This window comes from Paenarthrobacter sp. AR 02 (assembly GCF_021538675.1).
In the GTDB taxonomy this organism is placed as follows: Bacteria; Actinomycetota; Actinomycetes; order Actinomycetales; family Micrococcaceae; genus Arthrobacter.
Window position 1 is genome coordinate 115,344 of record NZ_JAJUKH010000006.1, and the last position, 57,671, is coordinate 173,014.

The 57,671-nt window shown below is 63.9% G+C and carries 50 protein-coding genes, 2 tRNA genes and 1 riboswitch (2 of these 53 cut by a window edge); of the genes, 18 read left to right on the top strand and 34 right to left on the bottom strand.

What is annotated here, in order from left to right; all coding sequences use genetic code 11:
- Positions 1–352, top strand: the 3' portion of a protein-coding gene (locus LRQ04_RS13380; RefSeq protein WP_235520630.1) for a hypothetical protein. The gene continues 65 nt to the left of window position 1, outside the view; only the last 352 of its 417 coding nucleotides appear in the window; the start codon falls outside the window, past its left edge; it ends in the stop codon at positions 350–352.
- Positions 353–372: 20 nt separating this feature from the next.
- Here the strand turns inward: LRQ04_RS13380 and LRQ04_RS13385 are convergent, their stop codons facing one another.
- Positions 373–1,044 (bottom strand): hypothetical protein, encoded by a 672-nt coding sequence (locus LRQ04_RS13385; protein WP_235520631.1) that lies wholly within the window; start codon positions 1,042–1,044, stop codon positions 373–375.
- 75 nt (positions 1,045–1,119) lie between these two features.
- Complete coding sequence (locus LRQ04_RS13390; RefSeq protein WP_374198942.1) at positions 1,120–2,061, bottom strand: diacylglycerol kinase family protein; 942 nt, start codon at positions 2,059–2,061, stop codon at positions 1,120–1,122.
- A 111-nt stretch (positions 2,062–2,172) separates the two neighbouring features.
- Between LRQ04_RS13390 and LRQ04_RS13395 the strand changes: the two genes are divergently transcribed.
- The 4 genes from LRQ04_RS13395 to LRQ04_RS13410 all read left to right on the top strand — a co-directional run bounded on the left by LRQ04_RS13395 (position 2,173) and on the right by LRQ04_RS13410 (position 5,249).
- Positions 2,173–3,111: a J domain-containing protein gene (locus LRQ04_RS13395; protein ID WP_235520633.1), complete on the top strand. Its 939-nt coding sequence runs from the start codon at positions 2,173–2,175 to the stop codon at positions 3,109–3,111.
- A gap of 43 nt (positions 3,112–3,154) precedes the next feature.
- Complete coding sequence (locus LRQ04_RS13400; RefSeq protein WP_211714220.1) at positions 3,155–3,622, top strand: tRNA (cytidine(34)-2'-O)-methyltransferase; 468 nt, start codon at positions 3,155–3,157, stop codon at positions 3,620–3,622.
- Positions 3,623–3,700: 78 nt separating this feature from the next.
- Positions 3,701–4,426: an ECF RNA polymerase sigma factor SigK gene (sigK, locus tag LRQ04_RS13405; protein WP_374111521.1), complete on the top strand. Its 726-nt coding sequence runs from the start codon at positions 3,701–3,703 to the stop codon at positions 4,424–4,426.
- Positions 4,419–5,249 carry an anti-sigma factor domain-containing protein gene (locus tag LRQ04_RS13410; protein ID WP_235520635.1) on the top strand — a complete coding sequence of 277 codons (831 nt, stop codon included), beginning with the start codon at positions 4,419–4,421 and terminating at the stop codon, positions 5,247–5,249. Before sigK ends, LRQ04_RS13410 begins: the two co-directional genes overlap by 8 nt.
- An 86-nt stretch (positions 5,250–5,335) precedes the next feature.
- On the opposite strand, the gene LRQ04_RS13415 is transcribed toward LRQ04_RS13410, so the two are convergent.
- The 6 genes from LRQ04_RS13415 to LRQ04_RS13440 form a co-directional block, all read right to left on the bottom strand.
- A complete protein-coding gene (locus tag LRQ04_RS13415) occupies positions 5,336–6,739 on the bottom strand; it encodes a gluconate:H+ symporter (protein WP_235520636.1) in 1,404 nt (467 codons plus the stop codon).
- The gene (locus LRQ04_RS13420; RefSeq protein ID WP_235520637.1) at positions 6,736–7,281 is read right to left on the bottom strand and encodes a gluconokinase; all 546 of its coding nucleotides are present in this window, start codon (positions 7,279–7,281) and stop codon (positions 6,736–6,738) included. Before LRQ04_RS13420 ends, LRQ04_RS13415 begins: the two co-directional genes overlap by 4 nt.
- Positions 7,282–7,355: 74 nt before the next feature.
- Positions 7,356–8,135: a PIG-L deacetylase family protein gene (locus LRQ04_RS13425; RefSeq protein ID WP_235520638.1), complete on the bottom strand. Its 780-nt coding sequence runs from the start codon at positions 8,133–8,135 to the stop codon at positions 7,356–7,358.
- 5 nt (positions 8,136–8,140) lie between these two features.
- Entirely contained in the window at positions 8,141–9,094 is a 954-nt protein-coding gene (locus LRQ04_RS13430) for an electron transfer flavoprotein subunit alpha/FixB family protein (RefSeq protein WP_235520639.1), read from the bottom strand.
- Positions 9,095–9,107: 13 nt separating this feature from the next.
- A complete protein-coding gene (locus tag LRQ04_RS13435) occupies positions 9,108–9,911 on the bottom strand; it encodes an electron transfer flavoprotein subunit beta/FixA family protein (RefSeq protein ID WP_235520640.1) in 804 nt (267 codons plus the stop codon).
- Between the two features lie 237 nt (positions 9,912–10,148).
- Positions 10,149–11,795 carry a S1C family serine protease gene (locus tag LRQ04_RS13440; RefSeq protein ID WP_235520641.1) on the bottom strand — a complete coding sequence of 549 codons (1,647 nt, stop codon included), beginning with the start codon at positions 11,793–11,795 and terminating at the stop codon, positions 10,149–10,151.
- A 321-nt stretch (positions 11,796–12,116) separates the two neighbouring features.
- Between LRQ04_RS13440 and LRQ04_RS13445 the strand changes: the two genes are divergently transcribed.
- Both LRQ04_RS13445 and LRQ04_RS13450 read left to right on the top strand, forming a co-directional pair.
- The gene (locus LRQ04_RS13445; RefSeq protein WP_235520642.1) at positions 12,117–14,174 is read left to right on the top strand and encodes a TPM domain-containing protein; all 2,058 of its coding nucleotides are present in this window, start codon (positions 12,117–12,119) and stop codon (positions 14,172–14,174) included.
- Between the two features lie 100 nt (positions 14,175–14,274).
- The gene (locus LRQ04_RS13450) at positions 14,275–15,063 is read left to right on the top strand and encodes a PspA/IM30 family protein (RefSeq protein ID WP_235520643.1); all 789 of its coding nucleotides are present in this window, start codon (positions 14,275–14,277) and stop codon (positions 15,061–15,063) included.
- 109 nt (positions 15,064–15,172) lie between these two features.
- Here LRQ04_RS13450 and LRQ04_RS13455 read toward each other — a convergent pair whose 3' ends face one another.
- The 5 genes from LRQ04_RS13455 to LRQ04_RS13475 form a co-directional block, all read right to left on the bottom strand.
- Positions 15,173–15,964: a GntR family transcriptional regulator gene (locus LRQ04_RS13455; protein ID WP_235520644.1), complete on the bottom strand. Its 792-nt coding sequence runs from the start codon at positions 15,962–15,964 to the stop codon at positions 15,173–15,175.
- Between the two features lie 155 nt (positions 15,965–16,119).
- Positions 16,120–16,193, bottom strand: a tRNA-Met gene (locus tag LRQ04_RS13460).
- 276 nt (positions 16,194–16,469) lie between these two features.
- Positions 16,470–16,543: transfer RNA gene (locus LRQ04_RS13465), tRNA-Met, on the bottom strand.
- Positions 16,544–16,680: 137 nt separating this feature from the next.
- Entirely contained in the window at positions 16,681–19,677 is a 2,997-nt protein-coding gene (locus LRQ04_RS13470; protein WP_235520645.1) for a UPF0182 family protein, read from the bottom strand.
- 126 nt (positions 19,678–19,803) lie between these two features.
- On the bottom strand, positions 19,804–20,940 hold the full coding sequence (locus tag LRQ04_RS13475; RefSeq protein WP_235520646.1) for a PDZ domain-containing protein: 1,137 nt from the start codon (positions 20,938–20,940) through the stop codon (positions 19,804–19,806).
- Positions 20,941–21,150: 210 nt separating this feature from the next.
- On the opposite strand from LRQ04_RS13475, the gene LRQ04_RS13480 reads away from it, so the two are divergent.
- Positions 21,151–22,587 carry a zinc-dependent metalloprotease gene (locus LRQ04_RS13480; protein ID WP_235520647.1) on the top strand — a complete coding sequence of 479 codons (1,437 nt, stop codon included), beginning with the start codon at positions 21,151–21,153 and terminating at the stop codon, positions 22,585–22,587.
- Between the two features lie 66 nt (positions 22,588–22,653).
- On the opposite strand, the gene LRQ04_RS13485 is transcribed toward LRQ04_RS13480, so the two are convergent.
- From LRQ04_RS13485 to nudC, 3 genes are read right to left on the bottom strand one after another with little or no spacing between them, the layout of a single operon-like run.
- The gene (locus tag LRQ04_RS13485; protein WP_235520648.1) at positions 22,654–23,274 is read right to left on the bottom strand and encodes a M48 family metallopeptidase; all 621 of its coding nucleotides are present in this window, start codon (positions 23,272–23,274) and stop codon (positions 22,654–22,656) included.
- Positions 23,274–25,406 carry an ATP-dependent DNA helicase UvrD2 gene (locus LRQ04_RS13490; protein ID WP_235520649.1) on the bottom strand — a complete coding sequence of 711 codons (2,133 nt, stop codon included), beginning with the start codon at positions 25,404–25,406 and terminating at the stop codon, positions 23,274–23,276. The genes LRQ04_RS13485 and LRQ04_RS13490 overlap by 1 nt, the downstream gene beginning before the upstream one ends.
- Positions 25,403–26,392, bottom strand: a complete 990-nt coding sequence (gene nudC / locus LRQ04_RS13495) for an NAD(+) diphosphatase (protein WP_235520650.1) — start codon at positions 26,390–26,392, stop codon at positions 25,403–25,405. The genes LRQ04_RS13490 and nudC overlap by 4 nt, the downstream gene beginning before the upstream one ends.
- Before the next feature lie 172 nt (positions 26,393–26,564).
- Between nudC and LRQ04_RS13500 the strand changes: the two genes are divergently transcribed.
- Positions 26,565–27,821: a macrolide 2'-phosphotransferase gene (locus LRQ04_RS13500; RefSeq protein WP_235520651.1), complete on the top strand. Its 1,257-nt coding sequence runs from the start codon at positions 26,565–26,567 to the stop codon at positions 27,819–27,821.
- A 3-nt stretch (positions 27,822–27,824) separates the two neighbouring features.
- On the opposite strand, the gene LRQ04_RS13505 is transcribed toward LRQ04_RS13500, so the two are convergent.
- Genes LRQ04_RS13505 through LRQ04_RS13515 form a run of 3 tightly spaced genes read right to left on the bottom strand, consistent with a single transcriptional unit; the run spans position 27,825 to position 35,082 of the window.
- Positions 27,825–31,340 carry an ATP-dependent DNA helicase gene (locus LRQ04_RS13505; protein WP_235520652.1) on the bottom strand — a complete coding sequence of 1,172 codons (3,516 nt, stop codon included), beginning with the start codon at positions 31,338–31,340 and terminating at the stop codon, positions 27,825–27,827.
- The gene (locus LRQ04_RS13510; protein ID WP_235520653.1) at positions 31,337–34,669 is read right to left on the bottom strand and encodes an ATP-dependent DNA helicase; all 3,333 of its coding nucleotides are present in this window, start codon (positions 34,667–34,669) and stop codon (positions 31,337–31,339) included. Before LRQ04_RS13510 ends, LRQ04_RS13505 begins: the two co-directional genes overlap by 4 nt.
- Positions 34,666–35,082 carry an MGMT family protein gene (locus LRQ04_RS13515; protein ID WP_235520654.1) on the bottom strand — a complete coding sequence of 139 codons (417 nt, stop codon included), beginning with the start codon at positions 35,080–35,082 and terminating at the stop codon, positions 34,666–34,668. The genes LRQ04_RS13510 and LRQ04_RS13515 overlap by 4 nt, the downstream gene beginning before the upstream one ends.
- A 66-nt stretch (positions 35,083–35,148) precedes the next feature.
- On the opposite strand from LRQ04_RS13515, the gene LRQ04_RS13520 reads away from it, so the two are divergent.
- From LRQ04_RS13520 to LRQ04_RS13535, 4 genes are all read left to right on the top strand, one after another.
- A complete protein-coding gene (locus LRQ04_RS13520; RefSeq protein WP_235520655.1) occupies positions 35,149–35,859 on the top strand; it encodes a 3'-5' exonuclease in 711 nt (236 codons plus the stop codon).
- Between the two features lie 340 nt (positions 35,860–36,199).
- Positions 36,200–37,150, top strand: coding sequence for an ABC transporter substrate-binding protein (locus tag LRQ04_RS13525; protein ID WP_235520656.1), 951 nt, complete (start codon positions 36,200–36,202; stop codon positions 37,148–37,150).
- Positions 37,151–37,162: 12 nt separating this feature from the next.
- Positions 37,163–37,927 carry an amino acid ABC transporter permease gene (locus LRQ04_RS13530; protein ID WP_235520657.1) on the top strand — a complete coding sequence of 255 codons (765 nt, stop codon included), beginning with the start codon at positions 37,163–37,165 and terminating at the stop codon, positions 37,925–37,927.
- Entirely contained in the window at positions 37,924–38,661 is a 738-nt protein-coding gene (locus LRQ04_RS13535) for an amino acid ABC transporter ATP-binding protein (protein ID WP_211714242.1), read from the top strand. The genes LRQ04_RS13530 and LRQ04_RS13535 overlap by 4 nt, the downstream gene beginning before the upstream one ends.
- An 81-nt stretch (positions 38,662–38,742) precedes the next feature.
- On the opposite strand, the gene LRQ04_RS13540 is transcribed toward LRQ04_RS13535, so the two are convergent.
- The 10 genes from LRQ04_RS13540 to hemE all read right to left on the bottom strand — a co-directional run bounded on the left by LRQ04_RS13540 (position 38,743) and on the right by hemE (position 50,033).
- Positions 38,743–40,029 carry a glycoside hydrolase family 3 N-terminal domain-containing protein gene (locus LRQ04_RS13540; RefSeq protein WP_235520658.1) on the bottom strand — a complete coding sequence of 429 codons (1,287 nt, stop codon included), beginning with the start codon at positions 40,027–40,029 and terminating at the stop codon, positions 38,743–38,745.
- A gap of 113 nt (positions 40,030–40,142) precedes the next feature.
- Complete coding sequence (gene hemL, locus LRQ04_RS13545) at positions 40,143–41,462, bottom strand: glutamate-1-semialdehyde 2,1-aminomutase (RefSeq protein WP_235520659.1); 1,320 nt, start codon at positions 41,460–41,462, stop codon at positions 40,143–40,145.
- A gap of 43 nt (positions 41,463–41,505) precedes the next feature.
- Positions 41,506–42,585: an LLM class flavin-dependent oxidoreductase gene (locus LRQ04_RS13550; RefSeq protein ID WP_235520660.1), complete on the bottom strand. Its 1,080-nt coding sequence runs from the start codon at positions 42,583–42,585 to the stop codon at positions 41,506–41,508.
- Positions 42,585–43,565, bottom strand: coding sequence for a porphobilinogen synthase (gene hemB, locus LRQ04_RS13555; RefSeq protein ID WP_235520661.1), 981 nt, complete (start codon positions 43,563–43,565; stop codon positions 42,585–42,587). The genes LRQ04_RS13550 and hemB overlap by 1 nt, the downstream gene beginning before the upstream one ends.
- On the bottom strand, positions 43,562–44,419 hold the full coding sequence (locus tag LRQ04_RS13560; protein ID WP_235520662.1) for a uroporphyrinogen-III synthase: 858 nt from the start codon (positions 44,417–44,419) through the stop codon (positions 43,562–43,564). Before LRQ04_RS13560 ends, hemB begins: the two co-directional genes overlap by 4 nt.
- Positions 44,420–44,423: 4 nt before the next feature.
- The gene (gene hemC, locus LRQ04_RS13565; protein ID WP_235520663.1) at positions 44,424–45,422 is read right to left on the bottom strand and encodes a hydroxymethylbilane synthase; all 999 of its coding nucleotides are present in this window, start codon (positions 45,420–45,422) and stop codon (positions 44,424–44,426) included.
- Entirely contained in the window at positions 45,419–46,642 is a 1,224-nt protein-coding gene (locus LRQ04_RS13570) for a ferrochelatase (RefSeq protein ID WP_235520664.1), read from the bottom strand. The genes hemC and LRQ04_RS13570 overlap by 4 nt, the downstream gene beginning before the upstream one ends.
- Entirely contained in the window at positions 46,639–47,340 is a 702-nt protein-coding gene (hemQ, locus tag LRQ04_RS13575) for a hydrogen peroxide-dependent heme synthase (RefSeq protein ID WP_235520665.1), read from the bottom strand. Before hemQ ends, LRQ04_RS13570 begins: the two co-directional genes overlap by 4 nt.
- Before the next feature lie 72 nt (positions 47,341–47,412).
- Complete coding sequence (gene hemG, locus LRQ04_RS13580) at positions 47,413–48,912, bottom strand: protoporphyrinogen oxidase (protein WP_235520666.1); 1,500 nt, start codon at positions 48,910–48,912, stop codon at positions 47,413–47,415.
- 5 nt (positions 48,913–48,917) lie between these two features.
- Positions 48,918–50,033, bottom strand: a complete 1,116-nt coding sequence (gene hemE, locus LRQ04_RS13585) for a uroporphyrinogen decarboxylase (RefSeq protein WP_235520667.1) — start codon at positions 50,031–50,033, stop codon at positions 48,918–48,920.
- Between the two features lie 158 nt (positions 50,034–50,191).
- Here hemE and LRQ04_RS13590 point away from each other — a divergent pair, with 158 nt between their 5' ends.
- Positions 50,192–51,511, top strand: a complete 1,320-nt coding sequence (locus tag LRQ04_RS13590) for a glutamyl-tRNA reductase (protein WP_235520668.1) — start codon at positions 50,192–50,194, stop codon at positions 51,509–51,511.
- A 9-nt stretch (positions 51,512–51,520) separates the two neighbouring features.
- On the opposite strand, the gene LRQ04_RS13595 is transcribed toward LRQ04_RS13590, so the two are convergent.
- Both LRQ04_RS13595 and moeB read right to left on the bottom strand, forming a co-directional pair.
- Positions 51,521–52,510, bottom strand: a complete 990-nt coding sequence (locus LRQ04_RS13595; protein WP_235520669.1) for an SDR family NAD(P)-dependent oxidoreductase — start codon at positions 52,508–52,510, stop codon at positions 51,521–51,523.
- Positions 52,511–52,548: 38 nt separating this feature from the next.
- On the bottom strand, positions 52,549–53,751 hold the full coding sequence (gene moeB / locus LRQ04_RS13600; RefSeq protein ID WP_235520670.1) for a molybdopterin-synthase adenylyltransferase MoeB: 1,203 nt from the start codon (positions 53,749–53,751) through the stop codon (positions 52,549–52,551).
- A 6-nt stretch (positions 53,752–53,757) separates the two neighbouring features.
- Here moeB and LRQ04_RS13605 point away from each other — a divergent pair, with 6 nt between their 5' ends.
- Genes LRQ04_RS13605 through LRQ04_RS13615 form a run of 3 tightly spaced genes read left to right on the top strand, consistent with a single transcriptional unit; the run spans position 53,758 to position 55,107 of the window.
- Positions 53,758–54,492 carry a TetR/AcrR family transcriptional regulator gene (locus LRQ04_RS13605; protein WP_235520671.1) on the top strand — a complete coding sequence of 245 codons (735 nt, stop codon included), beginning with the start codon at positions 53,758–53,760 and terminating at the stop codon, positions 54,490–54,492.
- A 50-nt stretch (positions 54,493–54,542) separates the two neighbouring features.
- Positions 54,543–54,767 (top strand): DUF3107 domain-containing protein, encoded by a 225-nt coding sequence (locus LRQ04_RS13610; protein ID WP_018776516.1) that lies wholly within the window; start codon positions 54,543–54,545, stop codon positions 54,765–54,767.
- Positions 54,768–54,804: 37 nt separating this feature from the next.
- On the top strand, positions 54,805–55,107 hold the full coding sequence (locus LRQ04_RS13615; protein ID WP_235520672.1) for a hypothetical protein: 303 nt from the start codon (positions 54,805–54,807) through the stop codon (positions 55,105–55,107).
- Positions 55,108–55,164: 57 nt separating this feature from the next.
- On the opposite strand, the gene LRQ04_RS13620 is transcribed toward LRQ04_RS13615, so the two are convergent.
- From LRQ04_RS13620 to thiO, 3 genes are all read right to left on the bottom strand, one after another.
- Positions 55,165–55,962: a thiazole synthase gene (locus LRQ04_RS13620; RefSeq protein WP_235520673.1), complete on the bottom strand. Its 798-nt coding sequence runs from the start codon at positions 55,960–55,962 to the stop codon at positions 55,165–55,167.
- A 3-nt stretch (positions 55,963–55,965) separates the two neighbouring features.
- Positions 55,966–56,202 carry a sulfur carrier protein ThiS gene (gene thiS, locus LRQ04_RS13625; protein WP_235520674.1) on the bottom strand — a complete coding sequence of 79 codons (237 nt, stop codon included), beginning with the start codon at positions 56,200–56,202 and terminating at the stop codon, positions 55,966–55,968.
- Entirely contained in the window at positions 56,199–57,452 is a 1,254-nt protein-coding gene (gene thiO, locus LRQ04_RS13630; RefSeq protein ID WP_235520675.1) for a glycine oxidase ThiO, read from the bottom strand. The genes thiS and thiO overlap by 4 nt, the downstream gene beginning before the upstream one ends.
- Positions 57,445–57,564: riboswitch (TPP riboswitch) on the bottom strand. (Overlaps the previous gene by 8 nt.)
- 27 nt (positions 57,565–57,591) lie before the next feature.
- Between thiO and thiE the strand changes: the two genes are divergently transcribed.
- Positions 57,592–57,671 carry the start of a thiamine phosphate synthase gene (gene thiE, locus LRQ04_RS13635; protein WP_235520676.1) on the top strand. It continues 604 nt past the right edge of the window, so only the first 80 of its 684 coding nucleotides appear in the window; the start codon lies at positions 57,592–57,594; its stop codon lies off the right edge, out of view.

The following is a 57,671-nucleotide window of genomic DNA, read 5'->3' on the forward strand; positions in this document are numbered from 1 at the left end:
CATCCTGCTACGGACCGTCTTTACGGTCGCACCCGTGGTTTTCGGCCTCGACAAGTTCACCAACCTCCTGACGGAGTGGACCCACTACCTCGCTCCCGTTGCCACGGCCGTGGTACCGGTGCCTGCGCAAGTCTTCATGTATGGGGTGGGCGTGGTGGAGGTAGTCGCCGGGTTCCTGGTCGCTGTGCGTCCGCGCGTAGGCTCTTTGATGGTTGCCGCCTGGCTGCTCGGCATCATCGTCAACCTTTTGGTCCTTGGCGCGTTCTTCGATGTTGCGCTGAGGGATTTCGGCCTCCTCATAGGAGCATTGGCGCTGAACCGCCTCGCCACAGCCCGAGCACCGCAAGGCTAGGACCCAGCCGGGCAAGCCGCTCAGGACGGGGGAACCACTGCCAGCTTGGAAACCATCTCCGCCCGCGCGCTCGCGAGCGCTCCTGGATTCGGACAAGCGAGGGAGATGTACACCGAGGACGCCGGCGCACTGAACAGCCTTGCCAGCACCAGCGCCGCGGTCCCTCCGGGAGATGAGGAGTCCAGGGCGAGGAACTCTACACTGTGCTGCGGTTTGTCAGCGTCTCCTCCCCATCGAAGTGAGGCGGGCTTCAGAGTCTCGGCGGCGATCCCGGGATCCAGGTATTGGAACAAGGCCCTGGTTGAAGCGTTGTCGTCGCCTGGGACCACCAGAGGGCCCTGGTTGACGCTAACCCGGATTGCCAACGCGCATCCATCAGTCCTTTGGTACCGGACTTCGCCCTGCAGGCCCGAATGAACCAGTGACCACCCGGGCACCTCCTCCATCCGGCTGGAGACCGTCACAGGATCCCCCGAAGCCAAGGTGCTTCCTGCAGTCATGGGAAGGTCCTTGGCAGCCACGGCCTCCGCATCGTGCCCGGGCGTAATGGTGGGGGTCGAAAGCGTGGACTCCGACGGCGAGGGCTTCGGCGCTTCCGGATCCGGGACGTTGACGCTGCAAGAGGCCAACAGGACACCTACGGCGGCGATGGCAGCCGACCCGGCCAACCGCCGTCGAACATTCCCTGACACTGTCGCTCAAGCCCCTTCCGGCTTTCCCGGCCCCGGCCCGCGGCCCTGACGCGATCGAGTCTATCCGGCTACCGCTCAGGCGAGGACGCGCAAGCCGCCAGGCACCACTTCCACATCGACAGGCAATTCGCCCAGCCTCTCGCCGTCGGCATAAGCAACGACACCAGCAGCCTCCAGCCGCACCTGCCTCACCCTACGTATCTGTACTGCCGGGTGGTCGGTATGGTTTCCCGCAAACACCTTGGGGAACACAGCCAGGAAGCGCAGCCTGGAAAGCGGCCGCACCACGAACAGGTCCAACCATCCATCGTCAGGGGCGGCTTCCGGGGTGATCCTCATCCCGCCACCGATCGATTGCCCGTTGGCCACGGAGATCAACAACGCCCGCTGCCTCCACTGCCGGCCGTCTGCAGTCACCCGATATTCGATCGGACCGAAGGAGACAAGCTCACGCAGCATCGCCAGGTTGTATCGGTTCTTTCCCCGCGGCCAACGCCAGGAATTGGCCCGTTCATTGACTGCTGCATCGAATCCCGCTGAGAGCACCCCTGCAAAGCAGGTGGTACGACCCTCCACGGTGACCCGTCCGACGTCGATCTTCCGCCCATCGAACGCCAGCGCGGCCAGCGCCTGCCTACACGCGGCGGTGGTGTCATGGAGGGGCAGGTTCAACAAGCGCGCCACGTCATTGCCGGTACCGCTGGGGACGATACCCAATGGAATGTCCTTGCCAGCAAGGGCATTGACGCCCAGGTGGACCATGCCATCGCCTCCCACCACCACCAACGCAGCCACACCCGTCCCGCCCAGCGCGCGGTCCACCATGTCAGCCAGGGCGCCATAATCTTCAGCTTCGAGCACGACGACGTCCCAGCCTGCGGCGCGGAAACACCCTGCGGCCTGGTGCCCGGCATGGCGGGTACGGCCGAAGGAAGCAGCAGGATTTATTGCCAGGACAATATGTCCCGATGCGCCGGAGGAAGGGACGGGAAGGGCGGGTGACGTCACAGCCTGCATTATGCCAGCCGGGAACCACGCACCCTCCTGCACTCGTTCACCACGTAGCTGGATAAACTTGCCAGTGCCGCGCCTGTCTTGCGCGGACCGTCATAAGAGAAGGGCCCGTGCTTGGCCGAGGGCAGCAGTTCGCACTATCAGGTTCTCCGTGTCTCCGTCACGGCAACGGACAAGGAGATCAAAGTGGCCTACCGCAAGGCCGCCCGCAAGGCACACCCCGATCACGGCGGAGAAGCGGAAATGTTCCGGCGGGTGACCTTGGCCTACGAGACATTGATCGATCCACAGCGCAGGGCAGAATATGACCGCCGCTATGCCAGCGGAGCGTCGGGTGTCAGCCAGCCGCGGCCAGGCGATTACACGGGCGCGTCCGCTCCGGGTCCGACCACCAACATCAAACGGCCCCAAGCCCAACGAAACACAGCCGGCGATCCCCCGGTCTACGTCCCCGGCTTTGAGGACCCCAACGAGGTTCCCCTTATCTCCGCGGCAGAGGCGGCCCGGCAAGTCCACGGCATACCCCGCAAACGCGGCATCTTTGGCGCCGAAGCGCGCATCCAGCGCGAGATGCGAACGGTCCAGCTCATCAGCAGGCAAGTCCTGACCGCTATCCCCGCCGCCCGCCTGATCAACGGTCTCCGGTCGCCGTCGGACAACAACCACATCGACCACGCTGTCCTGTCGGGCTACCGGCTTGCCCTGGTGGGCTCCATGCTGCTGCCCAAAGGCGCCTATGCGTGGGACGGACAATCGCTGCGGCATGGCGGACGTTCCGTTGCTCCCCCGCAACTGGCTCACATCGTCCGCCATATGCAGGAGATCTTCCCTGAACTGAACGTCACCGGCTGGGTGGTCCTGCACAGTCCGGACGGGAACCTCCACGAACCGGTCATCGACCAGTACGGCAAGGGCCAGTCCACCCACAACCCGGTGGAAGTGGTCAATGGCGCCGGTCTGGCTCGGGGCTTGAAGCAGTTCCTCAGCTCCGGCCCCGCACCCAACACCGTTGTAGTCCCGGTGTTGGCACGCCTCCTCCGCGGGATGCACTAAGCCCAATCAGTAGCTCCTCCGGGCCCCTGACTAAGATGGGACAGTGTTCCGCATCCTTTTCCACACTCCAGAAATCCCGGGCAATACGGGCAACGCTATCCGCCTGGCGGCCATCACCGGGGCTGAGCTCCATTTGGTGGAGCCCTTGGGTTTCGACTTCTCCGACGCCAAGCTGCGCCGCGCCGGCCTCGATTACCACGACCTGGCTGTCGTGACTGTCCACAAGGACATCGACGCCGCGTGGTCGGCCCTGCAGCCGGAGCGCGTCTTCGCCTACACCGCCGACGGCGAAACGTCCTACACGGACATCAGCTACCGCGAAGGGGACGTCCTGATGTTCGGCCCCGAGTCCGTGGGCTTGCCGGAATGGCTCAAGCAGGATCCCCACGTCACCGCACGTGTACGCCTGCCCATGAAGCCTTCCCTCCGCTCACTGAACCTGGCCAACGCGGCCTCGATCGCAGTCTTCGAGGCCTGGCGGCAAAACGGATTCGCGGGCGCCAAACTCTAGCCCATCCAAGGACCCCACAGCACCGAATACCTTATGCAGGGACAACCCCTGGCCCGGATATTCATTGAGGGAGCCTACGTGAGCGTGCAGCAGACCAGCGTGATGGCAGCAAGGCACCGTCCCGCCGCGCCCACAACACCAGCGGCTCATGCTGCGCGATTCAAACGGGACAACATATGCTGGACGGTGATGGACATCCCCAACAAACCCTCCGTTCCGGTGGTCGAGCCGGCCGATACTGCGACAGACCTGAACTCGCAGCTCACCGGCCTGCTCAACCTTGTGGCCGCAGGAGACCAGCAGGCCTTCGCAGAGTTCTACCGTCTCACTTCGCGGAGGGTATTCGGCATGGCCAAGCGGGTCCTGATTGACCCGGACCTCAGCGAAGACGCCACCCAGGAAGTCTTCATCCAGGTATGGGAAGGCGCAGCAAAGTTTGACCGTGCCGCAGGAACTCCGCTGGCCTGGCTCATGACCATCGCGCATCGTCGCGCCATTGATCGGGTGCGTTCCGTGCAGTCCGCAACGGACCGTGAGGCCAAATACGGCGCAGCCAGCTTGGACCCGGACAGGGACGTGGTGGCAGAGGAAGCGGACAGCAACCTCGAAGCCGAGGCCGTCAGCCGATGCCTTGGCACCTTGACTGACACCCAGCGCGAGTCGGTCCGGCTCGCCTACTACGGCGGCCTGACCTACAGGGAAGTGGCCGAGCACCTTGGCGCCGCCGTTCCCACGATCAAGTCCCGCATCCGCGACGGACTGCTGCGCCTGAAGACCTGCCTGGGGGTGGGTTCCTTTGAGTGAGAACACTGGTGGAGGCTTTATCCGCAGAATGTTTGCCAACGACATTGCTACCGACCTCGCCGAGGGCCGGGTCCTCGAATTGGCTGAGATCTATGCCCTGGACGCCGTCAGTGACGATGAACGGGCCATGATCGATGAGTACGTCAAGGACGCGCCGGAAGCTCCCGAATTCCTGGAGCGGGTCCGTGAAGCCCGCGAGACCCTTGCGGTCAGCTTTGCGCCCGAGGAAGAGCCGCCTGCCGGACTTTTCGGGAACATCATGGACCGCATCACCAAGGACGCTGCCACGGAGCCCGTCTCCGCGCCCGCAGCGCCTGCGGTGGCCGGGCCCGCCGTCGACGATCTCGCGGCCGCCAGGGCAAAGCGCGAAGAACGCCGCAATGGTGGCGCGCGCCGATGGATCGTAGGAGCGGCAGCCGCCGCGGCGCTTGCCCTGGGTGGGATTGGTGTGGGGTCTTATGTCTCCGCCCAGAATGATCCCGTCAACCAGGTCCTCCAGGCACAGGATGTCCAGAAGCAGTCTGCAGCGGTTCCCGGCGGCGGCACAGCCACCATCTCGGCGTCCTCGGCCAAGGACTCCTTTGTGGTCCTGATGAATGGCGTAGCACCTGCACCCGAGGGCAAGGTCTATCAGCTGTGGACGCTCCCAAAGGACGGATCCGCCCCCGTGCCCCAAGGCACCATGGACGCCCAGACGCTCTCAAAGCCAGCCGTTGTGAAGGGCCTCTCCTCGGCTTCCTCGGTCGCGATTACCGTGGAACCGGCAGGCGGGTCAAAAGCACCCACCACAGCCCCCGTGCTCGTAGTGGCGTTGTCTGCTTGAGCGCTGACGCGCTGATTTAACGCCCGACGGCGGCCGCCCCACCAACAAGGGGCGGCCGCCGTCGGCGTCTTAATGCGTTCCGGAAGCTATAACACCAGCGACAGCAGCATCACGAAGCCGAATCCAACCACGGAAATCAAGGTCTCCATGACCGACCACGTCTTGAACGTTTGCCCGACAGTGAGGCCGAACAGTTCCTTGACCAACCAGAATCCGGCGTCGTTGACATGCGAGAGGAACAGCGAGCCGGCGCCGATCGCCAACGCAAGCAGAGCTGCATGGGTTGGGCTCAGGCTGCTGGCGAGAGGCGCGACGATACCGGCTGCCGTGACCGTGGCGACCGTTGCCGAACCAGTGGCCAGGCGGAGGGCCACAGCGACAATGAAGCCCAGCACCAGGACCGACATGTTGGCCCCTTCTGCCCACTTCTTGACGGCGTCTCCCACTCCGGCACCGATGAGCGTCTGCTTGAAACCGCCGCCTGCACCCACAATGAGGAGGATGGCTGCGATGGGGCCAAGGCTCTCCCCCAGTTTGGCCGTGATCCTGGTTCCGGTGAATCCCACGGCGTAGCCGAAGGTAACGATTGCCAGGAGCACTGCAAGGGTCATGGCTACCAGCGGCTGGCCGACGAAGTCGAAGAAGATCCTGATGCCGGGCGCAGTTGCGGCGTCCGGCCAAATGATGCCACCCAAGGCCTTCAGGAGCATCAGGACAACCGGGAAGATGATGGTCAGCAGAGTCACGCCAAAGGAAGGCGGGCGCTTGACGTCGCTCAGGTCCGCCGTGTGCTGGGTGTCAATGCCACCAGCAACGGCCGGAGCGTCCACGGGGACCCAACGGGCTGCAAGGCGTGAGAAGAGGGGACCACAGATGATTACGGTGGGGATCGCCACCAAAATGCCCAGGCCCAGCGTTGTTCCGAGCTCCGCTTTCACTGCGCTGATGGCAATGAGCGGTCCCGGGTGCGGTGGCACCAGGCCGTGAAGCACCGACAGGCCGGCAAGGGCCGGGATGGCGATGCGCATCAGCTTCATCTTGGATCGCTGGGTGACCAGCACGATGACCGGCAGCAGCAGGACGAGCCCGATCTCGAAGAACATGGGCAGGCCGATGATGACGGCAACCAGGGTGATCATCCAGACCAGCTTGTTACCGCTGGCCTTGGCCAGCAACGTATCAACAACCCGGTTGGCACCGCCGGAATCGGCGAGCAACTTCCCGAGCATGGCGCCAAGGGCAATCAGCAGACCGACTTCCTTCAGGACACCGCCCACGCCGTCCTCGAAGTTGGTGATGACCTTCCCCAGCTCCACCCCTGACGCCAGCCCAACAAAGGCTGAGCCCAGGACAAGTGAAAGGAACGGGTGCATTTTGAGCTTTGCGATCAGCACCACGATCAGGGCGATTCCCAGCGCCGCAACTACCAGGAGCTGGGTGTCGTGCGCGGTCCATTGCTGCACTTCCGTCGCAGCTTCCAGGGCCTTCACGAGGCGCTCGTTCCGGTACTGGCGCCCGCGGGGCGAAGACCAAGCCGCTCGATGACTTCGTCAGCTTCCTCGGCCGGCGAGGCGGAAACGCACAGCGAGATGTAGTTCTCGTCGTCGGTGGGTTCCTCCAGTGCGTCAAACTGCGATTCCAGAAGCGAGGGCGGCATGAAGTGCCCGTGCCTGGAAGCCAGGCGGTCAGAAATCTTGTCCTTGCTTCCTTGCAGGAATACGAACACCACGCCTTCGCCGCGAAGAACGTCGCGGTACTTCTTTTTCAGTGCCGAGCACGTAATGATTGCCGGGGTTCCGGCGTCCGTGCGCTGACGGATCCAGTCCGAAATAATGTCCAGCCAGGGCCAACGGTCCTCATCAGTGAGGGCGAGCCCCGACTGCATCTTGGCGACGTTGGCTTCGGGATGAAGGTCGTCGCCCTCGGCGAGATCCCATCCCAGCTTCCCGGCGAGAACACCGGCCACAGTCGATTTGCCGGAACCGGAGACTCCCATAATCACCAGTACGGGTTGTTGCGCAGTCTTCGCCATCAAAGTCTGCCTTCCTCGAATAAATATGATTTAACCGAGATCAAGCATATGACACGGGTTACATCCCGGCAATATCAGAAGCCTGCTATGGTGCTGGATCCATTGACGGACACCACATGGAAGCCCTCGGCGCTGGTCCCCTCCGGCAGTCTGGCACGCTGTCCGTTAGCGACCATCAGGCCGCGGACCACCCTCTCCATCGCCTCGACATCCGGATGCTGGCTCGCGTGGACCCGGATGGCGTCGAGCTTGGCGGAAACGTGGGCCGAGACATCCACGAAGTGGTTCTCCCGGGCCTCCGGGCTCGAGATAAACCAGAGCCACGGCAGCTTGTAGGCCTCGAGCCCGACCTCCGCCAGTTCCGGATAAGCGAAGGGATTCTCCACCGCCGGATACACGGCCCGGGTCACCGCTTCCCCTGCCGCAAGGTGGTCGGGGTGGCTCTTCTGGAGGCGGTCCCAGTTCCGCTCCGGATGCATGGTCAAGACGATGTCCGGCCGGATCTCACGGATCAGCTTCACCACCTGCTTGATGACGCCGTGAGTCGGTTCAAGGTAGCCGTCGCGCTCGTGAAGGTAATGGATGTCAGTGACACCAACCAAAGCAGCGGCCCGCTTCTGCTCCTCGGCCCGCAACTCGATGATGCGTTCCCGGTCCACAGGATCGAATCCACCGGCATCGCCGTCGGTCATGATGCAGTAGCTGACCTCGACACCGGCTGCCGTCCAGGCTGCGATGGTGCCCGCAGCGCCAAAATCGATGTCGTCAGGATGGGCGGTAAAACAAAGCACCCGCTCGACACGCTCCGTGGAGGCATCGAACGGGCTCTTTGCTGACGGGACGTCAGTAGGCAAAGCGATCAGCCTTTCCGCTTCTTGATTTCTGCGGTTGCCTGCGGAAGGACCTTGAAAAGGTCACCGATGATGCCATAATCCGCGATCTCGAACACCGGAGACTCGGCGTCCTTGTTGATGGCAACGATGACCTTGGAGGTCTGCATTCCGGCCTTCTGCTGGATGGCCCCGGATATGCCGGCGGAGATGTACAGCTGCGGAGACACCGTGACACCGGTCTGGCCGACCTGGGCATCGTGACCGATCCAGCCGGCGTCGGTGGCGGCACGGGATGCACCCACCGCGGCACCCAAAGCATCTGCAAGCTCTTCAAGTGGACCGAAGTCCCCGTCCACGCCGCGTCCGCCGGCAACAACGATCCTGGCTTCGCTGAGGTCCGGCCGCCCACTGACCGGCTTTTCGGTGCGGGCCGCGATGCGGGCAGAGTTCGCTGCTGCATCGGCCGGTACATCCACCGTGGTGGTCGTCGGGACAGCGGTAGCACCAACCGGAGCCGGCTCAACGTTATTGGCCTTCACCGACAACACCGTGACCGGCGTCGTGGCCTTGGCAGTGGTGGTGTAGGAACCGGCCAGCACAGACTTGTGCGCAGTGCCGTCAGCTTCGACGCCCACGACATCCGTGATAACACCTGCGCTGAGTTTGATGCCGAGCCGGCCCGCAATTTCCTTGCCCTCTGGCGAGTTGTCGAGAAGCACTGCGGTGGCTCCCGAAGCGTCGACGGCTGCCGCAAGGTAAGCGGCCTTCGGCCCAACAAGGTATTCGTCAAGGTTCGCCAGCGACGGCTGGTACACCGCAGAGGCACCGTAGGCACCCAAGGTGGCCGCGACGTCGTCGGTCAGTTCACCGGTAATTGCGACGGCGGTCTCCCCCAGCGAACGGGCGATGGTCAGGAGCTCCAGGCTGCTCTTCTTGAGAGCCGCTCCCGGGTTGTCAATGAAAACAAGTGCATTTGCCATGGTTGGGATCCCCTTAGAGCAGCTTCTGTGCGGCCAGGAAGTCGACCAGCTTGATGCCGGCGTCGCCTTCGTCTGTGATGATGGTGCCTGCGGTCCGGGGTGGACGCGCATCCGCCGATTCCACCACTGTCCAGGAGCCGGCCAGGCCGACCTGGGAGGGATCCAGCCCAATATCGGACAGCGTCAGGGAAGCGATCTTCTTTTTCTTGGCCGCCAGGATTCCCTTGAAGTTGGGGTACCGGGGCTCGTTGATCTGGTCGGTGACCGAAACGACGGCCGGAAGGCCCGCTTCGACAGTCTCCGAAAAGTGGCCGGCGTCACGGCGTGCGCGGACCTGACCGCCCGAAACCTCCAGGCTCGACGCGAAGGTCACCTGTGGGTACGACAACCGCTCGGCCAGCTGCGCCGGAACAAGCGAGGTCTCGCCATCGGTCGATGCCATGCCCGTCAGGACAAGGTCCACCGGACGGCCGTCAGCCGAAAGGTGCTCAATGGCGGCGGCAAGGGCAAGCGACGTAGCCGCCGCATCCGAGCCGGCCAGCGCTTCGTCACTCAGGTGGACGCCCGAATACGCTCCGATCTGGAGGGATTTCTTGACGGCATTAACGGCTCCCGAAGGACCCATGCTCAAGGCAATGACCTCGTTGCCGGCTTTGGGGCCGCCACGCTCTTCAGCGAGCTGCAGCGCGGCCTCGAGGGCGTACTCATCCAGTTCGGACAGGATGCTCTCGTCACGGTCGGTTGTGTTGTCTGGGCCGGTGATGTGCCGGTCGAACTGCGCGTCCGGGACGTGCTTGACCAGAACGACAATCTTCAATGTCTCTTCCACTGTCTTCGAAGCAGCCTTCCATGCTTGTGGACGGCCAAACGCAGAAGCGTGGCCGTGAATTGCCCAGCGCGTGGGCTCGTCCTAGCTAAGCATATTGCCCACGGAATTCCACTCCCAGCGTTAACCCCTGTTTCGGGCCAAACGGCCGGGTGCAACGACGAAGCGGGCAACACCGAAGGGTGCGGCCCGCCGTCGTACTTGGCTTTTCCTGCTGTTGCTGCGCGCTTACTGCTGGGCAGCCGCGTCGAGGGTAACTTCAACCTCCTGCGACTGGCCGCCGCGGAGGATGGTCACCTTCACCTTGGCGCCCGCCGGCTGCTCCCGGACCGCTGCCGTGAGCTGGTTGGGGTCGCTGACCGCGTAGTCCCCGAACTTGGTAACGACGTCGCCCACTTTCAGCCCGGCCTTCGCGGCGGCGGAGCCCGACGTCACCGAAGCAACCTCGGCACCGACCGAGAAGCTCGAGTCACTGCCCGTGGAGGACTTGGCCCGCACCGAGACGCCGAACTGGCCGTGGCTGGCCTTGCCGGTATCGATAATCTCCTGGGCCACGCGCTTGGCATGGTTGATCGGGATGCTGAAGCCCACGCCGATGTTGCCGCTGGAAGAACTGGAGGTGCCGCTGCCGGCGGAAGCGATCGCGACGTTCACGCCAATGATTTCACCCTTGCTGTTGACCAGGGCGCCGCCGGAGTTACCCGGGTTGATCGCGGCGTCAGTCTGGATCACGTTGATGGAGATGGATCCCTCATTCGCCGTGGACTGGCTCTGGCCACCGCCTGGAGGGGCGAATTGGAAGCCCTGTCCGCCGCCTTGGGAATTGTCCGTGCCCTCCTTCGGCGCGGCCGACGAAGCCACGCTGATGGTGCGGTTCAGGGTCGAAACGATGCCGTCCGTGACAGTCCCGGTCAGGCCCAGCGGCGAACCGATCGCGACGGCGGTGTCCCCCACGTTGATCTTGGAAGAGTCACCCAACGCCGCCGGAACCAGGCCCGAGGCGTCGTCCACCTTGATGACGGCCAGATCTGACAGAGGATCTGTGCCTACGACCGTGGCTTTGAGCACCTTGCCATCGCTGGTCCGTACCTCGATCGCCGCGTTGGACGTCGCTCCGTCCAAGGTGACCACGTGGGTGTTGGTCAGGATGTGGCCCTTGTCATCGAGGATGATGCCGGAGCCCGTACCGCCTTCGTTGCCACTGGTTGCCTTGATGGTCACCACGCTGGGCGAGGCCTTGGCGGCTGCTGCGGTGATGACGTTGACGTCGTCCTTGTTGTTCACGATGACCGTGCTGGACTGGCTGCCCGTCGAGGCCGCAGGTGAGGTGTTGTTGTCCCACAACGCGTTGCTTCCAGCCACCACGCCGCCGCCAATCAAGCCAGCGGCGAGCATGCTCGCGACCAGGGTCCCGACGCCGAAAGCCGGCTTGCGTTTGGTAGTGACCGCGGTCGACTGTCCAGGTGTGTGCTGCGATCCAGGTCCCTGATGGGGTCCCTGGGCGTTGCTGAAATGCGAGCCCGGGTTGTTGGCCTGTCCCCCGCCGTAGAACGGCTGCTGCGAGGGGTACGCAGGACGCTGCGTTGGGGCTTGGTGCTGCGCACCGGGCTGAGCCCCTTGGGCCGGGCCCTGTTGGGCGCCGTAGTAGTGGGGGTTCGGCGCCGTCGGCTGGTGCTGTCCGGCCGGCGGCTGATGCTGTCCGGCTGGCGGCTGATATGCCGGAATGGGAGTTGTTGGTTGTGCTCCGCCCTGGCCTGAAGTCCAGGCAGGCTGCTGCTGGGTAGCGTTGGCATCGTTGTGCTCGCCCGAAGTGGCCCGTGGCTCAGACGGCTCACGGTTCTCTGGGGCGGTGCCCTGCGCTGGGTTCTCCGTCATGGGTCTTCCTTTCGTCCTCGTCTTCATCAACTATGTACCCATTCACTGGAACAAAAGCGGACGTTCGCTGGGAGCTTCCTGAAAGGGCAGGGCGAGCGGTGCAGGGGTTCCTTGGATTGCCCTAAACGTGCCAACAGCCACGCTTTCTCCTATATTTCGCTGGTGGCATATTCACCGCTGTGGACGGGCTATGGGGTGCACCATAGAATCAAGAGGAATTGCCACAGCGACCTGCGGCTTTACACCATGCGTGGGGGCGCTGAGCATTCTGTGACGATTGGTACGCCTTGTTCCAGTCGCAGACGTGCTGAAGGGTTGCACATGCGGTCAATATTTAAACGCGTACTCGCTGTCGTTGGCGTGGCTGGAGTGTTGGCCTTCCCGGCCGGCGCGGCTTTTGCTGCCGATCCCGTAACGATACCGTCGGGGCAGAACATCGTGGATGATGCGAATCTCCTGGGCAGCCGCAAGGGTGAAGTCCAGGACGCAATTCAAAAGACACTTAAGGACCACAAGTACAACCTGTACGTGGTGACGGTGGACTCGTTCACGAATCCTTCCGATCCCAAAGCCTGGACACAGGCCGTAGCTACGGCCAAGAAGATGGGCAAAGCAGACGCCGTTCTGGCCATCTCTGCAGCAGGTCAGTACAACTTCGTGGTGAACTCTGCGAGTTCGATCGCCTCCAAGCAGGCCAACATCACTCAGAACGCTGTGACGGCCAACCTGGCAGGTGGCAAGAAGGACTATGCCCAGGCCGCGATTGATACTGCAGCCGCTATCGGCGATGCAGCCGGCGGCGGCAGCGGAACTGTGCCCAGCGGCAACGCAGGTGTCGGCGTCCTGGTTGGCGTCGGCGCCGTTGCTGCTGGTGGCGCAGGAACCTACCTCTACCTCCGGAACCGCCGCAAGAAGGCCGGCACCAAGGCAGTCAGTGCAAGTTACGGTCCGCAGGGCGAACAGCTTGACCCGTTGGCTGGCCTGAGCATCCCCGAGTTGAGGCAGAAGAGCGGTTCGCTGTTGATTGAAGCCGATGATGCCATCAAGTCGAGCGAGCAGGAACTCGGCTTCGCGCAGGCACAGTATGGCGATTCCGCAATCGGCAACTTCACCAAGGCCCTGGAAGAGGCCAAGAACCACATGACCGAGTCGTTCAAGCTGCAGCAGCAGCTCGACGACCATATCCCGGACACCGAAGAGCAGCAGCGGACCTGGCTTGGAGAGATCATTCGCCGGTCCGAGGCCGCCTTGGCATCACTCCGCGACCAAAAGGCGGATTTCGACTCCCTGCGCGAGCTGGAAAAGACCGCGCCGCAGGCTCTGGCAGCCGTCTCGGCAGGGGCCAAGGACGCTGACGCCAGGATCGCCAGCGCGGAGCAATCCCTTGAAGGACTTCGTGCCAAGTACGCCGAAACCGCTTTGACCCAGGTTTCGGACAACATTCTCCAGGCCAAGGAGCGCCTCGCGTTTGTACAGAACGCCGCTTCCACCGCACAGGAGAAACTGGCTGCAGGTGAGAACAGCATGGCGGCGGTGGCCGTCCGCGCTGCCGAGGAGAGCCTGCACCAGACGAACATCCTGATCGAAGCAATATCCAAGACTGCGGGAAGCCTGGATGAAGCCCGCGCGTCGCTTGACGGCGCCGTGGCAGAGACCAGCCAGGACCTTGCCCAGGCACGTGCGATGATCCAGTCCGGTGCACACCCCGAGCTGGCCGGCCCGGTGGCTGGCGTGGAATCTGCCTTGGCGCAGGTCAAAGCAGAGATTCAGGGCGGCAAGATCGATCCCATCGCCACGCTCAGCCGCGTTGAGTCGGCCCATCAGGTCCTGGACCAGTCGTTGACGGGTATCCGGGACCAGCAGGAACAGGCCCGGCGCGCCCAGGCCTCGCTGCAGCAAACCATCATGGCGGCACAGGCCCAAATCAGCGCTACCTCGGACTACATCACCGCTCGACGCGGCGGCGTAGGCACAGAAGCCCGTACCCGACTGGCCGAAGCACAGCGAAACCTCGACTACGCCTTGTCCATCTCCCGCAATGATCCCGTAACGGCCCTGACCTACGCCCAGCAGGCACACTCCCTCGCCGCGCAGGCAGCTCAGCTCGCACAGTCCGACGTTGACCAGTTCGGCTACGCAGACCAAGGTTACGGTCGTGGTGGAATGTTCGGCGGCGGCGGAGGCGGCGGTGGTGGCCTCGGCGGCGCCATCCTCGGCGGAATCCTCATCAACTCCATCCTCAACGGCGGCGGGGGTGGCTGGGGTGGTGGCCACAACGACGGCGGGGGCGGCGGAGGCTTCTTCGGCGGCGACTCGGGCGGTGGCGACTTCGGTGGCGGTGGCGGCGACTTCGGTGGCGGCGATTCCGGCAGCTTCTAGACCTACAAACTAAGCGGGGTCCGTGCCCCGAATAGCAGCGGTACAACAACTGATCACTGATTTCAGTGGGCATTCACTGAGCAGGACGAAAGGCAACACCATGGTTAAGCAGTCCATTTTCGGTCGGATCTCCCAGCTGGCTAAGGCCAACATCAACGCCTTGCTCGACCAGGCAGAGGACCCGCAGAAAATGCTGGACCAGATGGTCCGCGACTACACGAACAACATTGCCGAGGCCGAGTCAGCTGTGGCGCAGACCATCGGCAACCTCCGGATGCTGCAGGCGGACTACAACGAGGACATCAAGAATGCCCAGGACTGGGGCAACAAAGCACTCGCTGCATCCCGCAAGGCCGACGAATACCGTGCTTCCGGTAACGCCGCGGATGCCCAGAAGTTCGACAACCTCGCCAAGGTGGCCATCCAGCGGCAGATGACTGCCGAATCCGAGGCACGGACGGCTGAGCCCAGCATCGCGTCCCAGACCGAGGTTGTGGACAAGCTCAAGACCGGGCTTGACCAGATGAAGAACAAGCTCAACCAGCTCACCGCCAAGCGCAACGAGCTCGTGGCACGCTCGAAGACCGCCGCTGCGCAGTCCCAGGTACACGACGCCCTCAAGAGCATCGACATCATGGACCCGACCAGCGAGGTAGGCCGCTTCGAAGAGAAGATCCGCCGCGAAGAGGCAAAGGTCCTCGGCCAGCAGGAACTCGCCAGCTCCAGCCTCGATGCCCAGTTCAACCAGTTGGAAGACCTGGGCGAACAGACCGAAATCGAGGCCCGGCTCGCGGCACTCAAGTCCGGCGGCGCCAAGCCGGCAATCGGCGCCGGAACCCCGGCCTCGAGCGGCTCGACCGTTGACGAAGCCGACTTCGACAAGCTCTAGAAAGCCGCCGGCACGTTCACGCCGGCACCCTTATTAACCTTGAAGTGGGTGGGACCGGATACGGGTCCTACCCACTTTTTTGTTGCCTCTTTTGACTCCAGCACGGCAACTATCCACCAGGCGGCTGGTCCTGGCCCGGGCTGGCATCCGTTGCCACTTCGGCCCGGATCTCAAAACCTTTCGGATGGAAGTACGTCACTGTGCATTCCAAAACCTCGCCGTGGGGTCCGAGCGTGGTCCGTTCCAAGCGCGGGACCATGGGGAATTCGCGAACGTTCAGGGCGTCAGCGAGGTGCTCCGGGGGTGCATGCATGGTTACCGTGATTTCGGCCCGGTGCAGGGGCTTGAGGGTCCTGTCCTGGATGACCTGGTAAATCGAGTTCCGCTCCGCGTCGGCAAGACTGATGTGGCGTCCAATGTGCGACGGTATGAATATCTCAGCAATTGCATAAGGCCAGCCCGCGCTTGAATAGGAGCGGCGAATGACCAGAACAAGGTTGTCCTCGGAGACCAGCTTGGCCGGCACCGATTGATCCTTTTCCATCCACTTGTATTCGATGAGCCCTTTGACGGTCTTCATCCCCGCCGCAGTAAACGTCTCCATGAACGGTGCCAGGCGGTTGAGCATCTTGACCGGCCGCTGGGCCATCACGAACGTCCCCTTTCCCTGCCTGCGGATCAGGAGACCCTTGACCACGAGCTTCTCAATGGCTTTACGAACAGTAGTACGGCTGATCCCGTACTCATCCATGAGAGACTCTTCCGTTGGTATGCGGGAGCCCGGTTCCAAGCGGCTGACCTGTTCTGTCAGGACGTCGGCCACCTGCTGGTAGACAGCGACTGGGCTGTCCCGTTGAAGGATCCGATGATCGAGGCCAAGGTGGGGGTCTTCATTGACCAATGGGCCGTCTCCTCTGTTCTGGCAAAGTATGGCAACTATCAGACGCAAAGGAATTCCGTGCGCGGCCAATCGGCTTCGATGCTAGCATCGGCGGCCCGACCTGCCCTTAAAGCAAAAGATCCGGATCAGTAATACTGATCCGGACCTTTATCCAGTTGCGGGGACAGGATTTGAACCTGTGACCTCTGGGTTATGAGCTCAGCGAGCTACCGAACTGCTCCACCCCGCGTCGCAAGAACAACTCTACCGTACCCGCGGTGTGCTTCTGACCAGTCGGGTCAGAACGTGCCGGAGATCACCTCAACCCCTCCCCCAAACCGGTGGGACGTGAGAGAGCGTCACACCCAAAGGGGCGGGACAAGAGAGAGCGTCACACCCAAAGGGGCGGGACAAGAGAGAGCGTCTCCCCCAAACGGGAGGGATATGAGTGAGGGTTTGGAGGCAGGCCGTTCGAGGCAAAACAAAAGGTCCGGATCAGTGATGACTGATCCGGACCTTTTTCCAGTTGCGGGGACAGGATTTGAACCTGTGACCTCTGGGTTATGAGCCCAGCGAGCTACCGAACTGCTCCACCCCGCGTCGCAAGAACAACACTACCGTCAGGTGAACGGCAGACCAAATCCTGGCTACGTGACATGCATCTCCCCCGCACGAGCAAGGGCCGGTACCGGCCTCCAGGAGGAGGCTGGTACCGGCCCTCGCCGCACACGCCGCTCTTAGCTACTGGGCGAAGGCGACGGGGTCGCGCTCGGAGTAGCTCCCGGCGTCGTGGTTGGTGCTGGTGTGGCACCCAAACGGTTTTCTGCGTCCACGGCCTTCTTCAGCGCCTCGGAGAGCTTGGTTTGCTGTGCGCCGTATCCGGCGAAGTCGCCCTTGGCCAAGGCCGCCTGTCCGTCCTGGATGGCCTTGTTGGCCTCGTCCAAGGCCGCCTTCAGGTCAGCCTTGGCATCGCTGGGACCGGCCGGGGGCGTCGTGGTGCCCGGAGGGGTGGTTGGCGTTTGGCCATTGTTGGCGACGTCGCCGGCAGAAGCGCCGGAGTCTCCGCCAAACAGCTGGTTGAGTGCCGCATCCAGTGTGGGCGCGAAGCCGATCTTGTCACCGAAGGCCACCAGGACGCGCTGGAGCGTGGGATAGGACGTCTCACCAGTGGACTTCAGGTAGACCGGCTGAACGTAGAGCAGGCCACCACCAACAGGCAGTGTCAGCAGGTTGCCGTTGAGCACATCCGAGGCACCCTGCCGCAGGAGGTTCAATGCCTGGGACACGGTGGGGTCCGAGTTGAACTTGTTCTGCGCCTGGCCCGGTCCCGGTACCTGGGTGTCGGTGGGAAGTTGCAGGAGCCGTAGCTGCCCGTAGCTGTCCGCCTTCACGCCCTTGACGTTTCCGGCGTCGGAGTCGGCCGCCAGGAATCCGTAAAGAATGTTCCTGGCACTGCCGTTGACCGTCTGCGGAATGAACGAGGACGTCAGCTGGAAGGCAGGTTTGTTCTGGTCCGGCATCTGCAGCGACATGTAGAACGGTGGCTGCTTGACGGCTTCCGAAACGGTGGGATCGTTCGGGACGCTCCAGGCATCGTTGTTCTGGTAGAAGCTATCCGGATCCGTGACGTGGTACCGGCCAAGCAGTTCACGCTGGACCTTGAAAAGGTCCTCCGGGTAGCGGACGTGGCTCATGAGGTCGCCCGACATCTCAGAGAAGGGCTTGATGACCGTGGGGAAGACTTTCTGCCATGCCTTCAGGATGGGATCCTTGTCATCCCAGGCATAGAGATTCACGGAGCCGTCGTAGGCGTCCACGGTTGCCTTAACCGAGTTGCGGATGTAGTTCACCGAGCTGTTGGGCAGCGCGACGGTACGCCCGGCGTTGGTCTGGGAATCAGCGGTGGCATTCTGCAGCTGTTGTGGTTGGGAGTACGGGAAGTACTGGCTGGTGGTGTAGCCGTCAACGATCCATTTGACCCTGCCATCAACGACCGCCGGGTAGGCGTTGCCATCCACGGTCAGGTAAGGGGCCAGCTTCTCGACGCGTTCACGGGGGTTGCGGTCATAGAGAATCTGGGATTCCGCATTGACACCATCCGAGAGCAGCAGATCAGAGGACTGGAACTTGATGGAGTAGAGGATCCGGTTGAGCCAGTTGCCCACGTTCGGGCCGCCGTTGCCATTGAAGGTGTACTGCGTTTCACCCCCGCCTTCGCGGCCAACGGGCCGGTCCTGCTCGCGGTTCGGGGCACCGTCCGGGGCTCCCACGATGGAGTATTCCGGCGAGTTTTCGCCGAAGTAGATGCGCGGCTCGTACGAGGTGTCGTTGCCGAGGACGCCATTGGAAGGGATGCCTGACTGAAGGAAATCCGGTTTGCCGTCGGGGGTGAACTTATTGCCCTTCGCAGCAACGACGCCATATCCGTGCGTGTAGACAATGTGCCTGTTGACCCACGTCTGCTGGTTGGCGCTCAGGCCGTCAGGGTTCAGCTCTCGAACCGCGATCACTGTGTCCTGCACCTTGCCGTCAACCACGTAGCGGTCGACGTTGAGTGTCTGCGGGAACTGGTAATAAGGACGGAACTGTTCCAGCTGCGCAAACGCCGATGAGATGAGGTTCGGATCCAGGAGGCGGATGTTTGCAGTCGTTTGCGCGTCGGCGGCCAGCGCACCGGACGTAGCGTTGGTGGTGGCGTTGTAAGCCGACACATCAACCTTGTCCAGGCCGTACGCCGCACGGGTCATCTTGATATTGCGGTCAATGAAGTCTTTTTCCAGGGTGTTTTCCGAAGGCCGGACCTGGAACTGCTGGATGACCCACGGGTAGACGCCACCGGCCAGGATCGCTGTGATGACGAGCATCGCCGTACCGATGACCGGCAGGCGCCAGCGTCCGATGATTGCGGCGATGATGAAGAGGATCGCCACGAGTGCAGCGGCAACGGCAAGGATGGCCTTGGTGGGAACCACCGCGTTGACGTCCGTGTAAAGGGCACCGGCCCATCGGCCCGAATTGCTTTGGACGGTGGTGTACCTGTCCAGCCAGAAGTTGATACCCAGGAGCACCAGGAAAATCGCACCTGTCACGGCAATGTGGATCTGGGCAGCGCGGCTGGTGAAGATACCGCGCTCCATGAGCCGGATGCTGCCGTAAAGGTAATGCGTCAGGATGCCCGCGATACCAGCCACGACGGCGATGCTGATGAGGAATCCGGTGACAAATCCCAAGAACGGCAACGTCATCAGGTAGAAGCTGATGTCGAGGTTAAACAGGGGATCTGTCTGGCCGAACGGTTCCTGGTTGAAGAACAACAGGGCCTTTTGCCACTGGCTGGCGGCCGCACTGCCGGCGAAGAGCCCGAACAGGATAGGCAGGCCAATCATGACCACCCGGCGCACCGGCTCAAGCTGCGCCTGGTAGCGGTTCAGGTTGTCCCTGGACTCGGCATCGGGAGCGTAAACGGGCCTGGACCTGTACGCAATCCGGATGGCAAAGAACACGGCTGCGAACATCATCGCGAAACCAATGAGGAAGGTAATGATCCGGGCAAGGTTTTCGCGCAGATAAACTTCGAAGAAGCCGAGCTGCTGGTACCAAAGGACGTCAGTCCAGACATTGGCGAAGAAAATGAACCCGACGACGGCCACTGCCACGACAATAAGCGTCGGCGTCAGGGCACCTCGTCTCAGCGGTGATCTTCCGGGCGGGTTGGAGCTGGCGGGACGGGACAAACTCTGTACCTCATTGGTGTCAGTGAACAGTCGGTGTGCGAGTGATTGACATTCTCTGCCGCTGGGATATGGCGGAGGCCGTCATATATGCCACGAGTGGCAGTAAAGCTAAGTTCCACCGTCAGTCTAGTTGTTTGTGCAGGTGGGAAGGCCCGCCGTGTCTTGTCCCGACGCAAGCCGCTCCACTGCGGAGGTGGCATCGGCGAGCGTGTCGACCTTGACCACCTGCAAACCGTCCGGAACGTGGCCTACGACATCGGCGCAATTGGCGGCCGGGGCAAGGAACATAGTGGCCCCGTGGCTGCGCGCTCCGATCATCTTCTGTGCAATGCCGCCAATCGGCCCCACAGCACCGTCGGCGTTGATGGTTCCGGTGCCTGCGACATGCTTTCCACCCGTGAGGTCGCCGGGTGTGAGGTTATCCACGATCCCCAAGGCAAACATCATTCCGGCACTCGGCCCACCGACGTTATCCAAGGAAATCCGGACATCGAACGGGAACGTGAAATCGCTGGCGAGCAGCACACCCAGCACGTAGCGTCCGGCATCGTTCTTGGTCGGCGTGACGGTCTCGGACACCTGCGTGCCTTTCCGGTCAACGACGACGGCGGCAGGGGCTCCCGCCGCGGCGGCCAGTTCCGCCTGGATCACGCTCATCGACGTGATGGACTTGCCGTTGATGGAGGTCAGACGGTCCCCCTCCTGGATCTTCCCTGCCGACGGCGAAGGGTCGGACAAGCCGGCCACCGTCAGCCGCTGTTCAAACGGGATATCCAGCTCGCGCAGCGCCGCCGCAACAGCATTCTCCTGGGACGTCTCCATGGCGATCTCGCCTTGCTGGACCGTCTGCTCCGCGGTGGTGCCCTTGGGGTAGATGAGTTCCTCGGGATAGATGGCTTTGGAAGGGTCGACCCACGCACGGAAGACATCGAAGATGGTGGCGGGGCTCTTCGGTCCTCCCGTCATGACCACGGTGGTCAGGTCCAGGTTGCCACTGGCGGGGAAGGACTCATGGCCGGAGATGGTGATGACCGGTTTGTCGCCGTCTTTACCCAACGTATTGAAGGTAGGACCTGCTGACTCAATAACGTACGGAACGGGCAGTGCTGCTGCGCCGACACCAAGACCCACGGCCACCAGGCCGGAAATGACCATGACCATGAACCGGTTGTCCCGAGCAGGTGCCGGTGGCACGGAGGAGGGATCGGCGTCGTGCACTTGACGCGGGTCCAATGAGCCCTCGGGGCTGGGCGAAGTAAGCATTGGGACCTCTCTATGCCGGTATTGCATTCCGGTGACATGGCTCGGCCGCCGGAGTCGACGGCAGCATATATACCAAACATCAACAGTACGCGTTCAGCCGTTGTGGCACTGCTTTGCCTACAGCGAACGACGCCCCATCCGGGCAGACAGCGTTGGGCCCGCGCGGTACGGTGAAAGAGATCACCAGCCAGTTCGACGATCGGCGGCACCATGACTTCCAACCCCAACAATCCGTCCAACGACGACGAGAATCCCCAGGATCCGCTGGCAGAAATGCTCCAGAACCTGATGGGCGGGCAGGGCATGGGCAACATCGATCCCGCCGAGCTGGCCAAGGCTGCGGGGCTGCCCAACGACCCCCAGCTCCTTCAGCAGATGTTCGCGCAAGTCCAGGCCATGATGAGCTCATCCTCCGATGGCCCGGTCAACTGGCAGCTTGCCCACGAGAATGCGCGGCGCGTTGCGGCCACTGGCAGTGACCCCTCGGTCAGCGCCCACCAAGCAAAGGAAATCGACGAAGCGCTTCGGCTCGCGGAGCTTTGGCTCGACCCCGTCACAGATCTTTCCGCCACGGGCCTCATTGGCCGTGCCTGGTCCCGTGCCGAATGGGTTGAAGCCACCCTGGGCACATGGAAGCGACTCACGGAGCCGGTGGCGAACAGCATTGCCAATGCCCTGTCCAACGCGCTCACCCAGCAGATGCCCGAGGAAATGAAGTCCATGATGGGCGGGGCCTCCTCCATGCTGCAAAACATGGGCGGGGCGATCTTCGGCATGCAGCTAGGACAGGCCATCGGAGCGCTCTCCGCCGAAGTGGTCAGCTCCACGGACATCGGAGTTCCGCTGGCGGACCTTGAAATGGCTTTGCTGCCGGCCAACGTGACGAAGTTCGGTGAAGGCCTCAGCCTCCCGGAGAACGATGTCCGGCTCTTCCTCGCGGTCCGCGAAGCAGCACACGCACGCCTGTTCGTGCAGGTTCCGTGGCTGCGCGGCCATCTCCTCGGCGCCATTGAGGCGTACGCCCGTGGCATCCACATCGATATGTCGCGTATTGAAGACCTGGCCCGCGACCTGGATCCGAGCAACCCCGAGGGAATCCAGGAAGCCCTGTCCCAGGGAGTCTTCACGCCCGAACGCACTCCTGTCCAGACGGCCGCACTGGAGAAGCTCGAAACGGCACTTGCCCTCGTCGAAGGCTGGGTGGATGAACTGACTGCAGAAGCCACCGCCAACGTTTTGCCATCCGCGACAGCACTGCGCGAAACAGTCCGTCGCCGCCGGGCAACGGGCGGCCCAGCGGAGCATGCTTTCTCGTCCCTGGTTGGCTTGGAACTGCGTCCCCGCCGGCTCCGGGAAGCTGCAACCCTCTGGGCAACGCTCAAGGAAGAACGCGGAATCGCCGGCCGCGACGCCATCTGGCACCACCCCGACCTGCTGCCGACTGGTGACGACCTGGACGACCCCAAGGGATTCTCCGAGCGGCGCCGACTTGCCGAGGCAAGCGACAGCGAAGTGGACGACGCCCTGCAGAAGCTGCTCAACGGCGGATACGACACTGACGGGCAGGAAGCACAGGACTCTCAGAGCGGAACAACGGAGGACGAGCCCGAGTCGGGCGACACCGACCCGCAGTCACCGAACAAGTAGGCAGTATCCAACAAGTGGCCGTCCCCTCCGGGGGCGGCCACTATTGCATTAAAGGCTCTTGGTGAATCAGCAGCCGTCGCTTGCCGTATCAGCGCCGTCGCTGCTGTCCGTATCGGGCGGCAGCCCCCGGGACGTAGCGAAGGCAACTCCTTCCAGGAAAGCCTTGGCCCGCTGCGTTTCGGGATAAGCGTCCACCAATCGCCAGAAGGCTGCGTTGTGTCCGGCGACGAGCAGGTGGGCGAGCTCGTGCACCAGAACGTAGTCGATAACCCACTGCGGCATGGGCTGGAGCTTGTTTGAAAGCCTGATGCTGCCATCCGCAGGTGTGGCCGAACCCCAACGTGAGTTCTGGTTTCCAACCCACCGGACCGACGTCGGAACGGCCCGCCCACCAAGATAGGTCCGCGAAAGATGCGCGGCATGACTGGCCAGTGCTTGGTCCGTCGCGGGACGTCGCCTGCCCGAACCTGCTTGGCGCTCCCCCTGCTTCTTGAGTTTGGTCAGCATGCGCCCCACCCATTCGCGTTCCTGGGATGCGGTGAAGCTCGCCGGAATTGCCACCACGGCATTGCCGTCTTCCCAGAAGGCAGCTACCGTCCTGCGCCTGCGGGCCGATCTCCTCACGACCACCGGCGCACCATCTTCAGTCACCGTAGGGGTGCCGGCGGAGGAGGCAGGGCGCGCCATCAGAGCTCAGTGCTCTCAGCGAGCACAGCCAAAACGGCCTCACCGTAGCGCTCAAGTTTGGACGGGCCAATGCCCGCCAAACCAGCCAACTCTTCCAGGGACGAAGGGCGCGCCTCGGCGATCGCCGTCAGCGTCGCATCGGTGAAAACGACGTAAGCGGGCACGTCTGCCGACTGTGCCTCTTCCTTGCGCCATTGCCGCAAGGCATCGAAAGTCTGTTCCTCATACGTGGGAGGGCATTGGCTGCAACGCCCGATTTTGCGCTCAGCTCCGGTGGCCAGCATGCTCCCGCACACCCTGCACGACGCCGGGGCGGCAGCCTTGCGCCGCGCCGGACCCGACTTGCTGCGTGCATTGGCCGAAGCCACAGAATCCGGACGGAGTCCATCCAGGAAGCGCGAGGGTTTCCGGTTGGCGCGGCCACCCGGAGTACGCGCCGTGGACCACGACATCGTGAGGTGCTCACGGGCACGGGTGATGCCCACGTAAAGCAAGCGACGCTCTTCGTCCACGTCCTCCGGGGTGTCAGCGAAGGAAATCGGCATGAGGCCTTCACTCAGGCCCACCAGGAAGACGGCATCCCATTCAAGGCCCTTGGCCGCGTGGAGGGAGGCCAACGTCACGCCTTGGACGGTGGGGGCATGCTGGGCCACCGACCGTTCCTGGAGCTCGTTGACAAATTCGGCCAGGGTGAAGGACTCTCCCCGGCTCACAGCAAGTTCGTCGGCCAACGCGACCAATGCGGCCAAGGACTCCCACCGCTCACGGAGCGCTCCCCCGTTGTGTGGGGGCGCATCCGTGTAACCGAGCGAAGCCACGATATCCCGCACCACCTGGCCCAGGGCTTCCTGGGGACCCTCGGCTACGGCACGGGTAGCGGCACGCAACTGCAGGATCGCATCCCGGACTTCTTTCCGCGCAAAGAACCGCTCGCCACCACGAAGCTGGTAGCCAATGCCGGCTGAGGCCAGGGCTTGTTCGTAGGCCTCGGACTGACCGTTGGTCCTGAAGAGAATGGCTATTTCACTGGCCTTGACCCCGGTATTGAGCAATTCCTGGATTCGGCCAGCCACGACGGCTGCTTCCGCTTCGTCGTCCGGACACTCCATGAACCGCGGTTCCGGTCCTGAGGGTCGCTGCGCGATGAGCTGCAGCGGCGGAGCCCAGGCTGCGTCAGCCGCGGGTCCCCCGCTGCGCCGGGAGCCAAGAAGCTCATTAGCCAACTTCACTACCTGCGGAGTGGACCTGTAATCCCGGACGAGCTTAACGACGGTAGCGCCCGGGAACTTCGCCTTGAATCCGAGCAAGTGCTTCGGAGAAGCGCCGGTGAAGGAGTAGATGGTCTGGCTGGCGTCGCCCACCACGCAGAGTTCATCCCGTCCCCCGAGCCACAGGTCCAGGAGCCTTTGCTGGAGGGGAGAAACGTCCTGGTACTCATCCACGACGAAATGGCGGTATTGCTCGCGGACAGTGGCGGCCACCTTCGGGTCTTCCTGAAGGATCCCGACGGTAATGAGAAGAACGTCTTCGAAGTCAATGACGTTGCGGTCCGTCTTGATATCCTCGTACGCCTGGAACACCCTCGAGACTGCCGTCAGGTCGAAGCCCCCCGGGGTTCCCCTTCCTTGGGCGTTCTCCAGGTAATTGGCGGGCGTCAACATGGACACTTTGGCCCATTCGATTTCCGCAGCCAGATCCCTGATGGAGGCACGGTCTGTGCTGAGGCGGAGCCTGCGGGAAGCCTCGGCGATCATGTTGGCTTTGTGGTCCAACAGGCTTGGCAACGTACCACCGATGGCCTGGGGCCAAAAGAACTGCAACTGCCTAAGGGCTGCGGCATGGAAGGTGCGAGCCTGGACGTTGGCCACACCGAGATCCCGAAGGCGGCTTCGCATCTCCGCGGCGGCCCTGGCAGTGAACGTCACAGCCAACAGCCGCTGGGGGCTGTATACCCCCGAGTGCACTCCGTAGGCTATGCGGTGCGTGATGGCCCGCGTCTTGCCGGTGCCCGCCCCGGCAAGGACACAGAGTGGACCCGTCAAGGTACTGGCTACTTCGCGCTGCTCTTCATCCAAGCCGCCGAGGATGCGTTCCTCAAGCGATGTGCTGGCGTCGAAAAGTTCCGCTGTCACGGCTGGAGGTCTTCGATGACGCCGCCGTACCAGTGCTCGATCAGGGAACGTGCGATGGAAAGGCGAGTTGAGATGGTGATTTCACCACTGAGCACCGCTTCCTGCAGCTCCTCACGGCTGAACCACCGCGCGCGGGTAACCTCGACGCCGTCGGGCCGCGCCACGGCGTCGTCCGTTGTTGCCGTGAAGCCCAACATGAGCGAGGCGGGAAAAGGCCAGGACTGCGATCCGAGGTACTGGCAGGCGGTTACACGGACGCCCACTTCTTCCCCGATCTCACGCACAACGGCCTGTTCCAAGGACTCGCCCGGCTCCACGAATCCGGCAAGGGTGGAGTAGTTCCTGGCATCCGCAGGTCCACCTCCGCCCAGGAGCAGGCGACCGTCGGGTCCTACGACAGTGACGATGATGGCGGGATCAGTGCGGGGATAGTGCTCCGAGTTGTCCTTCGGGCACCGCCGGACCCACCCGCCGGCTTCGATGTCAGTGGGATTGCCGCACTTGGGGCAGTGGGTGTGGTTTGCGTGCCAGTTGGAGATGGCGCTGGCCTCGATGAACAAGGCGGTATCGACGGCATCCAGCCGTGCTGCGACCTCGCGGAAACCCGCCCACTGGACATCCGAAGGCACCGTCAAGCTGCCGGGCGCTGGCGGTTGCTTGACTGTGAACAGCAGAACGGGAGTGCCTTCTGCCACAGACGACGGTGTGAGGGTTGTGCCGAGGTAGATGGCCGTGACGGCACCGGCGTCGGAGTCTTTGAGGGCATTCCACAGCGTCGTGGCGTCAGCAAACCACAGGCCGTCCGCGGTGACCAGCGCCTTGCGCTCCGAAATCACCATGGCCCGGGCACTACCGGAGGAGATGAGTTCCTCGACCATGCCAGGCTTCATACGCGCCGCCGAGCCCCGGTCCACCATCGCCGGGCGCACCGGCAAGACTGTGTCCATCAGGTGGTTGGCCAGTGCCGGGGACTCCGTATAACTCATGTATCTACCGTACTGACTCGTACCGACAAAAAACATTTGAAGAGGCCCCGCCTTGTGGACACCAGGACACTATGCCGTTAGAACGACGTATTCTTCCTTGTTTTACTGCGGATCTGAAGACTCGCCGCGCTGCATCATGGCCTGAGGCCGCACTCAATCTACCGTGGAACACGTGAGAAGAACACCGCTAGAACTGGCCGCTATAGCAACCGCGGCAGTGCCTGGATTGGCACCGACGGCTACAGCCTATTCCCCCGACGACGACGCCGATTTTGACTCGGCGATGTTGCTCGATGCGGAAGGCAAGCGCTGGCGTGTCCGTTCGCCGCGCCATCCGGAAGCCAGCACCCGGTTGGAGACGGAGTTCATGGTGCTCCGCGCTTTCGCGCCCGCTATCCGGGCGGAGCTTCCGTTCCATGTCCCCACCATCGCGGGCACAGTACGCCAGGGGGCGCTCACCACCTTCGTTTACGCCCACCTTCAGGGCGCGATGCTGTCCATAGAGGAAATCTCAGCCGGAACTCCGGCGTTGGCCCGTGAAGTCGGTGCCGCCTTGGCAGCCATCCACGACCTGCCTCTGACGCTGGTCACCAACGCAGACCTCCCGAGCTACTCGGCCAACGAATTCCGGCAGCGCAAGCTCAACGAACTCGACCAGGCCGCCACCACCGGCAAGATCCCGGCAACGCTGCTTCGCCGCTGGGAACACGCACTCGAAGATGTTGCCCTCTGGCGGTTCAACACCTCAGTTGTGCACGGCGATCTTCACGAAGACAACCTCATGGTCCAGGATGACGCCGTGACCGCGGTGACAGGCTGGACGGACCTTCGCATTGGCGATCCGGCCGACGATTTTGCCTGGCTGGTGGCCTCCAACGAATCCTCATTCGTCCAAGCGGTCCTGAGCCACTACACACAGGCGCGCCGCGAGACTCCCGACAACCACCTTCTTCGCCGTGCTGCCCTCCTGGCCGAGTTTGCCTTGGCCCAATACTTGGTGAAGGCCATGGCCGCCGGACACCAAAGCATGACAGCCGAGGCGGAGTCCATGCTCCAAACCCTTGCCAACGACATCGAAGAGCAAGCCCGGCGCGACGAAGCGGCCCAAGCCGCCGAAAACGAGGCTGCAGCGCACGACCTCGCAGTCGCGGCCGCCTCGCAGCCAGCTGTCAGCGTCGTAGCGATTCCCGACGTCGGACCAGCCGTTTCGGTGGCCGCCATCCCCCCAGCCGCCGAACCGGCCGGCGCAACACAAGTGGGGTCTTCGAATGAAGAAGGCGAACCGGACGGCACTGACGACGGGAACGTCGAGGCCTTGGACAACGGGGACGAATCCGACGCAGGCACCCCGGCCGACCACGATGAAACCTCAACGGCCGCCATCAACGTGGTCAACGTGACACCACTGCATTCGGTGGACCGCTCTTAGGCCTCAGGCACTGTTCTTCAAAGCACGTTCAATAATCTCCTCCAGTTCTTCGGCCGTGCCCAGATCATGGGGCCTCACCACGGAGTCGTCCACCACGTAGTAGAAAGCGGCACTGACGTCGTCCAGGGGAACTCCTTGCAATCGTGCCCAGGCGAGCCGGTACACGGCGAGCTGAACTGCGCGCGACGCCAACTGTTGGCCTGAGGGACGGCGTCCGGTCTTCCAGTCAATGAGCTGCCAACGCCCGTCAGAGTCACGGAAGACAGCGTCGATGCGACCACGGACCACGACGTCGCCGATGCGCGTTTCCACCGGTACTTCCACGAATGCGGGGGCACGATGGGCCCACTCTGACTGTTTGAACGCCGACACCATCTCGTCCAGGCCGTAGGCCTCGTCGATGTGGGCGTCCGAACCCGGTGCCTCGTCAAGGTCCAACATGCCGGTTGAGCCGAAGTACTCCTCCACCCATGCATGGAAGGCCGTACCCTTGCGGGCTGAGATTCCAGGCTCCCGGGGCACGGGCCTGCGGAGTTGGGACAGGACAGCCGTCGGATCGGATCCGAGGTCCACGAACAGCGATGCAGAGATGTGGCTGGGCAGGTGGACGTCCTGGACTGATGAACGCATCCGCTGGCGGTCCAGCAGGAGTTCGGCCTCCTGGGACCATCGTGCGGCCATGCCACTCACATCATCGGAGGCCTCGCTGGAGCTGTGTCCTTCCATGAAGCCGCGAACCAACGCCGCTGCTTGGTCCATGGCAACCCTGCGCCCGGGAACCAGCCTGAGACGCGCGCCGGTCCGGGGATCGGAAGGGCCCTCCAGAGGATCGTAGGGGAACTGTGCCACTTCCAGGGTTGCGGTCAACGGGCTCTCCTGCGGTAACGCTTCCTCGGCCACGGATTCCGCATGGATGACTGCTTGTACCGTCCTGCGGGCGATAGCCGGTTCCCGGCCTTCCCCGTCCACGCCTTCCAATCCGGCGAGCGGGGCCAGTTCTGACAGGAAACCCGACATGGGGGCCATCCCCGAGCGGGAGCCGTTCCAAGCTGCGCTGGAGGCCCACAAGACAAATTTGGCCCGGGTGTAGGCCACATACGCCAGCCTGCGTTCCTCTGCCTCACCGTGATGCTGGACCTCGGACTTGAAATCCTTCTCTGCGTCCAGCCACCCTTTCTGGTCCGGCTGGTCAAGGTCCCACTGGGGAAGATCGGCGCGGTCCCCCCGCAATGGCCACGGCAATGCTGCAGCTCCGCTGCTCCATCGGGAATCCCGGTTGCTGGGGAACGAACCGGCATTGAGCCCGGGAACAAAGACAACGTCCCATTCCAGTCCTTTGGAGGCATGGACTGTCAGCAACTGCACGGCTTCCCTGTTGGTCTCCACCGGAGCTACGTCCAAACCGCCCTCTTCTGATGCGGCCGCCTCCAGCCAGGACAGGAACGCCAAAAGGTCGATGCGCTGGGACGTCTGCAGGAACCCGGCCGCGGCGTCCTGGAAGGCATCCAGGTTGCGGCGGGCCTGGTGAATGCTGATTCCTGGTTTGGCTGCCACTTCGATGTCCAGGAGCATCGCCCGTTCCACTTCGCCCAGGAGCGTGGTGAGGTCGTCGCCAATGTAGCTCCTAAGGAAGCGAAGTTCAGTGGCAAGCCTGGCCAGGCGTTCCAAACCGACCTCGCTCAAGCTCCTTCCGTGCCCCGAAGTCCAGCCGGGCTTGGGCAGGAAGTCCAGGGCCTCCACCAGGCTTGCGGCATCGGTGATATCGCTCTCAACCACTACCGCTGCCGGCTCCTCATTGGCATCGATGGGATCCGGGTGGGAGTCCGGGGCAGACCGGCGACGGGCCAGCGAACGCGACCAATCGCTGAAAGCCATCAAGTCCGCCGGACCAATGCGCCAACGTGCGCCGGCCAGCAACCTCATCAGGGCGTCAGAACGTCCAGGGTCTGCCAGCACCCGCAGGGTGGCCACCAAGTCCACTATCTCCGGCGTGTCCAGCAGGCCTCCGAGGCCCACGATTTCATACGGGATGCCTTGCAGCTCGAACTCGCGGCGAAGGCACTCCATCTGGGCGCGCCGCCGGCACAGCACCGCCATCGTCGGCTTGACCGGCGTACCGTCCCCCTCCTCTTCGAAGACCGTCCGCTGGTACCGCCGGACATCGCGGGCAATGACAGCGGCTTCATCCTCATCGGTGCTGAAACGCCCAATCACCACGCTCCCGTCAACGGCCGCCGGGCTGGGAACCAAAGGCGGGACCGAGACACCGGAGGCTGAGTCCCTTTCCCCTGCGGGCCCATCCATCACCGCTGCCTTGTTCAAGGGCGCTGCGATCGTATTGGCCGCTTCCAGAATGTTCCGACCGTTGCGCCAGGCCGTAGTCAGGTACGACGTGGGAGCCACGGAGTACGTTTCAGTCCCGCCGGCCGTATCGATACGTCTGACGGGAAACTCCTGCACAAAATGGAAGAGCTGTCCTGCCGAAGCACCGCGGAAACCATAGATCGACTGGTTCGGGTCGCCCACTGCGGTGACAGCATGGCCCTGTCCAAACAGTCGCGAGAACAGGACGAGCTGCGCATGCGAGGTGTCTTGGAATTCGTCCAGGAGCACCACCTTGTAACGGGCACGTTCGGTGATGGCAGCAAGGGGGATGTCGCTGGCGATCCTCGCGGCGAGTGCCACAAGGTCGCCGAAATCGAGGACACCCCGCTGCCGCTTTGCCTCCTGGTACCGGACCACCATGTCAGCGACACTGGCACGGGTCCGGAGCATCGACGCCAGCTCGCCGGCGGCCTGGGTGGGGCTCTTCTTTGCACCGGCTACGTAGGGAAGCTCTTCGAAGGCGTGGACGCGTTCAAGGACCCATTCCCTGACCGCGGCCGGGTCCTGAAGGTGCTCAGCACACTCCCCCGCCAGCTGGATGAGGGCGTTGACCAGGGTTGACTTGGCCGCGGTGAAGTGTTCGTAGTCGCCGTCATAGGCCTCGACGACTTCACTGGCTAGCTGCCAGGACTGGGCACCGCCCAACAGGACAACATCGCGTTCAATACCTAGCCTCAGGCCATAGTCGGAGACGATGCCGCTCGCGTAGGAGTGGTAGGTGGAGACCTTGGGTTCGAGGTCGTCTGTGCCCATCAACCCTTCCGGGAAACCAAGGCTGCCGTCGTCTTCGGCCGCAATGCGCTGCAGCGTGGCCAGTTTGCTCCGGATGCGGCTGGCCAGCTCCCCTGCGGCCTTCCGGGTGAAAGTCACGCCAAGGACTTCCTCAGGGCGTACCCATCCGTTGGCCACGAGCCACACAACGCGGTCCGCCATGGTGGCAGTCTTGCCGGAACCGGCTCCAGCGATGACCAGGCGTGGAGTGAGGGACGATGCAATGATGGCGGCTTGTTCGTCCGTGGGGTGGTTCTTCTCACCCAAAATTCCAGCCAGTTGCGAGGGCGTGAACCGGGGCTCAGGAACGTCCTCCGCGCCCGGACTGCTGGCGGCAGAACCAGCCAGGAGCTCGATTGTCATTCGGTGACCTGCTTTCCTCTGGCACACAACGGGCAGATATCGGGGAGACGGCACCCATGGCCGCCGTGGCCGCTTTTGCTGGGGTCGTGCCGGGCTTCGAAAGTCGCCGCAGCCATGAGCCCAGCCGCCTCATTGACCAGGCCCTCGGCCCAGTTATCGGCGGGGTCAAGCGGCTCCTGCTGCTGCACGGCGGGGCTCTTGGCCTTGGTGCCGAGCTGGGCCAACACCGCTCCGCCCGGGACTGCGGTGTCCGCCGGTCCGGCGTCGGGCGTTTCCGTACCGGTTATGGCGTCCCGGAAGGCACCTTGAAGGACGGCAGCCTGGTAAGCACCGAGCTGGGGGTGCCTGGCAACTTCGGCTTTACCGGGCTGGCGTTTTCCGGTCTTGAGGTCCACGACGACCAGCCGGCCCCCGGAATCGATCTCCAGACGGTCCACCTGACCTCGGAGGACCGCGTGCCGCGGGTTCCCGGCCCCGGGCTCTTCCACGCCAAGGTCATCCACGTGGACATCGGGAAGCTGGACTTCAAAATCATGCTCGACGGCCAGCAGGCTCCTTCCCTCGCTGCGCATGAGGAGCACATACTGGGCCAGCTTACGGACCATGAGTTCGGCCCTCTGGAAGTCCAGCTTTCCCTCCCAGTTGTCTTTCATGCCAAGGGTGGGCCAGCGCCTGACCAGCTCTGCGACGTACTCGGAGCCGGAGGCGTCGGGCAGCTCCTGGGCGATGCTGTGCACCAGCGTTCCCAGGCTGCGCGCGAAATCCGTAGCTGCCTCTCCTCCCGCGGCCTGGACAAACCAATCCAGGGGTGACTTGTGGACAGCTTCGACTTTCGAGGGCGAGACGGACACTGTGCCCCCGGGCGGCACCACGGCAGCTTCGGAGCTCAGTGGCGCCAGTCCCCACCAGGTGTCCGGGTGGGCGCCTGCGACAGGGGGCTCCGTACTGGCGAGGCGGGCAAGTACCCGTGCAGCCTCCCGTGCGGTTTCCGGCCCGCCAGGACCGGACTCGCCTGCCTGTGCGTGCTGCCGCAACTCCGCGACGAGTGCACGCAGGGTCATGGGACGGTCCACGGGCGTGTACTCACGCCTGTACACGCCGGCGGCCAGCGGTGCCACGTAATCCAGGAACGCCGAGGGCTGTTCGTCCTCGGAAGACACTGCAGTGCAAATAAGGACCTCGCGGGCACGCGAGACTGCCGTCGAAAAGCTCCTCAGCTCGTCGTAGCGGATGTCGCGGAGGCGGCTCAAGGGTCCACGTGCCAGCGCATAGTCCACCCCATGCTCCACGGCGTCGGCGTACACGGTGCTGCCGAGCAGTTCACCACGCAAACGGGTGTTGGGCCACACACCTTCCTGAAGGCCTGCAACGATCACCACCGGCCATTCCTTGCCTGCAGCACTGGCCGGGGTCATGATCTCAACGCAGGCCTCCAGCTGGGCGCGGGCCGCGAGGGTGTCCATGGGAAGTTCCTGGTTCATCAAATAGTCCAGGAACTGTTCGGGACCGGAGCCCGGCAACTGGTCCACGAACCGTTCCGCCGTGTGGAACAGCGCCATCATGGCATCCAGGTCCCGGTCAGCGCGCGCCCCGGCGGTGCCGCCCTCAAGCGCTGCTTCTGCCCACCGGGATGACAACCCCGTGGCCTGCCATAGGGCCCACAGCACGGATTCGGCGTTCGCGCCAGGCTGTTCTGCGGCCGCGGCCCCCGCCGAAAACATCCGTGCCAGCCGGCGTGCCGAACTGCCTTCAATTCCCAGTGAAGCCAGGGCCCCTGGCTGAAGCAACGCCTCCACGAGCAAAGCGTCACTTGACCGCCCTCCGCCGCCGAGCAGTTCCTCGCGGCGCAACGACTGCCGCAGTCTGCGCAGTTCGATAGCGGTGGCGCCGCCGATCCGGGAGGTGAGGAGGGAAACTGCTGTCTCGGGGGTGAGTTTGGCGGGGTCCAGGACAATCGCCAAGGCCTCCAATAGAGGACGGACTGCCACTTCGTCGCGGACGGCCGAGTCAGCCACAGGAACCCGCACCGGGATCCCCTGGCCCCCCAGGTAGCGCTGCAATTGCGAGATCTGCCCGCCGTTGCGAACGATCACCGCGATGTCGCTGAACTCCCGCCCCTCACGGAGCTGCGCTTCGAGGATGCGTTGGGCTACGTATCGCATTTCGTGGACGGCGGAGGGAAGCACATGCCCTTCCACGCGGCCCTCCCCTGCCCCGTTATCCTGCCCGGAAACAGAGACGGCCGGTTGTTCCATTCGCCGTGCGAGCTGACCGCCGGACCGCTGTGAAATGCGGGCGGCGACCCGCGTCCAGGCTTCGGCTACCGCAGGCGTGTGCCGGTGGGTGACGCCCAGGGGAAGTTCCACGATGTCGTGATTGGCGCCGCCCAGCAGGGATGGCAGCTCAGCTACGAGGTCCGGCCGCGCACCCCGGAATCCCTGCACGACGGTATCCGGCGAATACGTCACCACAACATCCTTGCCCTCCGCCACATCGGCGAGGAGCTCGAACACGGCAGGGTTGGATTCCTGGGCGTCGTCCACGAGGATGAGCTGGAGCCGGTCCCTTTCGGCGGCCAGGAACGACGGTGAGTCCTGGAAAATCTGCCGTGCCGTGGTGATGATTCCAGCGGGGTCGAAGGCCTCGGGCATTCGCAGGTCCAGGACATCCCTGTACTCGCTGTACAGCTCCGCCGCCGCCATCCAGTCCGGCCGGCCACATTCATAGGCCAGGCCAACCAGGTCTTCGGCAGTTCGTCCCGATTCGATGATTCGGTCGAACAACTGCCGGATCTCGTGGCGGAAACCGCGGGTGGGCAGCGCAGCCGTAAGATCCTCGGGCCAGGGCAGATGGAATCCGGGACGCGCGTGTCCTTCCAGCAGCTCTTTGATGATGAGGTCCTGTTCGGGGCCGGACAGGAGCTTGGGCGGCCGGGCCAGCGGAAGGATGCCTTCCGCTTTGGCTCGCCGGATGACATCGAAGGCATACGAAGCCCACGTCCGTGCCGGCGTCGTGCTGAGGCTACGGTCCAATCGCCCCGTGAAGGTGTCCCGCAGGCCGGCGGCCGCGTGCCGTGCCGGGGCAAGGATGAGGATGCTGCCCGGATCCAGGCCATCTTCGCGGACCCGGCGGACAGCCGATTCAATGAGCACTGTGGACTTGCCCGTTCCCGGACCGCCGGGGACGAGTACGGGGCCACTTCCCTGTGGAAGCGAAACCACGGCCTGCTGGTCCGGGGATAGAACAGGTGCCGCGTAGTGGGTCTCGCGTGGCGGCAGCAGGCGGAGCGTTGCCGAAGCCTGGCGGGTTTTGGTGGGTGTCGCGGTCACACAGTCATTTCATCATCGGGCACCGACAAAATATGGAGTTGACGCTCCAACTGGTCCGAGATCACATCAAGTTGATCAAATTCCGCATCCGTTGGTGCCCAACGCGCGGCGGCCAAGTCCACGCGCCACCGGCCCTCGCCCGTCAGCAGGAAAGCCTGGTACGCACCATGAAGAGGGGTGGATTCGGCCAGGTAGTGCCGCAGGGCATCGGCTTCGTGCCCGGCAGGTGCCTCGCCGCTGGCCCGCAGCACCCTCCACCACGCCACCGGGCTGCCGTAATGGCTCATGACGGATCCAACCTGCCGTGGACCACCGGAACCCAACAGCTCGGCGACATCACCATAGGACACTGCCGAGCCGGACGGAACGAGGTCCACAACGGCCAGCACCGCCGTCACATACTCCATCCGCATGTGTTCAGCGTAACGGCAGGAGTGTCGTGCCCAAATAGTGTCGGAGCCAGCCGGTAGCTTGAAGACATGAGCTCCTGGAACACCCTCTCCCGCGCCGCCTTCGACCTCGAGACCACCGGGAAAAACTCCCGGTCAGCGCGGATCGTCACCGCATCCATCACGGTGGTGGATGAACGCGGGGAGCTCATCGCCGAGCATGAATGGCTGGCGGATCCGGGTGTGGAGATTCCTGCCGAGGCCAGCGAGGTCCACGGCGTCACCACCGAAAGGGCGCGGGCGGAGGGGCGCCCCGCCGCAGAGGTCACCCACGAGGTAGCCGCAGTTCTTCAGGGACTTTTCGACGACGGCACTCCGGTCATCGCTTTCAACGCCAGTTACGATTTCACGGTCCTCGCCGCGGAATCCGCCCGCTACGGCGTCCCTCAACTGACGCGCTTCCCCGTACTGGATCCCTACATCATGAACAAGCAGGTAGACCGTTACCGGAAGGGCAAGCGGACCCTGACCGCCCTGTGCGAGGAATACGGGGTTGACTTCAACAACGCCCACACGTCAGCTGCGGATGCCCTGGCAACCTTGAGGGTGCTGGACGCCATGGCCGGCAAGTTTCCCAAGCTGCAGATGCCGGCATCCACGCTCCACCAGTTGCAGGTGGGCTGGGCGGCCTCGCAGGCTGCTGATTTCCAGCAGTATCTCCGCCGCAGCAAGCCGACGGCCGTCATCGAGGGCGAATGGCCCGTCCTTCCGCCCGAGGACGCCAGCAGAGGCGGCTTCTAGCGGCGCACCGCGCAAGCGGAACCGTCCCCCCGCGGATTACGTTCTGCGACGCAAGTCACACCTGATTTCGGGAACCCCCATCAGGCCTGTATTCGTGCGCGGATTCCACGACTTCGCCCCACCGTTGAATAGTCCAAGGGACAAGGCACTCCTGGCAGGAACTATATTCGGCTAAACCGAGCGTTGGCACCCACTTATTCGATTCACTGGCGCCTGGGGCCCTGGTGACATAATTAAGTTTGGCGGGTTGAAGTCTGCTAGGGCAGCCAACTTTCGTTTCGCTGCCGTGTTCCCCGCCCAACGCGATACGTCTCCGTGACCCGATGAAAGTGATTTCTTCATGAAATTCAAAGCCCCTAAGTGGCTGTCTGTCGCCCCCGTGGCCGCAGCCCTGGTGATTTCCCTGGCAGCATGCGGCGGTGGATCCTCCACCCCGAGCGGCACCCCCACCGACGCCCTCGCCGGCAGCGACCAGAAGAGCCTGGACTCCTTCACGACCGCTGACGTCACCCCCTTGGACAAGATCGACAAGTCCAAGCTCGGCCTCATCACCGACGGCACCCTTCGCGTCGGCACCCTCTCCGACGCCCCGCCCAACATCTTCATTGATCCTTCCGGCAAGTTCACCGGCTACGACAATGAACTGCTCCGCGCCATCGGCGACAAGCTGGGCCTCAAGGTCGAATTCGCGTCGACTGACTTCTCAGCACTGCTCTCCCAGGTGGGCAACAAGCAGTTCGACGTCGGATCCTCCTCGATCTCCACCACGGACGCCCGCCGCAAGACCGTCGGTTTCACCAACGGTTACGACTTTGGCTACATGGCCGTCGTCACCAAGAAGGATTCCAAGGTCACCGGCTTCGGCGACATCAAGGAAGGCCTGCGCGTCGGCGTTGTCCAGGGCACCGTCCAGGATGACTACATGACCAACACGCTCAAGATCGAGCCTGTCCGTTTCCCTGACTACAACACGGTCTACGGCAACGTAAAGAACGGCCAGATCGACGCTTGGGTAGCCCCGTCACAGCAGGCAGAAGGCCAGGTCAAGGAAGGCGACAACACCAAGATCGCCGAAAAGGTTGTCAACACCCAGAACTTCACCGCGTACGCAGTGAACAAGGACAACAAGCCCCTGATCGATGCCCTGAACTCCGGCTTGGACGCTGTGATCGCCGATGGCACCTGGACCAAGCTCACGGCAGAGTGGTACAAGGACCGTCCGACTGCTGCTGAGCAGACCCCCCAGGGCTGGAAGCCGGGCAGCAAGGCCGTCCAGATCCCCGCCAAGTAACCCGGACGTTCCATGGATATCCTCAACCAACTGGCCCAAAGCTTCTTTGACTGGAAGGCGATAGGCGAAGTCCTTCCCAAGATGTTCGCCGTCGGCTTGCCCAACACCATTGTGCTGGCTGTCGTCTCCGGCGTCATCGGGACAGCGATCGGGATGCTGCTCGCCCTGATGGGGATTTCCCGGAACGCAGGGGCACGGTGGATAGCCCGCATCTACACGGACATTCTCCGCGGGCTTCCACCGGTGCTGACCATCCTGGTGATCGGATTCGGGTTCGGCCCGATTGTTCGTGAACTCACAGGTTCAACCAGCCCGTACCCCATGGCCATTGCGGCACTGTCCCTGATGTCTGGTGCCTACATCGGTGAGATCTTCCGGTCCGGCATCCAGAGCGTGGACAAGGGCCAGCTGGAGGCTACCCGCGCCCTTGGGTTCAGCTACGGTTCCTCCATGCGCCTGGTAGTGGTCCCCCAGGGTATCCGCCGCGTGCTTCCGGCCCTGGTTAACCAGTTCATCGCGTTGATCAAGGAATCGTCGCTGGTCTTCATGTTGGGCCTCCTGGCAACCGAGCGTGAGATCTTCCAGATCGGCAAGGACGCGGCGGCCAACACAGGCAACCTGTCCCCCTATGTAGCTGCCGCCATCTTCTACCTGGCACTGACCATTCCGCTCACCCACTTCGTGAACTGGATTGATGCCCGGATGCGGACCGGCCGTCCGGAGAAGAAAGAACCGGACGAAGCAGCAGCCGTCGTTGGAAAAGGAGCCCAAGCATGAGTGAATTCGTTTCAGGCACATTGACGGCCAAGAACATCCACTTGTCCTTCGGCAGCAACCACGTCCTGCGTGGCATCGACCTGCACGTCGAGAAGGGCACCACCGCCTCGGTGATCGGTCCTTCCGGTTCGGGCAAGTCGACGCTGCTTCGCGTCATGAACCGGCTCATCGAGCCGGACCAAGGCGACATCCTGCTTGACGGGCGTTCGGTTCTCAAGGACAACCCTGATGAGCTGCGCCGCCGGATCGGCATGGTCTTCCAGCAATTCAACCTGTTCCCGCACAAGACGGTGGCAGAGAACATCTCGCTGGCCCTGCGCAAACTCCGTGGCATGTCCAAGGAGCAGGCGCGGGACGAGGCCCTGAACCAGCTGGACCTGGTGGGTTTGAAGCACAAAGCGGACTCCCGGCCGGCCAACCTCTCAGGTGGCCAGCAGCAGCGTGTGGCTATTGCCCGCGCGCTGGCCATGAAGCCGGAAGTGATGTTCTTCGACGAGGCAACATCTGCGTTGGACCCGGAGCTGGTCAAGGGCGTCCTGGCCCTCATGACGGACCTGGCCAAGGGTGGCATGACCATGGTGGTGGTGACCCACGAGATGGGCTTCTCCCGCAACGTTTCCGACGTTGTGACCTTCATGGATGCCGGTGTGGTCGTGGAGTCGGGCCCGCCGGAACAGCTGTTCACGGATCCGCGCACCGAGCGCCTCCAGGGCTTCCTTTCGGACGTCCTTTAGAAGCGAAGCCACAGGAAACCCCGCTTTGCGTGCCCCTCGGGGCTGCGCGAGGCGGGGTTTTCCTGCGTTCGGAACCTGAAGCTACTGGCCGGCCTTGACCCGCAGGATGGTCAGCACTGCCGCGTCCACCTTGGCACGGAACGCCGGATCGGACTGGGCCTTCTGCACCACGGCCTGGTGCATGGTGGGGATGCGGGCAGGATCGGCGCACACCAGCATGGTTCCCCCGGCAGCAAAGAAGTTCAGCGCCCTATCGGCATCGGACCATGCTTCCAATTGAGCCGCGCTGCAGAGGTCGTCTGACAGGACGATTCCCGTGAACCCGGCATCCGTCCGCAGCATGGTGTCCATGATGGTCGGCGAAAAGGGTGCAATGTTGGCAGGGTCGATCTTGTCGTAATAGGCATTTGAGACCATGACCCACCGGGCGCCACCTTTGATGGCTGCCTGGAATGGTTCCAGGGCGGGATCATTACTGGTGGTGGAAGTGTCCCGGACCTCGCTGCTGACGTCCGTGTTGGGAACCACTCGGCCCAGGCCCGGGTAGTGTTTCACCACTGGAGCGACGCCGGCATCCTTCATGCCATCCGCGAAGGCATTGCCCAGCACCGAGACATCGTGGGGTGTGAAGCCGTACTGCCGCTGGAAGTGGCCTATCGGGGCGTTGGACGGGGCAAATTCGGGACTCGTGACGGTATCCAGGACTGGGGCAAGGTTCACGTTGACGCCAACGCTGCGTAGCTCCTTGCCCCAGACGGCCGCGTCGGCACGGAGCTTGGTGGGCCCTGCCCCAGCCTGTACCAGCGCTGCGGGTATTTGCGAGAAGCCCGGACCGGACAGGACCTGCACGAAACCGCCTTCCTGGTCTGTGGCGACCGACAACGGCAACCCACCGGTTGTGGCAGCGGAAACCGTGCCGGTCAATGCTGACACCACCGACGCTGTGGTCGCCGTTCCGGCTTTGCTGCGCCCGCTCAAGTAGACGTTGCCCACGTGATATTTGTTCAGCGCGGCCATGGTTGCAGGTTCGGCGCCGGTAGCCTTGGCAGCAACCATGAACAGCTGTCCAACGCGTTGTTCCACGTCCAAGGTGGCGAGCTGCTGTTCAGCCGCAGATGGGGTGCCGGTGCTCGGCTGTGGGGCCGGAGCAGGGGCCGCTGGAGCAGAAGGCCGTGCGGAGGGCGTTGCCGCCGCGGTGCTGGGAACCGGGGCGGCTGATGACGGGGAAGCGGAGGTCGACGGCGTCCCTTGAGTTGGGTTCTGGGCGGAACTTCCGTTGCCTGCCGAGCAGCCGGACGCCATGGCGAGCAGAGCTCCAGCCGCCGCGATGCTCATTCCGAGGGATGCAATTGTCTGGGTCTTGCGCATGGTAAACCGTTGATTCGTTGGGGTTGGGTTTCCACTTACGAGCCTACCCCGTGCGGGTACAACAATGCCCCGGGCAGCTGCGCGGTGCAGCTCCCCGGGGCAGGCTGACCACGTCAGGCTGAGGCGGCGGCCGCAGCTTTCGCAGCTGCCGGGAGTGCGTCGAAGATCCGGCTCATTGCTGCGTCGTCGTGGGCTGCAGACAGGAACCAGGCTTCGAAGACAGACGGCGGAAGATAAACACCGGAGTCCAGCATGGAGTGGAAGAAGGGCGCGTAGCGGAAAGATTCCTGGCCCTGGGCGTCGTCGTAGTTGTGCACGCCGTGGGCGGAGGTGCCGAACGCGACGGAGAACAGGTTGCCTGCCCTCTGGATGGAGTGGTCTACGCCGGCCGCTTCCAGGGCGGACGACAGGGCCGCAGACAGCTCCAGCGAACGGGCATCGACGTGGGCGTAGACCTCAGGCGTCGCGTTCGTCAGCGTTGCCACGCCAGCAGCCATGGCCACAGGATTACCGGACAAGGTGCCGGCCTGGTAAACCGGACCAACGGGAGCGAGGTAGTCCATGACGTCGGCGCGTCCGCCGAGTGCCGCCGTCGGCATGCCGCCGCCGATGACCTTGCCGAAGGTGAGAAGGTCCGGCGCCCAGCCCTCCTGGCGGCCAGTCAGGCCCCAGTAGCCGGCATGTCCAGTGCGGAATCCGGTGAGCACTTCGTCGAGGATAAGCAGTGCACCGTGTTCCTTGGTGATCCGCGAAAGACCGGCGTTGAAGCCCTCTCCCGGGGTCACGACACCCATGTTGGCCGGCGCAGCTTCAGTGATGATGGCAGCGATGTTGTTGCCGTGGGCGGCGAAGGCAGCTTCGACGGCGGCGAGGTCGTTGTAAGGCAGCACCAGGGTTTCAGCTGCCGTGGCTTCGGTGACACCTGCCGAGCCGGGCAAGGCCAAAGTGGCGACGCCCGAACCGGCCGCGGCGAGCAGTCCATCGAGGTGGCCGTGGTAGCAGCCGGCGAACTTGATGATGAGGTTGCGGCCGGTAAAACCGCGGGCTAGGCGAACGGCCGTCATGGTGGCTTCCGTGCCGGTGGACACCATCCGGAGGCGTTCGACGGCGGAGACGCGTTCCTTGACGATGGCAGCCAGGTTGGCTTCGTCCGGGGTGGACGCACCGAAGGACAGGCCACGGTCCACGGCCGCGTGGACGGCGTCGAGGACGGCCGGGTGGGCATGGCCCAACAATGCCGGCCCCCAGGAGCACACCAGGTCAACGTATTCTTTGCCGTCCGCGTCCGTGAGGTAGGCACCCTTGGCCGAGACCATGAACTTCGGGTTGCCACCCACGGATCCGAAGGCGCGGACCGGGGAGTTCACGCCGCCGGGCATAAGGGACCGGGCGCGGTCAAAGAGCTGGTCGGACACGGGGGTGTTTGAAGTCATGGTTCCTATTCTTTCAGTGATTCATCAGCGGCAGGGCCGTAGCCTACGGGGCCGCGGCAAGCAGCTCGGCGACCCGCGGGGCCACCTGTGTGCCGTAAAGCTCGATGCAGCGCATCATGGATTGGTGCGGCAGGGTCCCATTGCTGTATTTGAGGTCGAAGCGGTCAACCCCGAGGTTCCGCTTCAGGAGCGCGATCTTCTGCGCCACGGTTTCCGGAGAGCCCACATAGAGGGCGCCTTCGGGACCGCACATCGCATCGAACTCACCCCGGTTGCCGGGTCCCCAGCCACGCTCGGCGCCGATTCTGTTGCGCTGTTCAAGCCAGTGCGGGAAGAGTTCTTCGCGGGCGTCCTCGTCGGTATCGGCGATGAAACCCGGTGAGTGTGTCGCTATCTGGCGCATCGGGTGGCCGTACTTGCCCATGGCCTCGCGGTACAGATTCACCAAGGGCGCAAAGCGGCGGGGTTCTCCGCCGATAATGGCGAAGATGATCGGGTATCCGTATTCGGCACAGCGCAGTACAGACTCAGGGGTTCCGCCTACTCCGATCCAGGCGGGCAACAGATGGTGCTGCAGCTTCGGGTAGACCTGGAGCCCGCTGACGTTGGGGCGGGTACGGCCTTCCCAATGGACCGGCTTCTGCGCGCGCACTTTGTCGAAGAGCTCAAGCTTTTCCTCGAAGAGGACCTCGTAATCGGCCAGGTCAAGGCCGAACAGCGGGAAGGACTCCACGAACGAACCCCGTCCGAGCATCACCTCGGCCCTGCCGTTCGATATCGCGTCAACGGTGGAGAAGCGTTGGAACACCCTGATGGGATCGTCCGAGCTCAGCACCGTGACAGCCGAGCCGAGGCGGATCCGGGACGTCACAGCCGCTGCCGCGGCGAGGAAAACTTCCGGCGCGGACACGGCAAAGTCCCGACGATGGTGCTCACCGACGCCGAAGGCATGGAGACCGACGGAGTCTGCGAGTTTGGCTTCTTCCAACAGCTCCCGCAGGACTTGGGCATGCTCCTTGGGATTTCCGTCGGCGTCGAGTCCCGCATCGCCGAAGGTGTTCAGCCCGAGCAGGATCTGGTCAGAAGCTACCGGTGCTGTGGGGTCGGAGGAAACAGAGGTCATCAGGACTCCTTAAGCCAGCCTGCCAGTTCGGAGGCCCAGTAGGTCAGTACGGTATCGGCGCCGGCCCGTTTGATCCCCAACACGGACTCGGTGATGGCACCACGCCGGTCGATCCAGCCGTTGGCCGCAGCCGCTTCGATCATGGCGTACTCGCCTGAGATTTGGTAGGCCGAGACGGGTACCGGGCTCATGGCGGCGACGTCGGCAAGGATGTCCAGGTAGCTCATGGCCGGCTTGACCATGACCATGTCCGCCCCTTCCTCCAAGTCCAACTCAACTTCGAGGATGGCTTCGCGACGGTTGGCCGCGTCCATTTGGTAGGTCCGGCGGTCACCCTTCAGCTGGGAATCAACGGCCTCACGGAACGGGCCGTAGAAAGCGGAAGCATATTTTGCGGCGTACGCCAGGACCGCGGTGTTCTTGTGGCCGGATTCCTCCAGGGCCTGCCTGATGACGGCGATCTGGCCGTCCATCATTCCCGAAGGGCCCAGGACGTGCGCGCCGGCATCTGCTTGGGCCACTGCCATCTTGCCGTAGATTTCCAACGTGGCGTCATTGTCCACGTAGCCCTCGGCGTCCAGTACACCGCAGTGGCCGTGGTCGGTGAATTCGTCCAGGCACACGTCGCCCATGATCACCAGGTCGTCACCGACTTCGGCTTTGACGTCGCGGATTGCCTTGTTCAGGACACCGTCAGGGTCAAGGGATGCAGTGCCCTGCGCGTCCCGGACCGCGGGTACGCCGAACAGCATGATGCCGCCCACTCCCAGCTGCACGGCCTCGGCGGCAGCACGCTTCAGGGAGTCGGTGGTGTGCTGGACGACGCCCGGCATGGAGCTGATGGGGCTCGGTTCGGTGAGGCCCTCCCGGATGAATGCCGGGAGGATCAGGTCTGCGGGGGCCAGCCGGTTCTCGGCGGTCAGCCTGCGCATGGCGGGAGTTGTGCGCAAGCGGCGGGGACGATGGTTTGGAAAGCTCATTGCGGGTTCCCTTCGTTGGCGAAAACAGATACCAGTGCGGCCACGATGCCGTCCGGTGTTGGTTCTTTGGCCGTGGCAGCCACGGCGAGTCCGAGCTGGGAGGCCGCAGCCGCCGTCGGACGTCCAATCGCGATGACCTGGCAGCGGCCCAATCCCGGAAAGTCCCTGGCGATGCGCCGTGCGCCACTGGGCGAGGCGAGCACCACGGCGTCCATGGTCCCGGCGTCCAGGGCCTCCCGCGCTTCTGCCGGACTCATGATCCGCGGTGCTTGGTCTTCAACCACGACGGCGGACGGCAGCTCCGCTGTCAGGCGGCGCCCGGTGTGGGCCGGGAAATCAACGGTGTGGTAGGCGGTCACGGCAGTAACGTCGGCGCCCTTCGCTGCAAGGCCTTCACGGAGGCCCGGCGCGGCAATATCTGCTTGGGGCAGGAAGACCTGGCCGGGTGCCGCTGTCCAGAGCTCAAGGAGGCCATCTGCCGACTGTGCCTCGACGGGCGCCAGCGCAACTGTGAGTCCAACGGACTCCAGCGCGCGCCTGGTCGACTCGCCCACGGTGGCCACCCTGGTCCCGGCGGGGACCAGATGAGCAAGGGTGACACCGCGTTCGGCAGCCTTTTCCAGCAGGACACGTACCGTGGTGATGCTGCTGACGACCAGCCAGTCGAATCCGCCCGCGGAAAGCCGGTCAATGCCCTCATCCAACGGGGACTGGTCTTGGGCCCGTTCGAAATCGATCAGTGGAAGAACCAGTGGCTCCGCACCGGCTCCGGTGAGGAGTGAAGCCAAAGCCTGGGCGCGGTCGGCGGTCCTGGTAACCAGGACGCGCCGGCCGGCCAAGGTTTGTGCTTCCAAGGGCTTAGGATGCGGCAAGATCCGCAATCTCCGCCGCGCCGGCGGCGAGCAACAGCTCGGCAACCTCGATGCCCAGCAGGGTGGCTCCCACCTCAGTGAGGCCGTCGGTGGCCTTTTTCTCGCGCACGGTCTTGGTCCCGTCCACGGAGCAGACGGCAGCTTCGAGGTGAAGCATGCTCCCCTTGCGGAAGGCGAAGGCACCTACGGGAGCCGCGCAGCCGGCCTCGAGCCTGGCAAGGACCGCACGCTCAGCTGTCACCGCAAGGCGGGTGTCGTCGTCGTCCAGCGCGGCCAGGGCCTGCGCCAACACACCGTTGGAGCCCTCCGTCGTGCCTGCCTGGTTGGGAGCATCCTCCGTGCGGCATTCGATGGCCAACGCCCCTTGCCCAGGTGCCGGCAACATGACGCTGGTTTCGAAGAACTCGCTGACGGTGTCCAGCCGGCCCATCCGCTCCAGGCCGGCAGCGGCGAGCACCACGGCGTCCAGGTCGCATGACTTACCGGGAACAACCTCGGACGTGGTGTTTCCCGGAAGCCCCGGGACCCTGCCAAGGCGGGTGTCAACGTTGCCCCGGATATCGAGGACCTCGATGTCCGGCCGCGCGGCCCGAAGCTGGGCTGCACGGCGGGGCGAGCCGGTGCCCACCTGCGCGCCACCCGGCAGTTCCGCGAGCGTCATGCCGTCGCGCGCGCAGAGGACATCCCGGACGTCGACGCGCTTTGGCGTCGCAGCGATACTCAGGCCAAGGGCCGCCCCTGTGGGCAGGTCCTTCAAGGAATGCACGGCGACATCGCAGGTGTCGGCCAGCAGCGCATCACGGAGCGCCGCGACGAACACGCCTGTGCCGCCCATCTGGGAGAGGGAACCTGTCTTGACGTCGCCCTCGGTCCGGATGTGCACGAGGTCTACCGGGAAACCGCCGACAGCAGCCAACTTGTCGGCAGTCTGCTGCGTCTGGGTCAGGGCCAGCTTGCTGGCCCTGGTGCCGATGCGGACGGTCACTTGGCGGCCTCCGACGCGGCGTACGCGTCGTGGCCGATGCCGACGCGGGTACCGACTTCGGCGATGACAGGCTTGGCACCGCGGAAGTTCTCGCAGCAGTTGGGACGGCACACGTCGTACCACGGTCCGAGGTCGGTGACATGCGGACGATCGGCGATGTTGTTATCCACGGTACGTTCGCAGATCAGGTCCACGAGACCGGAAACAAAGGCTGCATGCGTGCCCGGCGTGGGAACGCGAGTGGCCTCGATGTTGAGGTTCTGGCTCGTTTCCAGCGCCTCAGTGTCGAGGTCCCAGGCAACTTCCATGTGATCGCTGACGAAACCGAGGGGAACAATGACAACGCCCTTGACACCTTCAGGAGCGATTTCCTCGAGGTGGTCGTTGATGTCCGGCTCCAGCCAGGGAATGTGCGGTGCGCCCGAGCGCGACTGGTACACCAGATCCCATGCGACGTTGGGTGCCACGGTATCCATGATGGCCTTGGCGTTGGCAAGGTGCTGGGCTGCGTAGGCAGATCCTTCAGCGAACTCGCGCGGCTCGTCGTCTGAACGGCCGGCGGCCTCGGCATCGCGGGTGGGAATGGAGTGGGTAGCGAACAGGACACGGGTCTTCGAGTCCGGGTCGGTTTCGCCGGCAGCAGCCAGCTTGCCCCGGATCTCTTCAAGCCCGGCGGCTGTCCCCTCAAGGAAGGGCTGAACCACACCAGGGTGGTCGAAGTACTGGCGGATCTTGTCCACCTCGAGCTTGCCGTCCAGGCCGGTTTCGGTCAGCGCAACGCCGATGTCTTCGCGGTACTGGCGGCAGCTGGAGTAACAGGAGTAGATGCTGGTGGTGAGCATCAGGATCCGGCGGTGGCCGGCGTCGTATGCATCCTGCAGGACGGGGGCGATGTACGGGTCCCAGTTCCGGTTGCCCCACAGGACGGGCAGCTCGATTCCGCGCTGTGCCAGCTCGGCTTCGATCGCAGCCTTCAACTCACGGTTCTGCTGGTTGATAGGGCTGATGCCACCAAACGCGCGGTAGTGGTGCGACACCTCTTCCAGGCGTTCGTCGGGGATGCCACGGCCACGGGTGACGTTGCGCAGGAAGGGGATGACGTCCTCCTGGCCTTCGGGTCCACCAAAGGACGCCAGCAAAACTGCGTCGTAGTTCTTGGGTTCCTGGCGGCCGCGCTCGGTGACGCTGTTCGGTTCGGTGGAAAGGGGGAACTCACTCATGCCAGGACCTCAGCAATCTCGGCGGCGCTGATGCGACGGCCGGTGTAGAACGGGATTTCTTCACGGACGTGGTTGCGGGCTTCGCTGTCGCGCAGGTGGCGCATCAGGTCGACCAGGTCCACCAGTTCCGGTGCCTCAAGTCCAAGGATCCATTCCCAGTCCCCCAGCGCGAAGGAGGAGACGGTGTTGGAGATGACCTGCGGGAATTCGCGGCCCAGCAAACCGTGTTCGCGGAGCATGGCGCCGCGCTCTTCGGCCGGCAGGATGTACCACTCGTAGGAGCGGACGAACGGGTAGACACAGAGCCACGTGCTGGGCTCGACGCCACGCGCGTAGGCGGGCACGTGGCTCTTGGCGAACTCGGCCTCGCGGTGCACGCCCATGGCGGACCAGACAATTTCCGTTCCTGCGAACAGTTTGCTGCGGCGGATGGAGCGGACGGCGGACTGCAGGTCCTCGGGCTTGGCGCCGTGGAGCCACACCATGATGTCGGCGTCCGAGCGCATCGCCGACACGTCATAGCTACCGCGGAGGACCACGCCGCCGTCGGCGAGCGTTTCGATCAGGGCTTCGAATTCCTGGGCAGCATCGCCGCTGCGCAGGACGTCGGCCGAGCGCTTGAAGACGGTCCAAAGCGTGAAGAACTGCTCGTCGGTTCCAGCAGTTTTAGTGACAGATTCGGCAGAAGTGTGGCTCATGGTTCAAGTTTGCCCCGTGCATGGCGCTAAGTCGAAACGGATCAGTTCTACAGGGCGTAGAAGTGATGCAAATCACACAGTGGCGGGCCCGCGCTTGATTGCCTCGCTGAGTTGCTTCCGGGTATCCGACACGACCGCGGCCAAGCCGTTGCCTGCCAACCACCCTCCGACAACCGTCAGCCCCTCCGCAGCGGCGCATACCTCACGGACGTGCGCCACGCGCTGTTTATGACCGACGGCGGCGAACGGCAGGGCACCTGCCCAGCGCACCACATCCCAATCCACAACATCCGCCCGGGATACCGGCACCGTCAACAACTGCGAGGCATCGGCCAAGGCCGCGGAAAGGAGGGATTCGTCATCCAGGACCACATCCGGGGATCCACCCGCATCCTCGCGGCGACCATAGGACAGCCGCAGCACGTGGGTTCCAGGACCGGCTTCCCCGGCAAGCCAATCCCATTTAGCCGTGGCGTGCGTCAGCGCCTTCGCTGTGATCCCCGGGGTCTGTGGCGCCACGAGGATGCCGGTTCCGCGGGGTCGCCGATCAAGTTCTGGCACGTCAACCACCATCGTCACCAGGCTCACCAAGGGCCCTGGCGCCGGACGCAGGTCGGACAATGCCGGCAGCGACTTCTCCAACAGGCCCACAGCCGCCGGGCCGTCCAGCGCAACCACCAGGTGGCCGGCGTCGTACGTGGAATCACCGGCGGTGACACGCCAACCGGTCGAAGTCTTGACGACGTCCGTCGCCGCAGTTCCGGTGAGCAGGTCCACACCCCGCCCGCGGAGGTCGGCCACCAAGGCGGTCACCAGGGTGTTCATGCCGCCTGCCAAACCGGCGACGGCGGAACCCGCCTTGGCAAGCCCAGAGCCTGTTTTCCGGGCTGACGCATTGTCGCCGGCCGGGACGGCAGCAACTTTGCGCTGGGCTGCGACGGCCGCCGACAAGGAACCGTGCGTTCGGATTCCGGCCCGGAGCCCCGGCGCAACCATGTCCACGTCCAGGAGCGCGGGGTCGGCGGAATGGACACCGCCCACCACTGGGGAAACAAGGCGTTCCAGGACTTTCCTGCCCATCCGGGTCCGCACAAGGGAGGCAACACTTGTCACGTCCGAGGACGTACCCACCGACGCCGGCAACCACCGGTCCCAGGAGGCGCGCACGGCACCGAGGAAGCCCAGTGAACGCCGGACCTCCGGGTCCCAGGGGTTGGCTGGTATGCCGAGGACTCCGGTCTTGGGCAACTCCTGCGGGCCGTCCGGCAGCTGCACCCAGGCACCACCGGGGTGCGGGGCTACGATCCTGTCGCCGAGTCCGAGCTCCCTGGCGAGGTCGGCTACCGCCGAAGACCTCGTGGCATATGACTCTGCGCCGCTGTCCAGTTGGAGCCCTGCGACGACATGGCTGCCCACGCAACCACCCCAGGCGCCGGTGGCCTCGAGGACCGTGACCGGCATGCCGGCCATGGCAAGTTCCCGCGCAGCAAGGAGCCCTGAAATGCCACCGCCCACCACCACGGCACGTGGTCCTGCGGGACGGGCTGTGGGCGTTGGATGTCCGCCGCGCATGAGCCCTACTCTGCCGGAATCGAGTGGATGAGTTCCACGACGCGGGTCAGGACAGTCGGATCCGTTTCCGGTGGGACGCCGTGGCCCAGGTTCAGGACGTGCCCCGGGGCATGCGCGCCGGCTGCGATAACTTCGCGGACATGCGCCTCCAGGATGTCCCAGGGCGCGGACAGCAGTGCGGGATCGATGTTGCCCTGCAACGGAACGGCCCCGCCAAGGCGACGGTTCGCTTCATCAAGGGGAAGCCGGTAGTCCACGCCCACCACGTCCACCCCGACGTCGCGCATGGCAACCAGGAGTTCGGACGTGCCGGTGCCGAAGTGGATCAACGGAGCACCGAGGTCCCGGACATGGTCCAGTGCGCGGGCGGAGGCCGGTGCTACGTACTTGGTGTAGTCGGCAAGGCCCAGGGAGCCTGCCCAGGAGTCAAAGAGCTGCGCGGCCGAGGCTCCGGCTTCCAGCTGCGCCTGGAGGAACATTCCCGACGTATCGGCGGCCCAGTTTGCCAGCGCGTTCCAGGTCTCAGGGTCGGCATGCATCATGGTCCGCGGGCCGAGGTGGTCCCGGGAAGGCTTGCCCTCAACCATGTACGCAGCGAGGGTAAACGGGGCACCTGCGAAGCCGATCAACGGAGTCTTTCCAAGCTCAGCCACTGTCAGGCGAACGGCCTCACGGATTGGCTCCAGGGCCTCCCAGGTCAGGGTGGGAAGAGCGGCGACATCGGCAGCCGTGCGGACGGGCTTGTCCAGGACCGGCCCCACGCCGGGCACGATATCCACGCCAACGCCCGCCAGCTTCAAGGGAATGACGATGTCCGAGAAAAAGATGGCGGCATCGACCTCGTGGCGCCGGACGGGCTGCAGCGTGATCTCGGCGGCGAGTTCAGGACGCAGGCACGAGTCCAGCATGGCAACGCCTTCGCGGACCTTGAGGTACTCAGGAAGGGAACGGCCGGCCTGGCGCATGAACCACACCGGCCGCCGCGACGGCTTGCCGCCACGGTATGCCGTGATCAGCGGCGAGTCCGAGGTACGGCCGTCCTTCAGCGGGTGGTTGGGGCCGAGGGCTCCCGCCGGGGCGTTGGAGGCCGTACTCTGGGATGCTGCCGAGCTAGAAGTCATGCCTTTGATTGTGCCGAAAATCCGGGGCAAAAGATAACGACAAGCTGTCACGTCAGGCCCAAAAGGAGCCGCTGTGGCGGGGATCACGCATCCGCGTGTGGATCACCACGGCGCCATATTGTTCTACCGGGCTACGAAAAAGCTATGATGGGGTTGCTGTGGTTCTTTTCTCATTGGTGGCTACACACGCCGACATCGACCTTGAAACTGTCGCTCAGTTGAGCAACGGTTCCTCCGAGCTTGCCTCCGCGGCCCTCACGGATTCGCCCGTAGTTTCCGGTGCGGTGGTGCTTGCCACTTGCAACCGCTACGAGATTTACGGCGAAACAGGCAACGGCGATGACATCGAAGCGGCCCGCTCTGCCCTGGTGTCCCAGATCAGCGAACTGAGCGGCCTGAACGAGCAACTCGTCTCCCGCTCCTTTGCGACCCACACCGGCCCGGACGTCACCAGGCACCTCTTCGCCGTGAGCGCCGGGCTGGACTCGGCAGTGGTGGGTGAGCGCGAAATCGCGGGCCAGGTCCGCCGCGCCCTGATCACTGCCCAGCAGGAAGGCACGGCGAGCTCCGGATTGGTCCGGCTTTTCCAGGCAGCTTCCAAAACCGCCAAGGACGTCGGCGCGCAGACGGCGCTGGGCTCACGCGGCCTGTCGATTGTCTCCGTTGCTTTGGACCTCGCCACCGACCTCGCCGAGAACGATGACTGGTCCACCAAGAACGTCGTAGTTTTCGGCACCGGCGCCTATGCGGGTGCCACCATGTCACTCCTGCGCGAACGCGGCTGCACCGCGATCTCCGTCTATTCTTCCTCCGGCCGTGCCGAGGCTTTCGTAGCCACCCGCGGGGGTACAGCGCTCGACGCCGAAACGCTCCCCGCTGCTGTCGCAGCAGCTGACGTCATGATCGGTTGCAGCGGTTCGGACAACCGAGTCGAAGCAGCGGACCTTACGCGCGTCCGGGCACAGTCCAATAAGCCCTTGATTGCGATCGACCTCGCCCTGACCCATGATTTCGACCCCGCGGTCGGCGAACTCGACGGCGTTGAACTCCTCACGCTTGAATCCGTCCGGCTCGCTGCACCCCAGGAACAGGCAGAGTCGTTGTCCCAGGCCAGTGCGATCGTCACCGGCGCGGCCTCTTCCTTTGAGTCCGAGCGTGAGGCACGCTCCGTGGATTCGGCCATTGTGGCGCTGCGCCGGCACACCATGAACGTGTTGGACGCTGAGATGGAGAAGGTCCGTGCCCGCCACGGTTGCACGGCCGCAGCGGAGGAAGTCGAATTCGCCTTGCGCCGGATGGTCAAGCAGCTCCTCCACATCCCTACCGTCAGGGCCCGTGAACTGGCCGCCAACGGCCAGCAGGAGGAGTACGTCGCAGCACTTGAGGCGCTGTACGGCATCCAGGTTGAGCAACCGGCAGCGGCCCCGGCCGCGGAGTGCCCTGTGGATCACGGGCAACTCCGCTCCGAAAGCGCCTGACACCGCCTGCTAGGCGAAAGCGTTGACTCCTGTCAGCTTCGCAGACAATTCCCAAAGCCTGGCGGCGTCCGCCTTGTCGATGGCGTGCGCGTCCACCCCCTGATACCTCGCCAACGGCGATTCCTTGTCCGTGGGCTTGGCAACGTCGCAGTCTTCACAGTAGACACCGCCCATACCTAACAGGGCCCGGGAAGTCGCAGCCCACACCGAGGTAGCAGCGCCTTGCTCCGGCGTCTTGAATCCTTCGCGGACGTTACCCTCCGCATCCATCCATCCCGCTGCGACCATCTCTTCCTTGGGCAAATGACGTTGAAGCTCTGTCATGATGCCACCAGGATGAACAGCGAAGGCGCGGACTCCGGAGTCCTTGCCCAGGCGGTCCAATTCCACGGCGAAGAGCGCGTTTGCCGTTTTTGCCTGGCCGTAGGCGCGCCACTTGTCGTAGCCGCCGTCAAAGTTGACGTCGTCGAACCTGATCGGCGACAACTTGTGGCCGGTGGATGAGAGGGAGATGACGCGGGCATCCCCCGAGGAGGCAAGGGCCGGCCACAAAGCATTAACCAGGGTGTAGTGCCCCAAGTGGTTGGTTGCGAACTGCGCCTCCCAGCCAGGACCTACCCGTTGTTCCGGGCTGGCCATGATGGCGGCGTTGTTGATCAGGATGTCCAAGGAACTGTGCCCGGCCAAATACCGCTGGGCGAATGCTTTGATGCTGTCCTGGTCAGCCAGGTCCATTTCTTCCACTGTGACGGCGTCGCCGAGGCCGGCCGCGGCAAGCACTTCCTTGGCATGTTCCACGCGTCGTGCGGGGACGGTCACGGAGGCGCCTGCGGAGGCCAGTGCCCGCACGGTCTCCAGGCCAAGCCCCGAATACCCGCCCGTGACGATCGCCGATTTTCCGGAGAGGTCGATCCCGTCGATGACCTCCCGGGCCGTGGAACCGTGTCCAAAACCGGAACCAATAGGGTGTTGCTGGGTCTCTGCCCGTTCTTCGCTCATGGTTGAGCTTTACAGATAACGGCCGGAACGGGCAACGCTCAGTAAACGGGCTTTTGGGGTTCCACGTCACGCACCCAGGCGAGGATACCGCCGTCGAGGTGGCTGACGCGCGTATAGCCCGCCTTCTGCGCGGCATCCAGGACCGCCGCCGAGCGCGTTCCGGCCTTGCAGTGGAACACTATGTCCTTGTCCTGCGGCAGATGGGACCAGGCCTCTCCGGTCAGGATCCGGCCTTGTGGGATCAGCACGGAACCATCAATGCTCACAATGCTGTGCTCGCCTGATTCACGGACATCCACCAGTTCGAAGTCCCGCTCCCCCGACGCCCGCTCGGCGAGCATCGCTGCCAGCTCGGTGGCCGTGACGGTGTGGTCCTGGTCAGTGGCTGCGACGGGAGTGACGCCGCAGAAGGCCTCGTAGTCGGTCAGTTCGGTGATGGGTTCGGCTTCCGGATCCTTGGACACCTTGATTTCCCGCCAACTGCCGCCCAAGGCGTCAAAGAGTGCCACGCGTCCCAGCAAGGAACGCCCGACGCCGGTGATCAGCTTCACGGCTTCGGTCACCATGAGCGATCCAACAGCCGCGCACAACATGCCGAACACTCCGCCCTCGCCACACGACGGCACGGAGCCGGCCGGAGGCGCCTCGGGGTAGAGGTCCCTGTAGGTGGGTCCGTGTTCGGCCCAGAAAACGCTGACTTGCCCGTCGAAGCGGAAGATGGAGCCCCACACGTAGGGTTTGCCGAGGATGGCCGCGGCGTCGTTCACGAGGTACCGCGTGGCAAAGTTGTCAGCACCGTCAAGGATGAGATCATAATCGGCAAACAAATCCAAGGCGTTGGAAGAATCCAGGCGGAGATTGTGCAGGACCACGTTCACCAAGGGGTTGAGCTCGGCGATCGCGTCGCGTGCGGACTCGATCTTGGGCGTACCCACGTCCTTCACCCCGTGGATGACCTGGCGCTGAAGGTTGCTGAGGTCCACAGAGTCGTCGTCCACGATGCCCAAAGTTCCCACACCGGCTGCAGCCAAGTACAGCAGGGCCGGGGAACCGAGCCCGCCGGCGCCTATGACGAGGACTCTGGCATTCTTAAGCCTGCGTTGGCCCACGGCGCCGATTTCCGGAATGATGAGGTGCCGGGAGTACCGCTCCACCTCGGCCGGAGTAAGTTCAGCGGCCGGTTCCACAAGGGGCGGAAGGACGGCGGGCGCAGTGGTGCGGACAGCAGCAATTGAGGCCATACCCCAATGTATGCCCGCAGATACCGCCCGGTCATATTACCCACCGGTAAAGTGGTCATAACTGCAAAGGAAAGGCGGCAGACTGTGGCTGACGGCACACGGGCAAACGATGGAGCACCCGCGAAGCAGGAACGGAGCGGTTCGCCTCGATCGCCAAGGCTGCCAAGGGACGAGCGCCGCGCACAGTTGCTCAACGCAGCGTTGGAAGTCTTCGTTGCCAACGGGTTCCACGGCGCAGCCATGGACGAAATCGCAGAGACCGCACATGTGAGCAAGCCGGTCCTGTACCAACACTTCCCGTCGAAGCGCGAGCTCTACATGGCCCTGCTGGACAGCCATCTCGCGACGCTGACGGACCTGATGCTGAGCGCCCTGAACTCCACAACGGACAACAAAGAGCGCGTCAAGGCGGTCATGCGGGCCTACTACAGGTTCATTGCCGACGACGACCAAGCGCACCGGTTGGTGTTTGAGTCGGACCTCATCAACGACCCCGATGTCAGTTCCCGGCTGGAAACGTTCAACAAGACGTTCGCGGACGCCGTGGCCCATGTCATCGCCGAGGACACCAAGCTGCCGCCTCTGGAAGCGCAGCTCCTGGGCCGCGGCCTGGCCGGAATGGCGCAGGTCAGCGCGCGGTATTGGCTTGAGACAGACGGAAACCTGGACCTCGATGTGGCCAGCGATCTGATCTATCGTTTAGCTTGGCGCGGAATCAGTCGATTCCCCAAAGAGTCCTAAGCTACAAATAGAGGACTGATTCAAAACTTGATTGGCTTGGAGGCCTTGCTGTGGAAGTAAAGATCGGCATTCAGAACGTTGGCCGCGAAATTGTGCTCGAATCCGCTTTGGATGCCGACGCCGTAGCCAAGATCGTGGCGGAGGCCGTGTCCAAGGGCTCGGAATTGCGCCTCACGGATGAGAAGGGCCGCCAGGTCATCGTTCCTGGCAACGTTTTGGGCTATGTGGAGATCGGCGCCGAGGAAGTCCGTCGCGTGGGCTTCGGCGCGCTCTAGCATTCCCCCACCACCCGTCGTCCGCTAAGGAGTCTTCATGCTTTCACTCGTCGCGGTTGTTCTTGCAGCCATTGCCACGGGCTTCATTGTCTGGGCCAACGACAAGCGGCACGGCAGGTACGGCGTCGCCCTTCCGGTAGGCGTTTCAACCGCTGTTGCGGCGCTGAGCTGGATTGCCTTCATCAGCGCGGGCTTGGGTTACCAACCGGGGGTCACCTGGATTCCGTGGGTTCTCCCCATCGTCATCGGAACCGCGGCAGCCGCGGCGGTTGTGGTGTACTTCGGCCGGACCCGGACCAAGCACGATACCGAGGCCCTCACCAGGGCCCTCCGGCTCTAAGCGCCACTTACAGCGATGGCCATCACCCGCGGGTGATGGCCATCGCTGGTTAACGCCCTAAAGGAACTCGGCGCGTCCCTCCATCGCGGAGGATGCCAGGGCGTGTTCGCGCCGGGGAATCCGTCCTGCCTGCCTGGCCAAACGGCCGGCAATGACAGCGTGCTTGAAGGCCTCCCCCATCTGCACCGGGTTCTGCGCACGCGTCACCGCGGTAGCCAGCAGGACGGCGTCGCAACCCAGTTCCATGGCCAGCGCGGCATCGGAAGCGGTTCCGATTCCGGCGTCGAGCACCACGGGCACCGATGCCCGTGACACGATCAGCTCAATATTGTGCGGGTTCAGGATCCCCAGGCCTGTCCCGATGGGTGAGCCCAGCGGCATCACTGCGGTTGCGCCAAGGTTTTCAAGCCGCAGGGCAAGGACCGGATCATCATTGGTGTAAGCGAAGACCTTGAACCCGCGGTTGACCAGCTGCTCCGTAGCATCGACGAGTTCCACGGCATCGGGCAGGAGTGTGTGCTCGTCCGCGATGACTTCCAGCTTCACCCAATCGGTCTCCAGCGCCTCGCGGGCAAGTTCGGCGGTCATCACCGCGTCCTTCGCCGTGAAACAGCCGGCCGTGTTGGGCAACACCCGGATGTTGTGGTCCACCAGGAGCTGGAAGAGAGACCCGGTTTCTGCTGGCGAATAGCGCCGCATGGCCACGGTGGTCAGCTCCGTACCCGAGGCCAGGAGCGCAGCGCCCAAACCGTCCAGGCTCGGGGCACCCCCTGTTCCCATGATCAGTCGCGAACCAAAGTCGACGCCGTCGATCACCAAGGCGTCGGTGCTGGGGGCAGTGCTTGTTGTGGTCATTGTTCAGCCTCCCTGGACTGCGGTAACGAGTTCGAGTTCATCGCCGTCGGCGAGCACTGTTGCCGCCCACTGGCTGCGCGGCACCACCTCTGAATTGCGCGCGACGGCGACACCCAGCTTGCCGCCGTCGGCCGCCTGGCCCCTGTGGTCCAGTTCGCGGCCGGTGATGGCGGTGACGAGGGTGCTGACAGAGGCGTCATCGGCCACTGCATGGTCGGATCCATTGAGTTTGATGTTCATGCGCTTTCCTTGCTGCGGGCGTGTGCTGGGACGAAGTTCCGTGGGCCGGGCGCGCCGGCGGTAAAGCGGTCGGGGCGGAAAGGGGCCCACCGTGGATCGGCTGAGCCGTTGATCAGTTCGCCGACAATACTTGCGGCTACCGGCGTCAGCAGGACTCCGTGACGGAAGAACCCGGTGGCAACCACCAAACCCTCAATGTCGCCATTGGTTCCGGCGACGCGGCCAAGCAACGGCGCGTTGTCGGGCGTCCCTGGCCTGGCGCGGGCTGTTGCCTCCAGGAGTTCGAGTTCGGCGACCGCGGGGACCAGCACCTGGGCGTCGCGCAGGAGTTGGTAGACGCCGCCCGCCGAGACGGCATTGGAGGCCGTGGACAGTCCGTCCTCACGCTGGGTCGCTCCGATCACCACGGTGCCGTCGTCGCGGGGGACGATGTAGACCGGAACGCCCCGCACTATCCCCCGGACGGTGGAGGTAACGAGAGGTTGCAGGTTGTCCGGAACCCGAAGCCTGAGGATGTCACCAAAGACCGGCCGCAGGGGAAGCGTGAGCCCTCCGGGCAGGCCGTCCAAGCCGGCGGCGCCCAGACCGTTTGCGACCACCGTCTCGGTGGCAACGACCCTGGTGCCTGACTTGAGTTCGGCTCCAGAGACCCTGCCTTCATCCCACAGGAGACGATGTGCCAGTGCTTCCACAGCGAATCCGTTGTCCGCCCCCGTAACCCAGCTCAGATCATCGCTAGAGTGATCCGAAAGTTCGGCCAAAAGGCAGGCGGCGAGCTTGCGGGGATCCACCTGGTGGTCGGTGGGGATGTCGAAGGCACAGGAAATTTGGGGACTCAGCAAGGGCTCACGCTCCCTCGCGTCCCGGAGGGCCAATGGCTCCACTCCCAAGCCTGCAGCCTTCTGTACCACCCGGAGGTCTGCGAGCGCGCGGCGGTCGGCGGCGTCGGCACCCACGGCGAGGGTCGGCGTCGTGCGGTATCCGGCGGCGTGCGCCCCTCCGGCGAGCGAGCCAAGAAAGGCGGGCCACAGCCGGGAGGATTCGACCATGAGTTCCAGGAGGTCTTCTTCCTGGTAGTGCAGTTCACTGACGGGTGCCAGCATGCCGGCCGCTGCGAAAGTTGCCCCGTTTGCGGGCCGGGGGTCGATGAGGGCCACTGACCGGCCCAGCCTGCGCATTTGGTGGGCGATGCCCAACCCGATGATGCCGCCGCCGATAATGGCTACATCTGCATGAATGGCGTCTGACATGTGTTCCCTTCCCTACGCCGGTATTAGCCGGATCAGGTCAAGCGGTCGGCGCTGAAGCCCTCTCAGCCGGACGGTCACATTGTCGAACGTCGCGGCTCCCGCAGTACGTGCCCAGTGTAGAGGAACTACTCTGGTTCCCATGACCCAGCCTGAATCCCTCGCCACAGCCCGACTCTATTTGTGCACCGATGCCCGGAAGCGACAGGGCGATTTCGAAGA

Bases quoted from the DNA above. Each gene is read 5' to 3' on its own strand.
- LRQ04_RS13390 (WP_374198942.1), bottom strand. From the start codon at position 2,061: ATGCAGGCTGTGACGTCACCCGCCCTTCCCGTCCCTTCCTCCGGCGCA.
- LRQ04_RS13420 (WP_235520637.1), bottom strand. From the start codon at position 7,281: ATGGCGAAGACTGCGCAACAACCCGTACTGGTGATTATGGGAGTCTCC.
- LRQ04_RS13430 (WP_235520639.1), bottom strand. From the start codon at position 9,094: ATGGCAAATGCACTTGTTTTCATTGACAACCCGGGAGCGGCTCTCAAG.
- LRQ04_RS13440 (WP_235520641.1), bottom strand. From the start codon at position 11,795: ATGACGGAGAACCCAGCGCAGGGCACCGCCCCAGAGAACCGTGAGCCG.
- LRQ04_RS13445 (WP_235520642.1), top strand. From the start codon at position 12,117: ATGCGGTCAATATTTAAACGCGTACTCGCTGTCGTTGGCGTGGCTGGA.
- LRQ04_RS13450 (WP_235520643.1), top strand. From the start codon at position 14,275: ATGGTTAAGCAGTCCATTTTCGGTCGGATCTCCCAGCTGGCTAAGGCC.
- LRQ04_RS13475 (WP_235520646.1), bottom strand. From the start codon at position 20,940: ATGCTTACTTCGCCCAGCCCCGAGGGCTCATTGGACCCGCGTCAAGTG.
- LRQ04_RS13480 (WP_235520647.1), top strand. From the start codon at position 21,151: ATGACTTCCAACCCCAACAATCCGTCCAACGACGACGAGAATCCCCAG.
- LRQ04_RS13485 (WP_235520648.1), bottom strand. From the start codon at position 23,274: ATGGCGCGCCCTGCCTCCTCCGCCGGCACCCCTACGGTGACTGAAGAT.
- nudC (WP_235520650.1), bottom strand. From the start codon at position 26,392: ATGAGTTATACGGAGTCCCCGGCACTGGCCAACCACCTGATGGACACA.
- LRQ04_RS13505 (WP_235520652.1), bottom strand. From the start codon at position 31,340: ATGACAATCGAGCTCCTGGCTGGTTCTGCCGCCAGCAGTCCGGGCGCG.
- LRQ04_RS13515 (WP_235520654.1), bottom strand. From the start codon at position 35,082: ATGCGGATGGAGTATGTGACGGCGGTGCTGGCCGTTGTGGACCTCGTT.
- LRQ04_RS13520 (WP_235520655.1), top strand. From the start codon at position 35,149: ATGAGCTCCTGGAACACCCTCTCCCGCGCCGCCTTCGACCTCGAGACC.
- LRQ04_RS13525 (WP_235520656.1), top strand. From the start codon at position 36,200: ATGAAATTCAAAGCCCCTAAGTGGCTGTCTGTCGCCCCCGTGGCCGCA.
- LRQ04_RS13530 (WP_235520657.1), top strand. From the start codon at position 37,163: ATGGATATCCTCAACCAACTGGCCCAAAGCTTCTTTGACTGGAAGGCG.
- LRQ04_RS13535 (WP_211714242.1), top strand. From the start codon at position 37,924: ATGAGTGAATTCGTTTCAGGCACATTGACGGCCAAGAACATCCACTTG.
- LRQ04_RS13540 (WP_235520658.1), bottom strand. From the start codon at position 40,029: ATGCGCAAGACCCAGACAATTGCATCCCTCGGAATGAGCATCGCGGCG.
- hemL (WP_235520659.1), bottom strand. From the start codon at position 41,462: ATGACTTCAAACACCCCCGTGTCCGACCAGCTCTTTGACCGCGCCCGG.
- LRQ04_RS13550 (WP_235520660.1), bottom strand. From the start codon at position 42,585: ATGACCTCTGTTTCCTCCGACCCCACAGCACCGGTAGCTTCTGACCAG.
- hemB (WP_235520661.1), bottom strand. From the start codon at position 43,565: ATGAGCTTTCCAAACCATCGTCCCCGCCGCTTGCGCACAACTCCCGCC.
- LRQ04_RS13570 (WP_235520664.1), bottom strand. From the start codon at position 46,642: ATGAGTGAGTTCCCCCTTTCCACCGAACCGAACAGCGTCACCGAGCGC.
- hemQ (WP_235520665.1), bottom strand. From the start codon at position 47,340: ATGAGCCACACTTCTGCCGAATCTGTCACTAAAACTGCTGGAACCGAC.
- hemG (WP_235520666.1), bottom strand. From the start codon at position 48,912: ATGCGCGGCGGACATCCAACGCCCACAGCCCGTCCCGCAGGACCACGT.
- hemE (WP_235520667.1), bottom strand. From the start codon at position 50,033: ATGACTTCTAGCTCGGCAGCATCCCAGAGTACGGCCTCCAACGCCCCG.
- LRQ04_RS13595 (WP_235520669.1), bottom strand. From the start codon at position 52,510: ATGAGCGAAGAACGGGCAGAGACCCAGCAACACCCTATTGGTTCCGGT.
- moeB (WP_235520670.1), bottom strand. From the start codon at position 53,751: ATGGCCTCAATTGCTGCTGTCCGCACCACTGCGCCCGCCGTCCTTCCG.
- LRQ04_RS13605 (WP_235520671.1), top strand. From the start codon at position 53,758: ATGTATGCCCGCAGATACCGCCCGGTCATATTACCCACCGGTAAAGTG.
- LRQ04_RS13615 (WP_235520672.1), top strand. From the start codon at position 54,805: ATGCTTTCACTCGTCGCGGTTGTTCTTGCAGCCATTGCCACGGGCTTC.
- LRQ04_RS13620 (WP_235520673.1), bottom strand. From the start codon at position 55,962: ATGACCACAACAAGCACTGCCCCCAGCACCGACGCCTTGGTGATCGAC.
- thiS (WP_235520674.1), bottom strand. From the start codon at position 56,202: ATGAACATCAAACTCAATGGATCCGACCATGCAGTGGCCGATGACGCC.
- thiO (WP_235520675.1), bottom strand. From the start codon at position 57,452: ATGTCAGACGCCATTCATGCAGATGTAGCCATTATCGGCGGCGGCATC.